The 57,671-nt window shown below is 36.5% G+C and carries 51 protein-coding genes and 2 riboswitches (2 of these 53 running past the window's edge); of the genes, 15 read left to right on the forward strand and 36 right to left on the reverse strand.

From position 1 onward, the window contains the following. From ACEN25_RS10505 to ruvC, 4 genes are all read right to left on the reverse strand, one after another. Positions 1-361 carry the 5' portion of a DUF4230 domain-containing protein gene (locus ACEN25_RS10505; RefSeq protein ID WP_441802880.1) on the reverse strand. 275 nt of this gene lie to the left of the window's left edge, so 361 of the gene's 636 nt are visible here — the first part of the coding sequence; its start codon is at positions 359-361; its stop codon lies beyond the left edge, outside the window. 54 nt (positions 362-415) lie between these two features. Next, positions 416-1,162 (reverse strand): cyclase family protein, encoded by a 747-nt coding sequence (locus ACEN25_RS10510; protein WP_441802881.1) that lies wholly within the window; start codon positions 1,160-1,162, stop codon positions 416-418. A gap of 68 nt (positions 1,163-1,230) precedes the next feature. Further along, positions 1,231-2,412 carry a radical SAM family heme chaperone HemW gene (gene hemW, locus ACEN25_RS10515; protein WP_441802882.1) on the reverse strand — a complete coding sequence of 394 codons (1,182 nt, stop codon included), beginning with the start codon at positions 2,410-2,412 and terminating at the stop codon, positions 1,231-1,233. Positions 2,413-2,428: 16 nt separating this feature from the next. Then, the gene (ruvC, locus tag ACEN25_RS10520; protein WP_441802883.1) at positions 2,429-2,998 is read right to left on the reverse strand and encodes a crossover junction endodeoxyribonuclease RuvC; all 570 of its coding nucleotides are present in this window, start codon (positions 2,996-2,998) and stop codon (positions 2,429-2,431) included. Between the two features lie 50 nt (positions 2,999-3,048). On the opposite strand from ruvC, the gene ACEN25_RS10525 reads away from it, so the two are divergent. Continuing rightward, a complete protein-coding gene (locus tag ACEN25_RS10525; RefSeq protein ID WP_441802884.1) occupies positions 3,049-4,152 on the forward strand; it encodes a glycosyltransferase family 2 protein in 1,104 nt (367 codons plus the stop codon). Here ACEN25_RS10525 and ACEN25_RS10530 read toward each other — a convergent pair whose 3' ends face one another. The 3 genes from ACEN25_RS10530 to ACEN25_RS10540 are packed head-to-tail and all read right to left on the reverse strand — an operon-like array spanning position 4,153 to position 6,570. Further along, positions 4,153-4,632 (reverse strand): hypothetical protein, encoded by a 480-nt coding sequence (locus tag ACEN25_RS10530; RefSeq protein ID WP_441802885.1) that lies wholly within the window; start codon positions 4,630-4,632, stop codon positions 4,153-4,155. 60 nt (positions 4,633-4,692) lie between these two features. Then, positions 4,693-5,802 carry an acyloxyacyl hydrolase gene (locus ACEN25_RS10535; protein WP_441802886.1) on the reverse strand — a complete coding sequence of 370 codons (1,110 nt, stop codon included), beginning with the start codon at positions 5,800-5,802 and terminating at the stop codon, positions 4,693-4,695. A gap of 9 nt (positions 5,803-5,811) precedes the next feature. Then, positions 5,812-6,570, reverse strand: coding sequence for a head GIN domain-containing protein (locus ACEN25_RS10540; protein ID WP_441802887.1), 759 nt, complete (start codon positions 6,568-6,570; stop codon positions 5,812-5,814). 190 nt (positions 6,571-6,760) lie between these two features. Between ACEN25_RS10540 and ACEN25_RS10545 the strand changes: the two genes are divergently transcribed. After that, positions 6,761-8,383 (forward strand): ArnT family glycosyltransferase, encoded by a 1,623-nt coding sequence (locus ACEN25_RS10545; protein ID WP_441802888.1) that lies wholly within the window; start codon positions 6,761-6,763, stop codon positions 8,381-8,383. On the opposite strand, the gene ACEN25_RS10550 is transcribed toward ACEN25_RS10545, so the two are convergent. From ACEN25_RS10550 to ACEN25_RS10565, 4 genes are all read right to left on the reverse strand, one after another. Continuing rightward, positions 8,380-9,474, reverse strand: a complete 1,095-nt coding sequence (locus ACEN25_RS10550; RefSeq protein WP_441802889.1) for an acyloxyacyl hydrolase — start codon at positions 9,472-9,474, stop codon at positions 8,380-8,382. The two genes, ACEN25_RS10545 and ACEN25_RS10550, sit on opposite strands and share 4 nt — an antisense overlap. Before the next feature lie 52 nt (positions 9,475-9,526). Next, the gene (gene metF / locus ACEN25_RS10555) at positions 9,527-10,480 is read right to left on the reverse strand and encodes a methylenetetrahydrofolate reductase [NAD(P)H] (protein ID WP_028376625.1); all 954 of its coding nucleotides are present in this window, start codon (positions 10,478-10,480) and stop codon (positions 9,527-9,529) included. A 159-nt stretch (positions 10,481-10,639) separates the two neighbouring features. Then, the gene (metH, locus tag ACEN25_RS10560) at positions 10,640-13,363 is read right to left on the reverse strand and encodes a methionine synthase (RefSeq protein WP_441802890.1); all 2,724 of its coding nucleotides are present in this window, start codon (positions 13,361-13,363) and stop codon (positions 10,640-10,642) included. 10 nt (positions 13,364-13,373) lie between these two features. Then, the gene (locus tag ACEN25_RS10565) at positions 13,374-14,399 is read right to left on the reverse strand and encodes a homocysteine S-methyltransferase family protein (RefSeq protein WP_441802891.1); all 1,026 of its coding nucleotides are present in this window, start codon (positions 14,397-14,399) and stop codon (positions 13,374-13,376) included. Between the two features lie 111 nt (positions 14,400-14,510). Beyond that, a riboswitch (SAM riboswitch) is annotated at positions 14,511-14,615 on the reverse strand. A 263-nt stretch (positions 14,616-14,878) separates the two neighbouring features. Here ACEN25_RS10565 and ACEN25_RS10570 point away from each other — a divergent pair. From ACEN25_RS10570 to ACEN25_RS10580, 3 genes are read left to right on the forward strand one after another with little or no spacing between them, the layout of a single operon-like run. Further along, positions 14,879-15,466: a carboxymuconolactone decarboxylase family protein gene (locus ACEN25_RS10570; protein ID WP_028376628.1), complete on the forward strand. Its 588-nt coding sequence runs from the start codon at positions 14,879-14,881 to the stop codon at positions 15,464-15,466. 11 nt (positions 15,467-15,477) lie between these two features. Continuing rightward, the gene (locus tag ACEN25_RS10575) at positions 15,478-16,338 is read left to right on the forward strand and encodes a hypothetical protein (protein ID WP_441802892.1); all 861 of its coding nucleotides are present in this window, start codon (positions 15,478-15,480) and stop codon (positions 16,336-16,338) included. Further along, entirely contained in the window at positions 16,335-16,715 is a 381-nt protein-coding gene (locus ACEN25_RS10580; protein WP_441802893.1) for a response regulator, read from the forward strand. Before ACEN25_RS10575 ends, ACEN25_RS10580 begins: the two co-directional genes overlap by 4 nt. Here the strand turns inward: ACEN25_RS10580 and ACEN25_RS10585 are convergent. The 13 genes from ACEN25_RS10585 to ACEN25_RS10645 form a co-directional block, all read right to left on the reverse strand. Then, the gene (locus ACEN25_RS10585; RefSeq protein WP_441802894.1) at positions 16,712-17,764 is read right to left on the reverse strand and encodes an NAD(P)/FAD-dependent oxidoreductase; all 1,053 of its coding nucleotides are present in this window, start codon (positions 17,762-17,764) and stop codon (positions 16,712-16,714) included. The two genes, ACEN25_RS10580 and ACEN25_RS10585, sit on opposite strands and share 4 nt — an antisense overlap. Before the next feature lie 46 nt (positions 17,765-17,810). Next, a complete protein-coding gene (locus ACEN25_RS10590; protein ID WP_035899809.1) occupies positions 17,811-18,404 on the reverse strand; it encodes a precorrin-2 dehydrogenase/sirohydrochlorin ferrochelatase family protein in 594 nt (197 codons plus the stop codon). Further along, entirely contained in the window at positions 18,394-19,158 is a 765-nt protein-coding gene (gene cobA, locus ACEN25_RS10595) for a uroporphyrinogen-III C-methyltransferase (protein ID WP_441802895.1), read from the reverse strand. The genes ACEN25_RS10590 and cobA overlap by 11 nt, the downstream gene beginning before the upstream one ends. Continuing rightward, complete coding sequence (locus tag ACEN25_RS10600) at positions 19,148-21,244, reverse strand: nitrite reductase (RefSeq protein ID WP_441802896.1); 2,097 nt, start codon at positions 21,242-21,244, stop codon at positions 19,148-19,150. The genes cobA and ACEN25_RS10600 overlap by 11 nt, the downstream gene beginning before the upstream one ends. A gap of 102 nt (positions 21,245-21,346) precedes the next feature. Beyond that, the gene (locus tag ACEN25_RS10605) at positions 21,347-22,591 is read right to left on the reverse strand and encodes a sulfate adenylyltransferase subunit 1 (RefSeq protein ID WP_441802897.1); all 1,245 of its coding nucleotides are present in this window, start codon (positions 22,589-22,591) and stop codon (positions 21,347-21,349) included. 102 nt (positions 22,592-22,693) lie between these two features. Next, on the reverse strand, positions 22,694-23,593 hold the full coding sequence (gene cysD / locus ACEN25_RS10610; protein ID WP_028376636.1) for a sulfate adenylyltransferase subunit CysD: 900 nt from the start codon (positions 23,591-23,593) through the stop codon (positions 22,694-22,696). Positions 23,594-23,605: 12 nt separating this feature from the next. Next, positions 23,606-24,229: a phosphoadenosine phosphosulfate reductase domain-containing protein gene (locus tag ACEN25_RS10615; protein WP_441802898.1), complete on the reverse strand. Its 624-nt coding sequence runs from the start codon at positions 24,227-24,229 to the stop codon at positions 23,606-23,608. Further along, positions 24,229-24,501 carry a DUF2061 domain-containing protein gene (locus ACEN25_RS10620; protein ID WP_441802899.1) on the reverse strand — a complete coding sequence of 91 codons (273 nt, stop codon included), beginning with the start codon at positions 24,499-24,501 and terminating at the stop codon, positions 24,229-24,231. The genes ACEN25_RS10615 and ACEN25_RS10620 overlap by 1 nt, the downstream gene beginning before the upstream one ends. Before the next feature lie 162 nt (positions 24,502-24,663). Then, on the reverse strand, positions 24,664-25,077 hold the full coding sequence (locus tag ACEN25_RS10625; protein WP_028376639.1) for an RrF2 family transcriptional regulator: 414 nt from the start codon (positions 25,075-25,077) through the stop codon (positions 24,664-24,666). Between the two features lie 29 nt (positions 25,078-25,106). After that, complete coding sequence (locus ACEN25_RS10630) at positions 25,107-26,273, reverse strand: trans-sulfuration enzyme family protein (RefSeq protein ID WP_441802900.1); 1,167 nt, start codon at positions 26,271-26,273, stop codon at positions 25,107-25,109. Between the two features lie 219 nt (positions 26,274-26,492). Beyond that, on the reverse strand, positions 26,493-26,915 hold the full coding sequence (locus tag ACEN25_RS10635) for an OsmC family protein (RefSeq protein WP_441802901.1): 423 nt from the start codon (positions 26,913-26,915) through the stop codon (positions 26,493-26,495). A 10-nt stretch (positions 26,916-26,925) separates the two neighbouring features. Next, positions 26,926-30,309: a bifunctional aspartate kinase/homoserine dehydrogenase I gene (gene thrA, locus ACEN25_RS10640; protein WP_441802902.1), complete on the reverse strand. Its 3,384-nt coding sequence runs from the start codon at positions 30,307-30,309 to the stop codon at positions 26,926-26,928. Between the two features lie 68 nt (positions 30,310-30,377). Beyond that, positions 30,378-31,655 (reverse strand): O-acetylhomoserine aminocarboxypropyltransferase/cysteine synthase family protein, encoded by a 1,278-nt coding sequence (locus ACEN25_RS10645; protein ID WP_441802903.1) that lies wholly within the window; start codon positions 31,653-31,655, stop codon positions 30,378-30,380. A 120-nt stretch (positions 31,656-31,775) separates the two neighbouring features. After that, positions 31,776-31,885, reverse strand: a riboswitch (SAM riboswitch). A 375-nt stretch (positions 31,886-32,260) separates the two neighbouring features. Here ACEN25_RS10645 and metK point away from each other — a divergent pair. Then, a complete protein-coding gene (gene metK, locus ACEN25_RS10650) occupies positions 32,261-33,514 on the forward strand; it encodes a methionine adenosyltransferase (RefSeq protein WP_441802904.1) in 1,254 nt (417 codons plus the stop codon). 75 nt (positions 33,515-33,589) lie between these two features. Continuing rightward, entirely contained in the window at positions 33,590-34,516 is a 927-nt protein-coding gene (locus ACEN25_RS10655; protein ID WP_441802905.1) for a 2-hydroxyacid dehydrogenase, read from the forward strand. A 3-nt stretch (positions 34,517-34,519) separates the two neighbouring features. On the opposite strand, the gene ACEN25_RS10660 is transcribed toward ACEN25_RS10655, so the two are convergent. Continuing rightward, positions 34,520-35,365: a thioredoxin family protein gene (locus ACEN25_RS10660; protein ID WP_441802906.1), complete on the reverse strand. Its 846-nt coding sequence runs from the start codon at positions 35,363-35,365 to the stop codon at positions 34,520-34,522. A 196-nt stretch (positions 35,366-35,561) separates the two neighbouring features. Between ACEN25_RS10660 and ACEN25_RS10665 the strand changes: the two genes are divergently transcribed. Beyond that, positions 35,562-35,804 carry a hypothetical protein gene (locus tag ACEN25_RS10665; protein WP_441802907.1) on the forward strand — a complete coding sequence of 81 codons (243 nt, stop codon included), beginning with the start codon at positions 35,562-35,564 and terminating at the stop codon, positions 35,802-35,804. A gap of 60 nt (positions 35,805-35,864) precedes the next feature. Here the strand turns inward: ACEN25_RS10665 and ACEN25_RS10670 are convergent, their stop codons facing one another. The 5 genes from ACEN25_RS10670 to ACEN25_RS10690 all read right to left on the reverse strand — a co-directional run bounded on the left by ACEN25_RS10670 (position 35,865) and on the right by ACEN25_RS10690 (position 42,539). After that, positions 35,865-36,356 (reverse strand): hypothetical protein, encoded by a 492-nt coding sequence (locus ACEN25_RS10670; protein ID WP_441802908.1) that lies wholly within the window; start codon positions 36,354-36,356, stop codon positions 35,865-35,867. Between the two features lie 2 nt (positions 36,357-36,358). Then, positions 36,359-37,051, reverse strand: coding sequence for a hypothetical protein (locus ACEN25_RS10675; RefSeq protein ID WP_441802909.1), 693 nt, complete (start codon positions 37,049-37,051; stop codon positions 36,359-36,361). Further along, complete coding sequence (locus ACEN25_RS10680) at positions 37,014-38,045, reverse strand: hypothetical protein (RefSeq protein ID WP_441802910.1); 1,032 nt, start codon at positions 38,043-38,045, stop codon at positions 37,014-37,016. The genes ACEN25_RS10675 and ACEN25_RS10680 overlap by 38 nt, the downstream gene beginning before the upstream one ends. Positions 38,046-38,954: 909 nt before the next feature. After that, positions 38,955-41,657 (reverse strand): carboxypeptidase regulatory-like domain-containing protein, encoded by a 2,703-nt coding sequence (locus tag ACEN25_RS10685; protein ID WP_441802911.1) that lies wholly within the window; start codon positions 41,655-41,657, stop codon positions 38,955-38,957. A gap of 45 nt (positions 41,658-41,702) precedes the next feature. After that, the gene (locus ACEN25_RS10690) at positions 41,703-42,539 is read right to left on the reverse strand and encodes a GLPGLI family protein (RefSeq protein WP_441802912.1); all 837 of its coding nucleotides are present in this window, start codon (positions 42,537-42,539) and stop codon (positions 41,703-41,705) included. A gap of 138 nt (positions 42,540-42,677) precedes the next feature. On the opposite strand from ACEN25_RS10690, the gene ACEN25_RS10695 reads away from it, so the two are divergent. From ACEN25_RS10695 to ACEN25_RS10705, 3 genes are read left to right on the forward strand one after another with little or no spacing between them, the layout of a single operon-like run. Next, positions 42,678-43,466 (forward strand): hypothetical protein, encoded by a 789-nt coding sequence (locus tag ACEN25_RS10695; RefSeq protein WP_441802913.1) that lies wholly within the window; start codon positions 42,678-42,680, stop codon positions 43,464-43,466. Between the two features lie 4 nt (positions 43,467-43,470). Beyond that, the gene (locus ACEN25_RS10700) at positions 43,471-44,085 is read left to right on the forward strand and encodes a deoxynucleoside kinase (protein ID WP_028376649.1); all 615 of its coding nucleotides are present in this window, start codon (positions 43,471-43,473) and stop codon (positions 44,083-44,085) included. Between the two features lie 18 nt (positions 44,086-44,103). Further along, on the forward strand, positions 44,104-45,246 hold the full coding sequence (locus tag ACEN25_RS10705; RefSeq protein ID WP_441802914.1) for a glycoside hydrolase family 53 protein: 1,143 nt from the start codon (positions 44,104-44,106) through the stop codon (positions 45,244-45,246). Here ACEN25_RS10705 and ACEN25_RS10710 read toward each other — a convergent pair. From ACEN25_RS10710 to ACEN25_RS10730, 5 genes are all read right to left on the reverse strand, one after another. Continuing rightward, positions 45,235-46,263, reverse strand: a complete 1,029-nt coding sequence (locus ACEN25_RS10710) for an App1 family protein (protein WP_441802915.1) — start codon at positions 46,261-46,263, stop codon at positions 45,235-45,237. The two genes, ACEN25_RS10705 and ACEN25_RS10710, sit on opposite strands and share 12 nt — an antisense overlap. Before the next feature lie 95 nt (positions 46,264-46,358). Further along, positions 46,359-48,725 carry a sodium-translocating pyrophosphatase gene (locus tag ACEN25_RS10715; RefSeq protein ID WP_441802916.1) on the reverse strand — a complete coding sequence of 789 codons (2,367 nt, stop codon included), beginning with the start codon at positions 48,723-48,725 and terminating at the stop codon, positions 46,359-46,361. 147 nt (positions 48,726-48,872) lie between these two features. Further along, positions 48,873-49,400, reverse strand: a complete 528-nt coding sequence (locus ACEN25_RS10720) for an inorganic diphosphatase (RefSeq protein ID WP_441802917.1) — start codon at positions 49,398-49,400, stop codon at positions 48,873-48,875. A gap of 167 nt (positions 49,401-49,567) precedes the next feature. Beyond that, the gene (locus ACEN25_RS10725) at positions 49,568-52,060 is read right to left on the reverse strand and encodes a DUF5686 family protein (protein WP_441802918.1); all 2,493 of its coding nucleotides are present in this window, start codon (positions 52,058-52,060) and stop codon (positions 49,568-49,570) included. Between the two features lie 179 nt (positions 52,061-52,239). Then, positions 52,240-53,217, reverse strand: coding sequence for a pyruvate dehydrogenase complex E1 component subunit beta (locus ACEN25_RS10730; protein WP_028376655.1), 978 nt, complete (start codon positions 53,215-53,217; stop codon positions 52,240-52,242). 197 nt (positions 53,218-53,414) lie between these two features. Here ACEN25_RS10730 and ACEN25_RS10735 point away from each other — a divergent pair, with 197 nt between their 5' ends. The 4 genes from ACEN25_RS10735 (at position 53,415) to ACEN25_RS10750 (ending at position 57,306) form a co-directional block, all read left to right on the forward strand. Next, complete coding sequence (locus ACEN25_RS10735; RefSeq protein ID WP_028376656.1) at positions 53,415-54,161, forward strand: electron transfer flavoprotein subunit beta/FixA family protein; 747 nt, start codon at positions 53,415-53,417, stop codon at positions 54,159-54,161. A 61-nt stretch (positions 54,162-54,222) separates the two neighbouring features. Beyond that, complete coding sequence (locus ACEN25_RS10740) at positions 54,223-55,191, forward strand: electron transfer flavoprotein subunit alpha/FixB family protein (RefSeq protein ID WP_028376657.1); 969 nt, start codon at positions 54,223-54,225, stop codon at positions 55,189-55,191. Positions 55,192-55,275: 84 nt separating this feature from the next. Beyond that, a complete protein-coding gene (locus ACEN25_RS10745) occupies positions 55,276-55,884 on the forward strand; it encodes a bifunctional nuclease domain-containing protein (protein WP_441802919.1) in 609 nt (202 codons plus the stop codon). Positions 55,885-55,890: 6 nt separating this feature from the next. Further along, the gene (locus ACEN25_RS10750) at positions 55,891-57,306 is read left to right on the forward strand and encodes a NupC/NupG family nucleoside CNT transporter (RefSeq protein WP_441802920.1); all 1,416 of its coding nucleotides are present in this window, start codon (positions 55,891-55,893) and stop codon (positions 57,304-57,306) included. Here the strand turns inward: ACEN25_RS10750 and ACEN25_RS10755 are convergent, their stop codons facing one another. After that, positions 57,307-57,671, reverse strand: partial view of a hypothetical protein gene (locus tag ACEN25_RS10755; protein ID WP_441802921.1) — the 3' portion only. 4 nt of this gene lie beyond the right edge of the window; the window shows 365 of its 369 coding nt (coding positions 5-369); the start codon falls outside the window, past its right edge; the stop codon is at positions 57,307-57,309.

Below are 57,671 nucleotides of genomic sequence, written 5' to 3' on the forward strand. Positions count from 1 at the left end.
TTTCAATACTCAGCAATTCTGGCTGCGGAAAGTCCGTTAGAATAATCGTTCTATTCTTAACATCTGGATGCATTTTAATTTTTGTCAAATCAAAACCTATATACGCCTTAGCATCTATAAGAACCAATGCTTTTTTGCTTCCGAGGAAGAGATTCATCCATTTATCTTTTACATTCTGATAATGATAAATCTCAGAGAAATCGCCTTCTACCGTTATAAACTTACAAACGTTGCGTATTTTTTCCATCAATACAACAGATTGCTGTTGTGCGTTATGCTGACGCCTGGTTTTATTAAATCGCGTAAAAACGAAATAAGCAATGACACTACCTAAGGCTAGACCTATGAATAAATATTCCATAAAAACAAAGATAACTTTACTTACCTATTTTTCCCAAATGCCTGTTTTTAAAAACTAACCGAGCGCATAAAGAACAGGTTTGCTAGGTGTTGCATCATTTTCAAATGAAGCTATTTGAAGATTAAGTAAATACCTGCCATCTGTTACGGTATGGGGTACATAAATCATTTCAGTAATTGTAGCATCCATACGTATTTTGCCGTCTAGATCCCAAAAAGCTTTGTGGGATGCCAGAACACCCTCATCTTTCTCACGATCTACACTAGGTAAATCAAGAAGTAAATGTTTTATTCCACATTCTCTAAAAAACACAACGGCCTCCTCTAAGAGATATGGCCAGTTTGTATTTGACCATTTTCTATTTTTTTTACCAGACGTATTGGGCAGGGTGCGTATCACTAGAGCCTCTGGTCTATTGGCTCCCAAAGCTTTTTGCACCTGTTTTTTTGTAAACACATAATCTTCCTTAAATGCTTCAGGAACCAGCGTAACAACCTCTGCAATAAACATAAACGTTTTAAGGCTTTGATTTATGCTATGTACTTTTTCGGTAATATGTCCCACACATTCTGTATGTGTGCCGTGTGCGTGCGGATTAAAAAAAATATTATTGAAATTCACGACCGCTCCCTGTGCCACCGCAGCAATCCATTTGCCTTCTTTTACGGGCTCTATTTTTGGCGCGTTTAAATACCACGCTACAGGATTTGATTCGCCATCAACTAACGGAATACTAAGATCTATAGGTTTTGAAAAATCTACAGTGTATTCTTTCTTATCTATTATTATTTTAGCTAACATACTTTTGAGTTGACAGATTTCTAACGTTATAGGTCCTAATTTTAGCGAAACGTTACATTATAATTCTGCTAAAGATTAATTAAAAACAAATCACTTGCCAGACCATCACTTAAAAACTTTCCTTTTTTAGTAACTACAATGCGCTCTTCATCTCTAAACAAAAGATGCGCTTCAATATGCTTTTGTGCTTGCTGTAGCGCATATTCTTTGAATTTTAAACCAAAAGACTCTTCGATTTTTTGAAGTGAAATTCCCCAGATTGTACGCAAACCGGTCATCACATATTCGTTATATTTATCGGTTACTGAAAGTGTTTCCCGTTCTATGGGCAAATTACCGGCCTTAATTTCCTTAATGTATTTGGGGTTGTTATTAATATTCCAACTGCGTACCTCACCATTGTAACTGTGTGCCGAAGGGCCAACTCCCAAATAGGATTTCCCGGTCCAATATGCCGTGTTGTTTTGAGAAAAATATCCCGGTTTTCCAAAGTTTGAAAACTCATAATTCTCAAAACCTGCTTGTTGCATACAATCAACTAAAATCTCAAAATGCGCCTGAGCAACCGCATCATCTACCGGTTTAACAATACCCTTTTCTATAAATTTCTGAAGTGCTGTATGTGGCTCTACCGTAAGTGCATAGCTAGAAATATGAGGAATATCTAATGCGATTGCTTTATTTAAATTCTCTTGCCAGCGAGCATTACTCATATCTGGCATCCCGTAAATAAGATCTATAGAAATATTATTAAAATATTGTTTTGCCAGTTTAAGTGATTGTACAGCTTCGACCGCATTGTGTGCACGATTCATTAATTTTAAATCTTCTTCAAAAAAAGACTGAACCCCGATGCTCAGTCGGTTTATTTGTGATTGCGAAAGTACTTTTAGCTTGTCTTCGGTCAAATCATCTGGATTAGCTTCTAAGGTAACCTCAGCGTGTTCTGCTACATTAAAATGCAATTGAATTGTATTAAAAATCTGATCAAGCTCATTTGCATCTAATAAACTAGGCGTTCCTCCACCAAAATAAATAGTTCTTAAAATACCCGGAATCTCCTCTTTTCTCAAAATAATCTCATCGCATAGTGCATCAATAAGTTCTTGCTTTTTACTTAGCGAAGTAGAAAAATGAAAATCACAATAATGGCAGGCTTGTTTACAAAATGGGATATGAATGTATAATCCCAATTCCTCTACCGCTATAAGATTCGTTTTATTTATATCTGAAGAATTTTCAGTTTTCATGGAGATTATTTTAAACTCACTTTAGAGGTTTGCGAGCTACAACTCGTTTCTCATTCTGCTTTACAAAAGCATCCCAACCGGTATAATTCTTCCCGGTTTCAACACGACCCGAATTAAAATGATGACAAACCGCAGCAGCAAGACCATCTGTACTGTCTAAATTTTTAGGAAGGGTTTTAAGCCCCAGCAGGCTTTGAAGCATTTTAGCAACCTGTTCTTTACTGGCATTACCATTACCGGTAATTGCCATTTTTATTTTTTTAGGAAGATATTCTGTTACCGGAATTTGACGTGATAAGCCCGCTGCCATTGCCACTCCCTGAGCACGCCCCAGCTTAAGCATAGATTGCACGTTTTTACCAAAAAACGGAGCTTCAAGTGCCATCTCATCGGGGTGGTAGGTATCTATTAACTCAATGGTGCGTTCAAAAATAAGTTTCAGTTTTACGTAAGGATCATCATACTTTTTAAGCATGAGCTCATTGAGCTGCATAAACTCCATTTTTTTATTTACGACTCGTATGAGACCAAATCCCATAATGGTAGTTCCCGGGTCAATTCCTAAAATGATTTTTTCTGATTTCAAACTTAATTTTTTACATCTTTGAAGCTTTCACAAAGCTAAACATAATAAGCGTGATCCTTCTAGAAGCTATCTTAATCCTCTACGTATTTCTTATTGCGCTTTTAGTTGTAGGTTTTATTAAACTTCCTGCACATACTATACCTCAAGATAAAATTCCAACTACCGGCTTTTCAATACTAATTCCGTTTAGAAATGAGGCCGAAAATCTAGAACGTTTACTCCTGTCGTTAGCTGCTTTAAAATATCCTGAAGCTCGTTTTGAAATTTTGTTAATAAATGACGCCTCAACTGATGCTTCTGTTGAAATCATTGAAACTTTTCTTTTGACTCACAAATTGCCTTTAAAAATATTAGATAACGAGCGGTTTTCGGGATCACCAAAAAAGGATGCACTAACTAAAGGCATTGCACACGCAACTTTTGATTGGATTGTAACTACCGATGCAGATTGCCAGGTGCCTGTTTTATGGCTCGATCAATTTAATGCATTAGCTGTAAAAAATAGCATTCAATTTATAGCAGGACCGGTTTCTTTTTTTTCTGAAAACGGAATTTTAAATGCATTTCAGCATTTAGATTTTTTGAGTTTACAGGGCGCTACGATTGGGAGTTTTGGTTTAAACCAAGCTTTTATGTGTAACGGTGCAAATCTGGCTTTTTCTAAAATTGAATTTTTAAGATTAAACGGCTACGAGAAGACAAATCATATTGCCAGTGGCGATGATTTATTTTTGATGCAGAAGTTTAGTAAAGCAAATCCTAAGGGTGTTGTGTACTTAAAAACTAAAGAAGCTCTGGTTCTAACAACAACTCAAAAAACATTTAATGATCTTTTGCAGCAGCGCAAACGCTGGGCTGCAAAAGCCTCTGCTTATACCAGTGGTTTTGCAATTGCCACCTCGTTTCTCGTATTTTTTGGAAATTTTTCGGTTTTAGTGGGATGCTTCTTTCTAGAGCAAATGGTATTTTTAATACTTCTAAAATTTACACTAGATTTTACGCTCATCTATCTAATTGCAACACTTTTCGACCAAAAAAAAGTACTCAAACATTTTAGCTGGGTTATGCTCGTTTACCCGCTTTTTACCGTCAATGTAGCAGTTGCCAGTCAGTTCGGGAAGTTTGAATGGAAAGGAAGAGCGTTTAAGAAATAACTAATCTACTTTAACTAACACTGGCATTTTAAAAGCGGTTTTTACAGGAATGCTTCTCTTATTAGCAGGTGTAATCTTAGGGAGTGAATCAAGACTATCTTTTAACCAAAGCTCTAACTCAGGCAATTGTAGTGCTATAGTGTCTGGTATCTCAACACGCTCAATTTTTAAATCTCCTAACTCACTAATACTTAAATACAGCCAGATGGTATCATTTAACTCGGTCTCAACCATAATTGTTTTATTAGACAATTGGCGTTGAAAATTGAGTGCTAATTCCGTTTTAAAACATTGATATCTTGAATCCTGATCCTGAAGTGAATCGCAAATAGCAAATGAGGGATATTCTTCAACCTCATTCATTTTTATGGTTTTAAGTTCTTCCTGCACTAAAACATCTGAAGATACTTTTTGAGTCTCCAGATCTTTACAGCTTGTAATACACAAAGCAAACGCTAAAAGAAGTCTTAATTTTATCATTTTCTATTGAATGTGAAAATACAATTTTAGACCGAAATAGCTCAAGGACACTAATTTAGTTTAAAAACGATATCCAACACTAAACTCTACACCCTCGGCTTTTGCTCCGTGTGCCTTTACAGTTACCGAAGCAAAGGTATCTTCTGTGAAATAACGCTTTAATCCCAAACGGTTATACAACCTGTTCTCAAACTCGTATGGGTAATAAATATAATAGCCTAAATGCGATACAAATGCAATTTTATTAAAGCGTAACTCGTGACCTACAAAAAGACCTACACGTTTCCAATCTTCATCTCCCGTAACGCCTAGCTCAGGAAAAGAAGCCGCCTGAAGTTTAATAAGCTCTTTAAAAAAGTAGGCAAAAAACACATCTGTTCCTGCTACTAAGGTACTCTTGTGATTTATACGCTTGTCTGCAAATGCAGAAACTACAAAAAATGGAAATCTACCCTGACCTACTATATCACTTTCATTCACACCACCTCTCAAAACCAAGTTGTAATGTACAGGCTCAGTATATTTTGTACGCTCGCCTTCCGGAATATATTCCGGGAAATTCTCATAATCTAGATTATAGTTTGTACCAACATTAAAGGCAAAGGTATTTGTACTGTTATTAGGGGCGCGTAAGTTTGCATTGCTGTAATGAATTACTGTAAAACCTGCATTTACCCCAAAGCCTTTATAGATATTCTGTTTATTGTATTGAAGCGCTATATACGTTGAACTCAACAATTTTGTACCGTATGCGTTATTTTGATAATTTGATTCTGCATCGTAAGGTTTACCGGCCAAAGCAACACCCTGCCCTATTCTAAAATAGGCATTTCGATTTAAAAAATAGAAGTTAAAATGCCCGTATAAACTTATATTCTCACCTAGATACTCATTATCTAAATCCTGATAAATCATCGAGAAACCATAGTCTGGGTAATTGTATCGGCGCTCCCATTCTTTAAAACCATAGGTTTTATGATTGTAACTTAAGATAAGTCCTGTAGGATGCCCGGTAATAAGGTGGTTTATATCTGGGTTATGCTCTAAAATTGTTCCGTAAAAATAAGAAGCATCAAGCGTAATGGGCTTTTTTTTGCCGGTAAAATCTAAATCCTGAGCGTGAAAACTAAGACTAAAAAAACAAAAGCATCCCAGTAAAAAATAGTTCATAAAGTGGGGTTATTCTTCAAAAATAAGACGGCCTGTATATAACTGTTCTACCTCAACAACAGGCGGTCTGTTTGCTGAAATCACATCTCCTGTGCCAAAAATAGTTCCTTTAATACTCGCCTGCGGGTTAACAATCATTTTGTTTGCCGAGGTTTGAGAAATTACGATGTTTTGAGCTATTAGTTCCCGAGACTCAAGTCTGGGTCCTTCATTAGGAAAATTAGCTCTAAAGCTTTCTGCACTTCCACTTAAGTAAAAAACACTTTTACCATTTGCCTGCACTGTTAGATTTTCTGTTTCTAATTCTAGATAGAAATTACCACTCTTGCGTGCAGGACCACCCTCTGCATCAAAAGAAGTATCACTCACAAGTCGAAGATTAGAAAATTCAAGCACTCCTTCTCCTATAATATCTTGCCCTGATGCATTGCGTATTTCAGTAAGATTAGGTGCAGTAACATATACTACAAAATTCTCATAATCCCGCACAAGATTGCAGCGCTTGTTATTTTTTAAACGCAGAATCCCCCCATCAAGCACCTCTATCTGTGCGTCACTCAGCATATTTTCTCCAGTTTTAAGTACTACTTTTTGTACCGGGCCTTGTTTTAGATAAACAATAACGTCTGACTCACTGCGTAACTTTGTAAAGGGTGGAAGCTCGTAGGAAACTTCTACAGGGTCGCCTTGAGACTCAAAACAATCTCCTATATTATCTGAACCACAGGAGCAAAAAATTAAAATCAAAAGACTTAGTATAAATCTCATATAAAATTCATTAGGGTGTACGCGTATACTCGCTTTTCTAATGTGGCAAATTACGCTAAAAGCTCTAGGTAGCCTAAATTTTATCAAAATCTCAAACGAGCAAATCGTGACTCCAAAAATGAAATAAAAGTTGATGTCTAATACCAAATCAATAAAATTTCACAAATTTGAATACCATTAAAAGATTATTTTGAAAAAATCATTTTATCTCGTCCTTCTCTTTCTTTTTGTCGTATTAAATATTGGTCAGGGCAGCTGGGGACTTACAGAGAGTAGTGAAGCGCGTTATGCAGAAATAGGCCGTGAAATGGCTCTTAGTAATGATTTTTTATATCCGTCTTTGCTGGGTATAGGTCATTATCACAAGCCACCGGTAACGTATGCAATAACTGCTCTGGGTTATAAAATATTTGGCTATACAGAATATGGAGCACGTTTCTTTCTAAGCTTAGCTCTAATTTTTCAGTTATTTCTGATCTATAAAATAGCGCTGATCTGGTTTAAAGATGAGAAAACTGCAATAGCATCATCGCTAATTTATTTCAGCTTTCCTATTGTACTCATTGCAACCCGCAATTTAACCACAGACGCTTATTTAACTACTTTCATCATTTTTAGCGTTTACTTATGGCTTCAATTTAAAATAACGAATAGGCCAAAATATCTTTATCTGTTCTACACCATTTTAGGACTCGCTTTTTTAACAAAAGGACCTGTATCCTTTTTACCAGTAGCACTTTTTATCCTTTGTTATAAAATCGTAAACGGGGAAAAACCGAAGTTTTCAATTCATACCCTACCGGGTCTTATTTTACTGCTCCTGGTTTCTGGATCCTGGTTTTTTTCTATAATTATAAACAAACCGGAATTATGGGATTATTTTATTCAAGAGCAAATTATAGCTCGTAGCGTAAATGCAGAAACATTCCATAGAGATAAACCGTTCTGGTACTATATCTTAATTGCTCCTGCCCTATGCTTGCCCTGGTTAGTTCCGGTTGTTATAAACCTTTTTAAAAAATCGAAGGTAATTAAGATTGATGCGCAGACAAAAATATGCGGTTATGCAGCAATTGCGATTTTAGCTACTTTCTCATTATTCTCATCAAAATTGCTTCTTTATATACTGCCACTGTATCCATTTTTGGCTTTATATTTTGGTAGTATTTTCAGCAAATACTCAACCTTAAATAAAATTGTATATATTCAGACGTATAAAGCTGCATTTATTATTTTAGTACTTTTAGTTATAGCGCTTCCATTAATACCCACCCTTAACTTTAACTGGCTTCTAGCCTCTGCCTTTGCTTTAAGTATTATAGTTTTTGGATATATTTTTCTGTTTAAATCAAAAGGACAGCCTGATCAACTCGTATTGCTATTAAGCACGGGAGCAACTTGTTTTCTCATACTTATTTATACCTCTATTAGCAGTCAAAACAGCTTTATTATTAATGCTCTAAAACCTGAATATACCTTTATAAAACAACAGCGCACCACTTCATATTATAAGGTACTGGTTTATGATAATCTCCTATCTTCTGCGCCGTTTTATTTAGGAGATCACGTGATTACAATTTATGACACTAATTTTGAGTCTAAACGGGATACACGATTTGAAGATACAGATAGTTGGAAAGAAAGCTATTTACCTATTCATGATTCTGGGCAAGTGCAACGGTTTAAAAATCTGATGCAAAATTCTAATACGGTCTTGCTTATTAAGAATAAAAAGAAACTTCCAGACAGTTTATCGTACCTTTTACAAGGTTTTAAGTCTGAAAAATTTAAGAAGTATACAGTCTATTATTAAGGCCGTATCCCTATACCAAATTCTACCGCTTCAGCTTTGGCAAAATGAGATTTCAAGGTTATTGAACCAAATATTTTTGGGGTAAAGTATCTTTTGAGTCCGTTTCTTAAATAAACTCTTCCTTCAAAATCATAATCATAATAGGCATAATACCCTAGCTGACTTACAAAAGCGTTCTTATTAAAATGAAGTTCGTGCCCGGCAAAAACACCTATACGTTTCCAATCTTCATCGCCACTTACATTAAAGCGCTTAAAAGCTATGCTTTCAAACTCAATCTGATCTTTTAAAAACGGACTCAAAAATAAATCTGCTCCTAACTGAAAACTGCTCTTATGCGTTACACGCTTATCTAAAAATGTAGAAACTATTAAAAACGGCTGCTGTCCCAGACCTATATAATCACTTTCATTAATACCTGATCTAAGTACTAAATTCCATTTTACAGGTTCAGAATATCGACTTTTTACCTTAGGAATATACTCTGGAAAAGCATCTTCGTCAGACAATTGGTAATTAAGACCAAGATTAAATGTAAAAGAATTTGTACTGGCATTAGGAGCTTTCACATTTGCATTAGAATAGTGAATCAATGAAACTCCCGTTTGCAAACCTATTTTATCTATAATGTTAGGTTGCTTGTAATTAAGCATGATATAGGTTGAACTCAATAATGTTGAGCCATATGCATTGTTTCTGAAATTTTTATCGAGATCAAATGCCTTTGTAGTAACAGCAACACCCTGCCCTACACGCATCATTAATTTTCGGTTTAAGGCATAAAAATTAAAATGACCGTAAAGACCATAATTCTCACCTAGAAATTCGTTTTTTTGATCTTGAGCTATAAAAGAAAAACCATAATCAGGATAATTGTAACGTGCTTCCCACTCATTAAAACCATAAGTTCTGCGGTTATAACTTAATATAACACCGGTAGGATGACCGGTGATTAAATGAGCGATATCCTTGTTATGCTGCAAGATGGTACCATAAAAAAAGTTAGCATCAAGGCTATAAGGTTTCTGTTCTGTTTCTTGACCAAATGCAAAAACAGACCACAATAAAACAAACAGTAATTTATACTTCATTTAAAAAAGGGGTGTCGGTAAAAATATGCATTTAATTGAGATCTCACAGCACTTAAAAAAGTGCGGAAGCAATCGCGTGCACATTATCACTTTTGCCCATAGAATAGTAATGCAAAACAGGCGCACCACCTGCCATAAGTTCTTTAGATTGTTGTATTGCCCAGTCTATTCCTACCTGTCGTACATCTGCATTAGACTTACAATCATCTACCGCATCTATAAGATCTTGAGGCAAATCTATTTTAAACACTTGTGGTAATAACTGTAAATGACGTTTTACGGCAATAGGCTTAATACCTGGAATAATAGGAATATCTATTCCTTCGGCACGCACTAAATCAACAAACTCAAAGTATTTTTTATTATCAAAAAACATCTGAGTCACCACATAATCTGCACCGGCTTCTACCTTTTGAATAAGTCTTTTTAAGTCTGTTTTTAAAGAAGGTGCCTCTAAATGCTTTTCAGGATAGCCCGCCACACCTATACAAAAGTCAGAACAGTCAGATGTTTCCACGACATTATTGAGGTACCTGCCTTTATTCATTTCTGAAATTTGCTCTACAAGACCTAACGCATACTCGTGGCCACCATTTGTAGGCTCAAAATACTGCTGCTCTTTCATGGCATCACCTCGTAGTGCCATTACATTGTGTATATCAAGAAAGTGACAATCTACCAGCAAATATTCGGTTTCCTCTTTAGTAAAACCACCACATAACACGTGCGGAACCGTATCTACGTTGTACTTATGCTTTATAGATGCACAAATTCCCAGAGTACCCGGTCGCATACGTGTTACCTTTTTATCTAAAAGCCCGTCTTTTTCTATATAAATAAACTCCTCGCGTGATGTAGTCACATCAATAAAAGGCGGTTTAAACTCCATCAACGGGTCTATATTATCATATAATTCCTGAATACTTTTACCCTTTCTGGGTGGTATCAATTCAAAAGAAAATAAAGTCTTCCCGTTAGCTGCTTTTATGTGATCTGTAATTTTCATAATGTCCCTTGTTTTCTCGTGAAAACTTTATTCGGGTATTTTTAATTGAACAATTCTATTTATTTTTTTGGGCGCTACCCTTCGGGTCGGGCTTTCGCTCGTCGCTGTTTTCGCTATCGCTTCAACGAGCTTCGGCAAGAGCTCAATCCCTAGCGCATACTAATCGTCAGATATATTAGGATTTAACCATTTTTCTGCCAATCTAACTTCAATATTTTTGCGCGCTGCAAAATCTTTAACCTGATCCATTTTAATTTTCCCTAAACCAAAATAACGCGCTTCAGGATTGCCAAAGTAATACCCACTTACCGAAGCTGCAGGCCACATGGCTAGGCTTTCAGTAAGTTCAACTCCAATATTTTCTTTTACATTAAGCACTTCCCAAATCGTAAGCTTCTCTAAATGGTCTGGGCACGCAGGATATCCCGGCGCAGGGCGTATTCCTTTATATTCCTCTTTAATCAATTCTATATTACTCAAGGCTTCATCACTTGCATATCCCCAGTGTTTTGTACGTACTTCTTTGTGTAAATATTCCGCAAAAGCTTCAGCAAAACGATCTGCCAGCGCTTTTACCATAATACTGTTGTAATCATCGTGTTCTGCCTCATACTTTTGAGCCAATTCCTGAGTACCAAAACCTGCTGTCACGCAAAAACAGCCCATATAATCCTGTTTTCCGGTTTCTTTAGGCGCTATAAAATCTGAAAGTGCAATGTTAGGCTTACCCGATGCTTTTTTACTTTGTTGACGTAAGGTTCTAAAAACAAACTCTTTTCCCTCTTCCGTAATAATCTGAATATCATCATCATTAACAGTATTGGCTTCAAAAAGACCAAAAACCGCTTTTGCCGTGAGTAATTTTTCGTCTAAAATGCGTTTTAAAATTACTTTTGCATCGGCAAATAATTCGCGTGCCTGCTCGCCCACCACCTCATCATCTAAAATATCAGGATATTTTCCGTGCAAATCCCAACTTCTAAAAAACGGTGACCAATCAATAAAATCAACAAGCTTGTTTAGGTCAAATTCTTCAATAACCTGAATTCCCATTTCCGCAGGTTTAAAGGCCTGAAAACTCTCCCAGTCTAGTTTCCAATTGTTAGCTCTAGCCTGTTCTAGACTTAAGAAATCGCGCTTCTTGCCTCGGGTTAAAAAACGATCTCTAAATAAGGCATACTCTTCTTTAATACCTGCTTTATACTTCAATCTAGATTCAGGATTTAACAAATCTCCGACTACGGTTACCGCTCGCGAAGCATCATTAACGTGCACAACCGCTTCAGGATATTCGGGGTCAATTTTAACCGCAGTATGCGCTTTGCTTGTTGTAGCACCTCCAATTAATAAAGGCACTGTAAAGTTCTGACGTTTCATCTCTTTTGCGAGAAATACCATCTCATCTAGCGATGGTGTAATTAAACCGCTAAGGCCTATAATATCTACGTTGCGCTCTTTTGCTGTAGCAATAATTTTTTCTGGCGGTACCATTACCCCCATATCTATAATCTCGTAATTGTTACACGCTAAAACAACGCTCACAATATTTTTACCAATATCGTGTACATCACCCTTCACCGTTGCCATGAGAACAAGATTTGATTTTGCTTTCTCATCTACCGGCGGCGGATTCTTGAGCTTTTCTTCTTCGATAAAAGGCAATAAGTAAGCCACTGCTTTTTTCATCACCCGGGCTGATTTTACAACCTGAGGCAGAAACATTTTTCCACTTCCAAAAAGATCACCTACAACGTTCATACCCGTCATTAAGTGACCTTCAATAACATGTAATGGTTTTTCTGAAGCCAGCCGTGCTTCTTCTATATCTTCAAGAATATAGGCGTCAATACCTTTAACAAGAGCTCTTGTAATTCGGTTTTGAAGCGGTTCTTCCCTCCAGGAGAGATCAATAACTTTTTCTTTAGAAGTTCCTTTTACGCTTTCTGCAAGGTCTAAAAGTCGCTCTGTAGCGTCATCTCTTCGGTTTAAAATAACATCCTCTACATGCTCTAAAAGTTCTTTTGGGATATCATCATACACCTCGAGCATGCTAGGATTTACGATACCTATATTCATACCCGCTTTTATCGCGTGATATAAAAATACCGAGTGCATCGCTTCACGCACTGTATCATTTCCTCTAAAACTAAATGACACATTACTCACTCCACCACTCACACTTGCAAAAGGTAGATTTGCCTTAACCCATCGCGTTGCTTCTATAAAATCTATGGCATTGAGTTTATGCTCATCCATACCAGTTGCAACGGGAAAAATATTTAGATCAAAAATAATATCCTCAGGCGGAAAATTTACCTGATCTACCAGAATGTCATAACTGCGCTTGGTAATTTCTAGCCTACGTTCATAATTATCTGCCTGGCCTACCTCGTCAAAAGCCATCACAATTACTGCTGCACCATAACGCTTTATTTTTTTTGCGTGTGCTATAAACTCTGCTTCTCCTTCTTTTAAACTTATTGAGTTTACCACGCATTTTCCCTGTACAACTTGTAGACCCGCTTCTATAATTTCCCATTTAGAGCTGTCTATCATTATGGGTACGCGTGAAATATCTGGTTCTGCTGCTATGAGATTTAAGAAGGTAACCATTGCTTTTTTTCCATCAATTAGACCATCGTCCATATTGATATCTATAATCTGCGCACCGTTTTCTACCTGATCTCTTGCGATTGCAAGCGCCTCATCAAATTTCTCTTCATTTATAAGCCTTAAAAACCTGCGAGACCCCGCTACATTTGTACGTTCTCCTACGTTTACAAAATTACTTTCGGGCGTAATAATTAAAGGTTCGAGTCCGCTTAATTTTAAGGGCCTAAATGCTACTTTAGTCGTATCAGCTGCTTCTAATCTGTTATTCATAAATACTATATTATAAAGCTGATTGTCCATTTTTAAAAGCCGGTAAGGGTCTTGGCTTATATTCTTTTACAAGTTCCGCAATTGCGCGTATGTGCTCTGGTGTTGTACCACAACAACCCCCTACTATATTAATAAGTTGTTTATCTAAATAGGATTTAATTTGAGAAGCCATTTCCTGCGCTGTCTCATCATATTCACCAAACGCGTTAGGCAATCCTGCATTAGGATATGCAGACACGGCAAAATCAGATTTGCTAGAGATAACCTCTAAATAGGGTGTTAATTGCTCTGCTCCTAAAGCACAATTAAACCCCACCGAAAGTAAGGGCATATGCCCTATTGAAATCAAAAAAGCCTCTGCGGTCTGACCAGAAAGTGTGCGTCCTGATGCATCTGTAATTGTACCACTTACCATAACCGGGACATCTACACCGCGCTCTTCTTTTAATTCTTCTATTGCAAACAAAGCAGCTTTTGCATTTAACGTATCAAAAATTGTTTCTACCAGAAGTATATCTACCCCTCCGTCTATAAGGGCTTCAGCTTGCTGTTTATACGCTATACGCAACTCATCAAATGAAATTGCTCTAAACCCAGGATCATTTACATCTGGCGACATACTCGCCGTTTTATTTGTAGGACCCATTGCTCCTGCTACAAAACGGGGTTTGTGTGGTTCTCTGGCAGTAAATTCTTCTGCTACTTTTTTAGCTATTTTAGCAGACTCGTAGTTTAAATCATACACCAACGCCTCCATACCGTAATCTGCCATGGCAATCGTAGTGCCGCTAAAAGTATTTGTTTCTACAATATCTGCTCCTGCTTCAAAATATTGAGCATGTACATCTGCAATTGCCTGAGGCTGAGTAAGACTCAATAAATCATTGTTTCCCTGTACAGGACTAGGCCAATCTTTAAAACGCTCTCCGCGGAAATCTTCTTCAGTGAATTTATAGCGCTGTAGCATTGTTCCCATAGCGCCATCAAGAACTAAGATGCGTTCTTGTAAAACATTATATAAATTATTCTGACTCATAAATCTCTTTCAAACTTCAATTACAAACATTAAAAAATGCTTTCTAAATTAGAAAGGTTCAGTAATTATGGTATCAAGAAAATAAAAAGGAAAGCCAGAATGACTTGTTTTTTGTTATCTATCCCTTACTAAATAAGAGTAGAACGTAGCACCTTCTCCAGAGGAGGGTTGCTAAGGCTTCAATGGGTCTAATCCCTCTGCCTTTCTTGATAACTTAATAAATAATGAACTTGTTTACAAAGATTGTAAAACAACTTGAGAATACACAAATTTTAAAGAATTAAAATTAAAAAGTTATCAAAATAAAACAGTTTTTAAATACGCTTAAATGAATCATTTATCCGCTTAAAAGTCTTAAAAAGCCATGTAATTGTACCCTTAAAATATTAATCGCCTGATTTACAATCTTGTATAAATTATTTTTTAAATTAAGTTTGTATACCCAAACGTATTACCTTAACAAAACCAAATTTAAACCTATGATTAGCAACACTACACAATCACATCCACGTTTTAAAGTTGTATCCTATGAAGAAGCTTCTGCTGAAGTTAAAGCCATCTATGATGATACTAAGAAAACACTTCAAATCCCTTTTGTTTTAAACTGGTTTAAATGTCAGGGGTCAAATCCTATTCTGTTAAAAGGTAATTGGGCCAAATTAAAATCTACACTCATGCAAGGTGATATTCCTAACGTTCTAAAACAGCTTATAATCTACAACGTCTCCAAAGAACGTAACTGTGAATACTGCGCACAAGCCCACGGAATTTTTGCAGACAGTATGAGTGCAATGATAAGTGAGAATGAAAATTTTAGAGTTACAAATGATCTTGAAAGTCCGTTGATTCCTGAAAGCTATCGCACTGCTATTAAAGTAGTAACTAAAGCAGCACTCAACCATGATATGATCGTAGATTCTGATTTTGAAAAACTTCGCGAGGCCGGCTTTGATGATGCAGAGATACAAGAACTTATGGCACAGGCAGATTTAGTAAATATGCTAAACACTCTGGCCGATGTTGCCGGAATCAAAATTGATAACGAGCTAATGGAAGCTCAAGCATAAAATTACAAAAATTGAATCTAGCCGCCGCAAAGTACCGTATTACCTATGAGGCGTTTTCTAAATTTTCTGGCGGTTTAAGTAAGGTCGAAAACCTGGAGAACCTAAGCCATGTGGTTAGCAAACATCTAAAGTATCTTTTCAATTTTAAGATTTTTAGAATTCTTTTAATTGATAAAAGTAATGTTACCGGCTATACTTTTGCCAAGGGTCAAACCTGGATCTCAAAAAACAGGGAAGACGTCTTAGCTTTTGAAAATAAATTACTCAAAGATCAAATCCCATTCTCAAATGCTATAAATGACTCAGATTTACCAAAATATTTAAATCATATTACACTTGACAATGGGCAACTGTGGGGGTGGTATATACCCTACTCAGATTATGAAGTATGTGTATCTCTAGTTTCTGATGATAGCGCTCAATTTAGCTTCAGTGATGTTGAAATTCTACATTTGCTGGTAGACACGCTCACCTCAAAGTATAGACAGATTTGTTTAAATCAAGAGATAAATCTTAAAAACCAGCGATTAGAAGATGCCGTCGCACAAATTGCACTTAAAAATAAAGAGATTGAAAAAATTAATAGTAATCAACAAAGCATTATAGATTCTCGTACCCGAGAGCTTCGTATTAAAAACAAGAAAATTTTGGAGCTTTTAAGATTGAATGCACACGAACTCAGAGAACCTTTATGTCGTATTTTAGGTTTATTAGAAATTTCAGACTACTACACAGATACCGAGTTACGCAATGAAATTTTACCAAAACTAGCAGAGTCTTCTTTTGAACTAGATTCAATTTTTAAAAGTGTTGTGATTAAGAGTGAGGAAGAAATCAAAAAATACTCCTATAATTATAATGATCAACTATGAGTAACCGCTTAAAAATAATGCTCGTAGATGATCAAAAAATGGCTAATTTCATTAATAAAAAACTGATTGCCGTCACAGAACTGGCAGCAGAAGTTATTGATTATACATTACCTGAAATCGCTTTAGCCGAAGTAGAATTTCAAAAGCCTGATGTCATTTTTCTTGATCTTAATATGCCCGTGGTAAATGGCTGGAAATTTCTTGATAGTTTAACCGAAGCTAAAAATTTTACTAAAGTTGTAATACTCACCTCAAGTACAAGTGAAATAGACAGAGAAAAGGCTCAGAACTATACTCAGGTAATTGACTTTCTAATTAAGCCATTAACCAAAGATATAATGCTGAGCCTTAAATCTAAATTGAATTTAACTTTTTAATTTATCGCCTGTACAACTGCTTTTTCTGCTTCTTTACGTGTACCATCAAAGCCGTCTATACCACTTACGGTTGTATATTTCATAACATAGCGCTTACCAGGATTTATAATTTGATATGCAGCCTGACACATCATTGTAGCCTCGTGAAAACCACAAAGTATCAACTTTAATTTACCTGGGTAGGTGTTAACATCACCTATGGCAAAAACACCAGGTATATTAGTCTGGTAGTCTAATGCATTATTTACTTTAATCGCATTTTTCTCTATCTCTAATCCCCAATCGCCTATAGGCCCTAATTTAGGAGAAAGACCAAATAATGGTATAAAAGCATCTGCTTCAAGAGTTACTTCACCTTCAGTAGTTTCTACAACAACCTGATCAAGTTTATCAACACCTGCAAGACCTACAACTTCACCCGGAGTAATTAGATTAATCTTACCTATTAACTTTAATTCTCTAACTTTTTCTACGGAATCTAGGGCTCCTCTAAACTCATTACGACGATGTATAAGAGTTACTTCTTTAGCGATATCTGCCAAATAAATACTCCAGTCTAATGCAGAATCCCCACCACCGGCGATAACAACTTTTTTGTCGCGATATACTTCAGGGTCTTTAATCATGTAAGCAACTCCCTTATCTTCAAACTCGTGAATATTAGGTATAAGCGGCTTACGCGGTTCAAAACTACCCAGACCACCAGCAATTGCAACCACCTTAGTGTGGTGTTGTGTTCCTTTATTTGTAGTTACTATAAAGCTACCGTCATCTTGCTTATCTATAGTTTCTGCACGCTCACCTAAAGTGAAGCCCGGTTGAAACTGTTTTCCCTGCTCAATTAAGTTGTCAATTAATTTTCCTGCCATTACTTCAGGAAAACCGGGAATATCGTAAATAGGTTTTTTAGGATAAATCTCTGATAACTGTCCGCCAGGTTGTGCAAGTGCATCAATTATATGGCACTTAAGCTTTAATAAACCGGCTTCAAAAACGGTAAATAATCCTGTAGGTCCTGCTCCAATTATAAGTATATCTGTCTTTATCATCTTCTTAATTCTTTGAGCCCTTACAGCTCCTCATTCAACTTTATCTTTAATTTTTGGAAATCAATCCTTTTGTAAATTCGTTAAGGGTTTCCACTTTTTCTTCAAAATCCCCTTTTATGGTTTTTCTATATTCGTTAATATTTTTAACCATATCATCAATATTTTCGGGTATCACATCCTCAAAAAACTGTCTTAATCGTTTTGCTGTGGTTGGTGACTTTCCATTAGTCGAGATTGCAATTTTAACATTACCTTTTGTTACAATACCCCCCATATAAAAATCACAAAGCTCTGGTACGTCTGCTATATTACAGAGTAAAAAACGCTTTCTCGCCGCTCTGTAAATGCGTTTATTTACTGCAGGGCTATCTGTTGTAGCAATTACTATGTGACGCTTTTTAAGCATCGAACGTGTAAATCGCTTTTTGGTGATTTTTACATTAAATGTACTTGCTAGAGCTAAGGTTTCAGGTCTAAAAAAAGGTGCGACCATCTCAACAACAGCGTCAGGACTTGATTTTGTGAGAAACGTCAATTTTTCTAATGCTACATTACCTCCACCTACGATGAGGATTTGTAGGTTACGTACTTTTAAAAAAACCGGGTAAAGGGTATTATTCTCTTGAGGATCAATTATCATACGCTGTATATTCTAACTGCAAATTTAGCAATTGTGCACGATGTCTTACCACTTCACCTATCACAATAATTGATGGGTTAGTAAGTTTTAACTCTTGCACTACAGATTCTATGGTGTTAATAGTGCCCACACCTATGCGCTCTTCTACAGTTGTACCATTCTGAATAATTGCAACAGGAGTTTCATTTTTTCCGCTTTTGCGAAATAAATTTGTAATCTCTCCCAACTTACTCATTCCCATAAGGATTACAACTGTTGCTGATGATTGCGCTGCAAGCTGTACATCTTTAGAGAGTTTATGATCTTTAGTTGTACCTGTAATAACCCAAAAGCTTTCAGAACTTCCTCGTTTAGTCAACGGTATATTTTGATATGCCGGTACCGCAAGAGAAGAAGATATACCCGGTACCATTGCTACCTCAATTCCGGCAGCTGCAGCGATTTCCATCTCTTCTGCACCTCGTCCAAAAATAAAGGGATCGCCACCCTTTAAGCGTACCACGTGGCCGTGACTTCTTGCCCGTGAAATAATTAAATCATTAATCTGATCCTGCTGGTATGCGTAACATCCTTTGCGTTTCCCTACAAAAATAAGTTCGGCATTTTGAGCATATTCAAGAAGTGATGGGTTTACAAGCGCATCGTATAGAACAACATCTGCGCTTTGCAAGGCTTTCACCCCTTTCAACGTAAATAATTCAACATCTCCAGGCCCGGCTCCTACTACGGTAAGTTTTGGATTGTTAATTGGCATGAGCTAGTTGATTTTTTCGGTAAACATCTGCTCTGCTAAAGAATGCATTTGCATCAGAAAGATACGATTCAGCAAAGTCTTTAGTTGGCTCGTTATTCTGTATTTGATAAACTAATTCTGCAAAGGTTTTATCTATGGAAAGTGTAGCGTCTTCCTTAAATGTCTCATCAAATTCAGCAATTATATTTGCCTGTGTATTTGTCTTTACATTTTCTGAAAGTAAAATCGCTTTAGCTCCATTAACCAGACTTGCATACGTATGATATACACTATCTGCCCAGCGGTTTTCTTCAAAAGATTCTATTGCACTTCCTAATTTATCTTTAGCTTCTAAAAGTAGTGTTTGTACCAGATCAATTACTACACCGGCACACTCACCTACTCCTACTTCCTGAATATATTTCTCATCATTACCCCAGTCTATAAAGTCTGATGCAACCAGGTTGTCTGTATCTGATAACGGTTTTAAGAAATCATAAAAATAACGCTGCCCTTTCTCATCATAATAACTTAGAAAATCTAAATCACCAGCATTCTCCTTATAATCATCAAGAATTGCACGTAGCGCCTGAGGTCCTCGTTTACTTGGAATTTTTATGACTTTATCTGCAAAACGACCCTGACCATCACCAAGTACACCGCCACCTAATAAAACCTGAAGTGCGGGAGCTACTAATTTATCTGGAGTACGTACAGACATCCCTTGAAAACCAATGTGTGCCATATTATGTTGCCCACAGGCATTCATACAACCACTTATTTTAATCGTGATCTCTTTATTGTTTAAATATTCAGGATATTCTGCAATAAGAACATCTTCTAATTTATCTGCAATACCGGTACTACTTGCAATCCCTAAATTACAAGTGTCTGTACCGGGACATGCAGTAATGTCTGCCGTAGTTTCATATCCCGGACGAGCAAAACCAAGATTGGCTAGTTGTGAGTAGAAAAAAGGAATTGCCCCTTCCGGTATATGTCTTAATAAGATATTTTGACGCAGCGTGAATCGCAACTCATCGCCTGCATATTTTTTAATTAATCCTGCTAAAGCACGTGCCTTTTCAGTAGAAAAATCACCTAATTTAACTTTGATTCCTATAGCTACTAATCCGTTTTGCTTTTGCTTAAACACATTGGTAGCTTTCCAGGCTTCATAAGCTTTAAGGTCTTCAATTGTTACCTGTGGTGCTTCCGTTAAAGGAGCTGTAATTTCTTTTTCAAATTCTGCAGTATCAATCTCGTAAGTTTTATAAGCAAGTGCTTTCTGCTCTTCTTCCACTAAGGCCATAAAACCATCTACTCCCAGATCTTTTATAAGGAATTTCATACGTGCCTTAAGACGACGTGCACGCTCACCGTGACGGTCAAAAACACGTAACACACCTTCTATTAAAGGGATTAGTTGGTTCACCGGTAAAAACTCATGTAAGGTATCTGCGTGACGCGGTTGTGATCCTAAACCACCACCCAACATCACTTTAAAACCACGTGCACCATCTTTAATCTTGGGGATAAAACCTAAATCATGAATAAATGCCAATGCAGAATCATCGTCTGTAGATGAAAACGACATTTTAAATTTTCTACCCATTTCCTGAGAAATAGGGTTCCGTAGAAAATACTGAAAAGTCGCGTGAGCATATGGTGTCGTATCAAACGCTTCATCAGGATTTATACCTGCATCTGGACTTGCAGTAACGTTACGTACGGTATTACCACAAGCTTCACGAAGGGTGACATCACTTTTCTCAAGTTCTGCCCACAATTCTGGAGTACGATCTAAACTTACATAATGAATCTGAATATCCTGACGTGTGGTTATATGTAGTTTTCCTCTAGAATACTCATCAGAAACATCAGAAATACGCAAAAGCTGATCACTGGTAACCTTACCATAGGGTAATTTTATACGTATCATCTGCACTCCTTCCTGACGCTGACCGTAAACACCTCTTGCAAGTCTTAGACTTCTAAAACGCTCTTCATCTATCTTTCCATCTTTAAAAAGCTTGATTTTACGCTCAAGTTCTATGATGTCTTTTTCTACAACCGGGTTTTCTATTTCTGTTCTGAAGCTTTGCATAGCTTTTGTATTATATTTTTATAATTCATTTTAATCCTATGGGTGAAATAGGATTTTAGCAAAAAAGGATGCTAAAAATTATCATCCTTTCATCTGCGATTGTTAACCTATAAAACCAACTCCAGCAGTTGTGTTGCTCTGTGTATCAATTAAGATAAAAGAACCCCCTGCTTTATTATCGGCGTAATTGTCAAAAAATAAATTCTTACTCAATTTTAAGTTAACCTTACCTATCTCATTTAGAGTAAGTTGATTTTTAGAAGTATCTTCTCCAGAATAATCAGTAGCAATAATGCTTTCTATACTATCTATCTTGGCTAAAATTCGGTTTGAGTTATGCTGTATCTCATATTTTGCACCGGGAACTAATGCTTTCCCATCCATCCAACAAACTGCTGCTTTTATTGTCTTAGAAGATTGTGGCACCTCATCAGACTTCACTAAAACATCACCTCTGGTCACATTTATATCGTCTTCTAACGTAATAGAAACTGAACTTCCTGCTATAGCCTCATCATACTGCTCATTAAAAAATTCTATAGTTTTAATTTTAGAAGTGGTTAATGAAGGGAGAACCGTTACAGCATCTCCTACCTTAAGACTGCTTCCATAAATTTTACCTGCATAACCGCGATAATCGTGAAATTCATCTTTTTTAGGTCGTATAACTGTTTGTACAGGAAAACGAGCTGCTGTTAATTCATCTTGCTCGGGCTGTAGTTCTTCAAGATAATCCAGAACACTCACCCCATCATACCAGGACATAACATTTGTTTTATGTACAACGTTATCCCCTTTTAACGCACTTATAGGAATAAAAGTTATCTGCTGATCGTCATAACTGCTTTGAGCATTAAGCTTCTCAAAATCTGCTTTAATATTCTCAAAAACCTGTTGATCGTAATCAACCAGATCCATTTTATTTACCGCAACAATCACATGTTTTACGCGCAGCAAATTATTGATAAAAAAATGGCGGTACGTTTGTTCGATCACGCCTTTACGAGCATCTATTAATATGATTGAAGCCTGCGCCTGTGAAGCACCGGTAACCATATTACGCGTATATTCTACGTGACCCGGTGTGTCTGCAATGATGTAACTTTTCTTTTTTGTAGAAAAATAAATGTGAGCCACGTCAATGGTAATCCCTTGCTCACGTTCTGCTACTAAACCATCTGTAGCTAACGAAAAATCAAGATAATCATATCCTTTTTTCTTACTGTTGCGCTCAATGGCCTCAAGTTTATCGTCTGTTAGCGACTTTGTATCGTAAAGCAAGCGCCCTATCAAGGTACTTTTACCATCATCTACACTACCTGCTGTTGCTATTTTTAGAACTTCCATTTTTATAGTTCCCGTCCCTCTTTATGAGAAAGAGTTTTGTGGGTATTTTTAATTCGTATTCGTTTTCTTTAAGCCTATTGAATATTCTCGTGTCTCATAAGACTAAAAATACCCTTGTTGCTTGCGCTTTTCCATTGCTGCTTCAGAGCGCTTATCATCTATACGTGCTCCTCGTTCTGAAATAGTAGAAACTTTAATTTCACTAACAATGCGTTCTATTGTGTCTGCTTCAGATTCTACAGCTGCCGTACACGTCATATCGCCTACCGTTCTAAAACGTACAATACGCTCTAAAACTTCTTCATCTTCTTCTCTATATACATACTTTGACGCACTCCAGATTAACCCGTCACGCACAAATGTTTTACGCTTATGCGAAAAATATATAGATGGAATTTCAATTTGCTCCTGCTCTATATAACTCCATACATCAAGTTCAGTCCAGTTTGAAATAGGGAAAACACGTACGTTCTGACCGATTTCAATCTTTCCGTTTAAAAGATCGAATAACTCTGGACGCTGATTTTTCTCATCCCATTGTCCAAAATCATCTCGTACCGAAAAAATACGTTCTTTAGCTCGTGCTTTTTCTTCGTCACGACGTGCGCCACCTATACAAGCATCAAACTTAAATTCTTCAATTGCATCTAAAAGTGTCGTGGTCTGAAGCATATTTCGGCTTGAATATTTACCGGTTTCTTCAGTTACTTTACCTGCATCAATCGCATCCTGTACGTTGCGCACAATTAAATTCAACCCTAATTCTTCTACGAGACGATCTCTAAATTCTATAGTTTCAGGGAAGTTATGACCAGTATCAACGTGCAAAAGTGGAAACGGAATTTTACCCGGATAAAATGCTTTTTGCGCTAAACGCACTAAGGTAATACTGTCCTTTCCTCCTGAAAATAACAATACCGGATTTTCAAACTGAGCCACTACTTCTCTAAAGATGTAAATAGCTTCGCTTTCTAATGCATTTGTTTTTAAAATCTTACTCATTGTATGCTTGTTTTAGGCGTGTAAGCCACACTCCCGATTCTCCAAAACTTTTGTTGGATCAAAATATTTATGTTCGTTTGGCAGATTGTGTTCTGCCAAAAAAGTATCTAATTCTTCGTCACTGTAATAGTAAAACGGACTCACTTTTAATACCCCGTCTGCTCCCAGGCTCAATATATCAAGGTTATCACGATGTGCCGTTTGCCCCTTTCTAAGATTTGTGAACCACACATCTGGTTTATGATTTGCCATAGCTCTTTTAAATGGCTCAAGCTTTACCTGCTCTGTAAACACCTTATGTAATGGATCGTCAATTTGCGGAATACCCATTACAACATCTCGATGTGAAGTTGTTTGTTTTGGGACATATAAGTCAACATTCAACTCGAGAAGCTTAATGACCTCTTCAGCGTGTCTATAGGTATTAGGTGTATTATAACCCGTATCACACCACACTACCGGAATATCTTTTTGAGCCTTGCTGGCCGCAAATAATATTGCAGCTTCATAAGGTCTAAAATTAGTCGTAACCACAGGATTGTTTGCATGCTCAACAGCCCATTCTGCAATTTCTAAAGGTGATTTAGCTCTCAAATCAGCATTTAACTGCTGTAGTTCTTCAGTTGAATAACTCATTATTTACCCCAGTTTATAGTGTTCCAAAGACGCTCGTGAAAAAAGTATAATACCATTTTAGTAACTAATTCAATAGCTCCTATAGAAAATGCCAAAGCCAGTGTGCCGGTAACAAACCAGGAAATTAGTATGGTATCAATAGTACCTACTAACCTCCAGCTAATAGATTTTACTACACTTCGTAAAGGTTTCTCTGAAGTGGTATCTTTTTTATAGGTCGCCTTCTCTGGCTTGTCTGTGCGGCTTTCGCTATATATGTGATCTAAAATCATATCTCAACTACTAAATTCTGTATTTTACTTTAATCCTATCGATTTAGTAGGATTATAAAGCAAAAGTATACTTCGTGCCTTTTGTGACCAAATATTTTAGATATTTTTTTGAAACTTTTAAGTGATTTTCAGCATTTAAGCGATAAATCAAGAATTCTGCAACTATTCCTTTATTAGATCTGCTAATGTGTTATTATTGAGCACAGCCAGATTACTGTCTCGTAACTGCACCATTAAACTGTGTACCGAACATGCGGTCTCATCAGGACAATCATCACATTTTTCGTAGAAATTTAAACTAACACAAGGCACCATAGAAACCGGACCTTCAAGAATACGCATCACCTCAACCATTTTAATGTCTGCCGGTTGTCTGCGTAGATAGTAGCCACCACCTTTTCCTTTCTTGCTTCCCAGAAAACCAGCTTTACGCAAGGTAAGCATAATGCTTTCTAGGAATTTTTGAGAGATATTTTCACTCTTAGCTATGGCTCCTATTTGCACAGGATCTTCACCCTTATGCTTTGCCACATAGGCTAGCGCCTTTAAACCGTACTTTGTCTTTTTAGATAACACAGCCTAAAAGTATGCAAAAAGTTATTATTCTAAGCTTTTAAGGCTTGATCCAGATCTGCAATGATATCATCTATGTGCTCAAGACCTACCGAACAACGTACTAAACCATCTGTAATACCTACTTCGAGGCGGTCTTCTTCAGCCAATTTACTGTGCGTAGTAGAAGCGGGATGCGTAACAATCGTGCGGGTATCTCCTAGATTTGCTGAAAGCGAGCACATTTTAATCGCATTTAAGAAATTACGACCGGCATCAATGCCTCCTTTTACTTCAAAGGCAACAATGTTACCTCCTAAACGCATTTGTTTTTTAGCCACTTCGTACTGAGGATGTGATTTTAAGAAGGGATATTTTACCATATTCACTTTATCGTGGCTTTCTAAGAACTCCGCAATTTTAAGTGCGTTTTCGCAATGACGATCTGCTCGCACGTGAAGTGTTTCTAAACTTTTTGAAAGCACCCAGGCATTAAACGGTGATAATGCCGGCCCGGTATTACGGGCAAATAAATAAATCTCACGTACTAAATCTGAACGCCCTACAGTCACGCCACCTAAAACGCGACCCTGACCGTCAATCATTTTTGTTGCAGAATGAATTACCAAATCTGCACCAAATTTAATTGGCTGTTGTAAATACGGAGTCGCAAAACAGTTATCAACTACAAAAATAAGATTGTGCTTTTTTGCTAAGTCCCCTAAATACTGAAGATCCAAGACATCACAACCGGGATTTGTAGGCGATTCTACATAAAGAATTTTAGTTTCGGGCTTGATAAGTCGTTCTGCTTTATCTACCTCATCTACTTTAAAATAAGAGGTTTCAATATTCCATTTTGGAAGGTATTTTGTAAAGAGCGTATGGGTAGATCCAAAAACTGAACGTGCTGAAACAATATGATCGCCACTATCTAAAAGCGCAGCAAAAGTTGAAAACACCGCTGCCATACCTGTTGCAAATGCATAACCAGATTCGGCTCCCTCTAGCTTGCAGATTTTATCTACAAACTCACTGGTGTTTGGGTTTGTAAATCGACTGTAAATATTACGGTCCTTCTCTTCGGTAAACGATGCGCGCATATCTTCTGCATCCTCGAAAACAAAACTGGAAGTAAGGTATAAAGGCACAGAATGCTCTAAAAATTCACTTCGGTTTAATTGGGTGCGTATCGCTTCAGTTTCAAAATGCTTGCTCATTACTTTCTTAGATGTTAGATATTAGACATTAGATTTGAGATACTCGTTTTGATGATCTAATCAGATGTCTAAAATCCTGTTTCATTTTTTTGTGGTCTTTAAAAGGTTAGAACGTTTAATCGTAATATCGTTAATTGCCAATTGTACTTCACTTCAAGACCCTTTCTTTTCTATTTTCTGTATTCTTTTATCTAAAATCTTAAGTCTTAGATAACAAATCTACTCGACTTCTTCGCCGTTTAAAAACACCTTATAAGTGATATCTACACCTGCCTGTAAGGTAATTGAAACCGAACAATATTTCTCAAAACTTAATTTTGCGGCGCGCAAGGCCTTTTCCGGCGGAATGTCTCCTTCTAAATACACGTGTACACGCATCGCTTCAAAAGGCTTGGCACCTCCTACTTCTTTGCGATCACCTTCTACTTCCACGTGATATGAATCTACCTCTAGCTTTTGCTTTTTTAAGATTGAAATGATATCAATAGCACTACAGCCACCTACACCCATAAGGAGTAATTCCATAGGGCTACTACCCTGAACCACATCTCCGGTTTTATTATCTATCATCACCGAATTGCCTGAAGCTCCTTTTGCTTCAAACAGGTAATCGGTGTTTTTACGTTCAAGTGTAACTTTCATTTTGTATTATTTAATTATTTCGTTCTGCGAGTTTTAAAATATCTCCAAAAACCCCTCTGGCAGTAACCGCAGCTCCTGCCCCGGCTCCCTGTATCACTAACGGATTTTCGCCATAAGACTCGGTATAAATCTCAAAAATACTGTCACTGCCTTTAACCTGCCCTAAAGCCGAATTTTTAGACACGGTCACCAGCTTTACTTCGAGTGTCCCGCCATCTTCCTGAGATAAATCTCCGTAAAGGTCGCCAACATATCGCAAAACTTCGCCCTCTTTTAACGCTTTTTTACGCGCTTCGAATACGGCATCGAGTTCTTCTAAACGACTTAAGAAATCTGAAGCCGCTCCATCACGCAAATTATCAGGAATAAGATTTTCGATCTGCACATCACTAAACTCCTTATGTAAGTCGAGTTCGCGCGCTAAAATTAACAGTTTACGCCCTACATCATTTCCGCCCAGATCTTCTCGTGGGTCTGGCTCTGTAAAACCCTTGTCAATGGCGTCCCCGAGCACATCAGAAAAGCTTCGGTCTTCTACAGAAAATGTGTTGAATAAATAACTAAGCGAGCCACTAAATACTCCCTTTATACGTGTGATATTATCACCTGAAAGATGTAATAATCGTATGGTATCTATAAGCGGTAAACCTGCACCTACGTTAGTCTCATACAAATAGCGCTTTTGGTTTTCGTCTAAAACCCTGCGTAATTTTTGATAGAAATCAAACCCCACCGTATTTGCAATTTTATTTGAAGAAACCAAATCAAAACCATTTTTAGCCAGATCGATATAGTTTTCAATAAAAGCGGTACTAGCCGTATTATCAATAGCAATCAAATTTGCAAGATGATTTGCTTTCGCGAAAGCGATAACCTCTTTTACACCACCTTCTATTGCTTGTGTGTCAAAATGGGATTTCCAATCTTCTGTTGTCCCATTTTTATCTAACAATACCTTCTTAGAGTTAGCTACCGCAAAAATATTTAGTGAAATACCCTTACGATCTTGTATTGTTGCCGCAGAAGCAAGGATTTGATTAATCAATGTGCCACCTACTAATCCCTGACCAAATAGGGCGACATTTATTTTTTTAGCAATGCCAAAAATCTCCCCGTGAACCACATTAATTGCTTTATTCAATTGAGGTTTGCGCACGACAACACTTACATTTTTACCGGTTACCGTATTATTAAAAAGTAATGGAACAATACCATTTTTAATAAGAGCGCTATAAGGTTTATGAAAGGTGCTTAAATCCTGCCCTATTATCGAGATCACAGCAACCTCATCAATAACTTCAATGCGGTTTACATCCTGATTTTGAAAATCTGCTTCAAACTCAAAACGCAGTGCAGAAATTGCCTGTTGTGCCTGCTTTGTTTCTACAACTAATCCTATACCGCGTTCTGAAGAGCCCTGCGCAATAATACTTACGCTCACACCGCTGTTTCCTAAAGCTCTAAAAATACGGGCATCAACACCCACTTTACCTAAAAGTCCGCGACCTTCCAAATTAATCAATGCCATTTCGCTCAAAACGGATAGTGACTTAATCCCCTCTTTTTCAGCCCTCGCGGTAATCAACGTACCGGTATCGTCTGCATTAAACGTGTTTAAAATACGTAACGGAATATTCTTCTCAATCAACGGGATGATCGTCTTGGCGTGCAACACCGAAGTTCCAAAATTTGCGAGTTCGTTTGCTTCGCTATACGTTAAACGCTCAATTTTTTGTGCATCAGGCACCATATCGGGATTTGCGGTAAAAATACCATCTACGTGGGTGTAGTTTTGCAACTCGCCTGCATCAAGGTAGTTTGCTAGTAAAGAAGCCGTGTAATTACTCCCGTTTCTACCTAAGGTGGTCGTTTGATTATCTTCATTACTGGCGATAAAACCGGTAACTACATTTACCGTATCGCCATTATACCTGGCAAAATGCTTTACCACCTGTTCTTTTGAACGGGTATCATTAGGCTGTGCATTGCCAAAAGTCCCATTGGTTTTTATTAGTTTACGGGTATCTGCAAAGTGCGCTTTAACACCATGCTTTTGCAAAAGATGCGTTACTGTTTTTACTGAAATTAATTCACCAAAAGACAAGACCTCATCTTTCACTTTTCGGCTGTAATCTCCCAGTAAAGCTACTCCTTCAAAAAGACGTTTTAATTCTGAAAATTCTTCAGTCAAATCAACATCAAAATTATGTTGTTGATAGGTTTTAAAAGCATCAAATCTATGCTGAATATCGAGACCTGAAGCAGCGGCTTCAAGTAGCGCTTCTAACTCATCTGTAGCACCACCTCGCGCAGAAAGCACTACTGCAATACGCTCGTGATTATTTACTTTAGATTGAATAATATCTAGTACAGTATCTAATCCTTTCCCATTTGCTAATGATTTTCCGCCAAATTTTAAAATTTTCAGCTTTGCGGTATCTGCTCTAAATACAGGATATAATAACTGCTCAAGCTGTTCAAATTCGATTAAAAAAGCATCGTGACCGTGTACCGAATTAATCTCGCCGTAGGTTACATTGTTCTTATGTTGCGCCAGCTGCTTATACGTTTCTCTGTTTTCTGCAGGTGTAAAAAATAGATCAGAATCTACTCCAATGATGTGAATATTTGCCTCTACCTTACTTAAAATCTCATTAAAACCTTCGCGACCACGAGTTACATCTATGGTTTTTAGAAGCTGATTCATTAACCGGTATGCTGCTACCTGAAACCGGTCTTTTAACTTATGCCCATGATGATCTAACCAGCTTTCTACATTAAAGATTTTAAGATCTTCATTTGTGCTGCGCTGAAATTTATTTTTAAATGACTCTGGTGTTCTATAGCACAACATCGCGTGCATACGCGCATCGTGAACCGGCTGTGAAGAATTTTTTAATATTTGTTCCTGAATCTGGCAGTTAGCAATAAGCCAATCTGTAGACTTCCAGTCTGATGCAACGGGGATTAGATGCTTAGTGATATCTGGCTGAAGCGCAATCATCTCCCAGGCAATACCGCCTCCCAGTGAGCCTCCTACAATAGCAAAAAGTTCCTTAATCTTCAGTAATTTGAGACCTTCTAAAAAAGAACGCGCCACATCCTGGGCCACAAAATCTTTGTAATTTTCAATCAAGAATCCGTCATAACCATTCCCCGGAATATTAAAAGAAAGAATGCTATACGTATTTGTATCTATACACTTATTCTCTCCTATAATTTCATTCCACCAGCCGTCTTCACCACTCACGTGCGAGTTACCGGTAAGTGCATGGTTAACTAAAATTAACGGCGCTGTTCCCAGTTTTTGACCAAATGTCTCATAACTCAATGGCAGATCTAATTGATAACCTGACTGCGTTATGAAATTTAGTATTTCAAGTTTGTGTACCATTTAGGGTAAATTGTAGTATTAATCGCCTATCTCCAGACAGGCGATTTGTAATTTTATGTAGTAACTGCTTATTTAATTTGTGCGAATGCCGCTTTTAGATCAGCTTTTAAATCTTCAACATCTTCAAGACCTACAGAAAGACGTATTAAATCTTTAGTAACTCCCGTTGCTTCCTGAGCCGCATCTGGCAGTTGCTGATGCGTGGTGCTTGCCGGGTGTATAATTAATGATTTAGTATCTCCTATATTTGCAAGTAGTGAAAAAATTTCTGTTTTATCTGCAACTGTTTTCGCTCCTTCAAAACCACTTTTTAAACCAAAAGTCACGATCCCACTTTGACCGTGAGGCAGGTATTTTTTTGCTAAAGTATTGTATTTACTACTCGCTAAACCAGGATAGTTAACCCAGGTAACTTCAGGCTGTGCTTCTAACCAGGTTGCTAATTCCAATGCATTTTCACTATGTTGTTTGATGCGGACTTTTAAAGTCTCTAATCCCTGAATAATTTGAAATGCGTTAAACGGACTCAAAGCAGCGCCGTGATCTCGTAATCCTTCAATACGTGTTTTTGCTATGAAGGCCGCAGGACCCAATACATCGTGATATACTAACCCGTGATAACCCGCAGAAGGTTCTGTAAACTCGGGGAATTTTCCGCTAGACCAGTCAAAAGTACCTGCATCTATAATAACCCCACCTAAAGAAGTTCCGTTACCATTAATGTATTTTGTCAAAGAATGAATTACAATATTTGCCCCGTGTGCAATAGGATTTAAAAGTGCAGGTGAAGCGACGGTATTATCTACTATTAAAGGTATTTTATGCGCCTTAGCTGTAGCAGCAATTCCTTCTAAATCCAGCACATCAAGCTTAGGATTCCCTAAAGACTCGACAAAAATAGCACGCGTATTATCCTGCACAGCAGCGTCAAAATTTGCCATCTCATCAGGATCTACAAAAGTGGTTGTAATCCCAAATCGTGGAAGTGTAACGCTTAATAGGTTATAAGTCCCACCATACAAACTGCTGGAAGCCACAATATGATCGCCCTGTTTTAAAAGAGTTAATAATGCGGTATTGATTGCTGCTGTACCAGAGGCTGTAACAACTGCTGCAATACCACCTTCAAGAGCAGCAAGGCGTTGCTCTAGAATATCATTTGTAGGATTATTTAAGCGTGTGTAAATAAACCCCGGTTGTGATAAATTGAATAATCCTGCGGCGTGGTCAGAGTCGTTAAAAACATAGCTACTCGTCTGGTAAATAGGCACAGCGCGTGTGCCCCCGTTAGCTTTAGTGTCATGACCCGCGTGTAATGCCTGTGTTGAAAATTTTTGAGTACTCATTTTTCTCTTTTTTTTAGTTAAAATAAAATAAAACCAAAAGTCAAATAGTGCCGCCCTGGCATCAATTACAAGAAAAATGTTATGAAGAAAAATAAACTATTTAAGAACAAATAGTTTGTTAGGTTATCTATCATCAGTAATTAAACTGTTGTAGAATTTAGCACCTTCATCCCGTAGGAAGGGTTGCTAAGGCTTCATTGGGTCTATCCCTCCGCCTTTCTTGATAACATTTCAGTAAGTGTTTGAACTTTGTGAGTGTAAAGATTGCAAAACCTTTTACAGATATGCAAGTAAAGAACGTTTAATTTTACAAAATGAAAAGTTTTCATAAGATTTTGATTCCCGTTTTTTAATACCTTCTAAATTTATACATTTGCCACCCAAAAGAGGAAAGATTTGACTGATTGCAACCTCTTATACTGAATAATTTTTCGGTGTAAAAAATGCTAAAGGCAGTAACCACTACCCTTAACAGGCATTTGTCAAATCTTTTTTTCGGCTTTAAGACAATCCTCTGCGGAAACACCAGAGGTACGAATCGATAATTAATTTTGAATTTTAGATAATTCTGAAGTTTAAAACCCGGTAGGGAAAAAATTGCTTGAATGGCTTACTTATTTACCTCAGAAAGCGTGTCTGAAGGACACCCGGATAAAATCGCTGATCAAATTAGCGATACATTATTAGACAATTTTCTAGCCTTTGACCCCGAGTCAAAAGTAGCTTGTGAAACACTTGTGACTACCGGCCAGGTTGTACTTGCCGGAGAAGTAAAAAGCGATACGTATATAGATGTTCAAAATATTGCAAGAGGTGTTATCAACGATATTGGTTACACAAAAGGAGCTTACCAGTTTAGTGGTGATAGCTGTGGTGTAATCTCTCTTATACACGAGCAGTCAAAAGATATTAATCAAGGTGTAGACCGCGCTTCAAAAGAAGAGCAGGGAGCCGGTGACCAGGGGATGATGTTTGGTTACGCGACTAAAGAAACGGCTAATTATATGCCTCTCGCTTTAGACATCTCGCATCGCATTATGATCGAACTGGCAAAACTACGCCGCGAAGAAAAAGACATTACCTATTTACGCCCAGATGCTAAAGCACAGGTAACCATTGAATATTCTGATGATAACATACCTCAAAAAATCGTTGCTATTGTAGTTTCTACACAGCATGACGAATTTGATGAAGACGAAAAAATGCTTGCTAAGATTAAAAAAGATATGATTTCTATTTTAATCCCTCGTGTAAAAGCAGGTCTTACCGAAGATATTGCCAAATTATTTAATGACGAGATCACCTACCATATTAACCCAACAGGGAAGTTTGTTATAGGTGGTCCTCACGGAGATTCTGGTCTTACAGGGCGTAAAATCATCGTAGATACCTATGGCGGTAAAGGTGCTCACGGTGGTGGTGCATTTTCTGGTAAAGATCCGAGTAAAGTAGACCGTTCTGCGGCTTATGCTGCACGACACATTGCTAAAAATTTAGTGGCTGCAGGTGTAGCTGATGAGGTTTTAGTACAGGTATCTTATGCTATTGGTGTTGTAGAGCCCACTTCTATATTTGTAGACACCTACGGAACTAAGAAAGTAGCTATGAACAATGGTGAGATAGCAACAAAAGTACGTGAGCTATTTGATATGCGCCCTGCGGCAATTGAAGATCGTTTAAAATTACGCAATCCTATTTATAGAGAAACTGCGGCTTATGGCCATATGGGAAAAGATCCTCAGATAATCACTAAGATTTTTGAAAGCCCATACAGCGGTAGAGTTACTAAAGAAGTTGAACTGTTTACCTGGGAAAAGCTTGATTATGTAGATCAAGTAAAAGAAGCATTTGGGTTGTAAAACCTAAATACTTCATAAACTATACCTAATGCCATTCAGTCTGAATGGCATTTTTTAATTTTAAGCTTAAAAACAATGGCACTTTTACTAATACGCAACGATAAAAATTATACGCCGTGGATTGACGCTTTAAAGAAAGCCGATTCTTCAATCACCGTAGTAACTCCCGAGACGGTGGAAAATCCTGAGGAGGTTACAATGGCTGTTACCTGGAAAGCTCCACAGGGAAGTTTTGCTAAATACACTAACCTTAAAGCTATAGGCTCTATGGGTGCTGGTGTAGATCATTTATTTGATGACCCATCACTGCCAAAAAACGTATCACTCACTCGCGTAGTAGATGATAAACTAGCCAGCGATATGCAGGAATTTGTTTCTGCATTATGTCTCAACCATATTAGAAATTTAAAAGAGTATGCTGCTTTGCAAGCACAAGCAAAATGGAAACCTACATCGTATAAACGCGCTAAAGATGTAACCGTAGGTATTCTGGGTTTTGGCACGCTGGGACAGGCTGTTGGGAATATGCTTAGTGCTATTGGATTTAAAGTTACCGGCTGGTCACACTCAAAAAAAGATGTTGAACAGATTACCAGTTATTCTCAAAATGAACTCGATAGATTTTTAGCTGAAGCTGAGATTCTAGTGTGTTTGCTACCCCTAACAGATAAAACTGAAGGAATTTTAAATACTGAATTATTTTCTAAACTTCCTAAAGGCGCTTATTTAATTAATGTAGCGCGTGGCGGTCATCTTGTCGAAACTGATTTGATCGAAGCTTTAGATAATGGCCAATTAAGCGGCGCTGCGCTTGATGTATTTCACACAGAACCTTTGCCACAAGATCATTTGTTTTGGAACCGAAACGATATTACAATCACCCCACATATTGCCAGTATGAGTAATGCAGCTTCAGTTTCTGCACAAATTGCCGAAAATTATAAAAGATTACAAAACGGTGATGAATTGATGAATACAGTCTCTATCGATAAAGGATATTGATTATCAATCAATTGCTGAAAACCATTGAAGGCGGGTTTGAAAGTCACCTGTAACATCTTCTGATTTTAGTTTTTCAGATACTTGTGCTAATTCAGAATCATTGGGTTCACACAAACAGGATTTTAAGAAATAGAATACTGCTTTATTTCGCGAATCTATGGTACTCTCAGAATATTCTTTTTCTAAAACACGAGTCACTTTTGATGTTTTACCTCGGTATACATCAATCATTAAATTGTAAAGAGCTATACGTTCTTCAAATAGGTTGTAAGTGCTCATTGTTTTAACAAGTAGATCTTCAGATTTATTTAAATAATTTTCAGCAACCTGAAGAAAATTAAAACGAACTTCCTTGTCTGAAATATTTAATGCAAAATCCATATAACGCTCTGCAAGTTTTAATGCAGTATTATATTGCTTTTTTTGATAATATTGAATTGCAGGTGTAGTGGTATAGGCTATATTGAGTTGATACTTTTTCAATTCCTGAATTAAACCAAAGGCATTTAAGTATCCTTTATGATGGTAAATGACCGCTCCGTTGCCATCCATAATAAAAAAATCGGGTATGGCATTCACTTGATAAGATCGAGCCAAATTCTTTTGGCGATCAAAATCAATCTTAACCGGGATAAAAGCCTCCATCAAACTTTGCACCTCAGGATCACTCCATGAATCTTTATCCATTTTTAAACAAGGTCCACACCACGAAGCCCAGAAGTCTACTAGTATTAATTTATTTTGACCTAAGGCTAGTTTCTGAGCGTCTTCTAATGAATGAAGCCAATTTGTTGCGAATGAATTTGAAGTTGTAAGTAAAATAATTACCACAAGTAATTTTTTAATCATACTAGGATTTATTTTAAGAATTACTATTAGCAATTATAATAGTTTATTTAGAAATACTAGAATTTTCAACTAACTATCTTAACCTCATTCGTTTTGATACCTATTCGTTAAAACACCCCTAATTACTTGTAAAGTGAGGTTAAAAAAGGCATTTTCGGGCTTCGATCCCTATATCTTTATTCAAAATTAAAAGATTATGGATCAAGCAAAGTATGACGAAATGGAAAAAATGCTTCACAAACTGGAAGATATTAAAAACAGCCAGGAAAGCATTATCGATAAAATAAATCACGTAATTACAGACCTTTTTCAGCATCCCGATAAGGAACTTGAAAAAGCAATGGAAGCTGCTCATCAAAAGGCTTCAGATAATGTCGACAAAATTTCAGAGGCCATTGAAGCCTATGAAATGAAATTTAATAAAGCTCAGCAATCGTAAAAAGTCAATTTATTAATAAAAGCAACCCCCGATGGTAAAACATTCGGGGGTTTTTATATATCATTTAAACTTTTTATTTAAAATAACATGCTTAGGAATAGAGAAATCAGCCGAAGATCCTTCTCCTAAGTAAATGGTTTCTATTTCCTCAAGGTCCCAAGAAGCCTTACATATATCCTCGTTTTGAAGTTTCATAGTTACTCTACCATTTTTACCTGAAACTTTATCTGTTATAAAGATTTTTAAAATACCATCTTTGTTAAAGCCACCAACCCCTTCAAATTCATTAATGATTTCACCTCTAACTGAGTATTTAAAATGCGCATTAACAAAATCATATGTAACATCCCCCATTTTCTTAGTAAAGCCTGATAACTTAACTTCAAAAAGCTCTGTATCATTAGACCACTCCCATTCACCTATTAAATTCTCGCCATTTATCTTTTTCACATAGAATTCCTTATTATTAGCTCCTATTGCACTCTCTTGATCTTGCGAGATTACTGGGCTAAAAAATGGAATAATTAGTATTATCCAACTGGAAAAATTCATAATCATTTTATTTTATACCACGTAAAATCTTCATTTTCATCTCTTAGAAATATTTTGTCATTAGTAATTTCTCTGATATGTAGCGTATCAATTTGATCATAAATCAATTCGCCTTTTAAAGGACTTAAATTGATATTGAAATCCATGTTAGATTCTTGAATCAAACCAACCTTTATTGTTTCAAAACCAACATAATGAACATCTAAGAATAAGGAATCACCTCTCTTAGAAAGATCATCTAATATTTTAAATGTTGTTTGACCGTTAATATCTATTTTTTTTTTTTGCGTTTTAAGGCCTACTAAATTAACATAGGCTCCTACAATAGGGTTTTGCTTCAAGTCAAAAAGTCTAACTTTAATAACCAAAGAATCATTAGAGTTATTCCATTTAGTTACTTTTAACCTATAAAGGTTTTCTACTGGAGGAGTATCAAAATTCAGTAATAAATAATCACCTGTAATAAAATATGTACCATAACCATACTCATCATCTCCTAAAGATGCACCATAGTGATATTCAAATTTATTATCTTTCAAAAAAGTATATACTTTATAGTTTTCCTGACCCTTAGCTAAAGCAGAGTAGGAACCTTCAAGACTTTGTCCTTGAGAAAGTGCAATTTTACCTAATAGGAGTATTAGACAAATAATCAAATTAGGGACATTTTGAACCTTGCGACTGAGTGTTTGCATTGTTTTCATTAAGAATTTTATTAGCTATATTTTGACGTTCCGTTAAATTTGGCACCAAATCAATAAACGCATCCGTACTTGTGGCTATTTGACCATTTTGATATACTTGAAAAAGTCCTCCAAAAGACATTGAATAATAATATTCCCAATCTAGATTTCCACCGCTACCATAACTCCTATCCCACATATAAAGCGAATATGCTATTCCGTTAATATATTGTCCCATAAACTCATAATGTTTATCTAGTCCTGTGTTACCGCACTCATTAGCATATACTAAAAGAGCTGTATAGACATCACCAGTATAATTTGAACCTCCCTCGTAAACTAAATATGCGTGAACACTTTCGTGTATCATAGTCCTTGCGATGGACAACTGTGTCGCTGAATTCAAATAGTTATCATTAAATGTAGTTTTTATCTCAAAATTACCGGTATTAGAATTATATCTTGGGCTTGGAGATGTACTTGCATTCGCTAAAGGATTGGAAGGCGTGCCATTGTTAACTATATAATCGTAATCCTTAGATTTGTTGAAAAGCTCCAAAATAGATTCTGAAAAATTTAGAGTTAAGGCCTCGCTCGGTATCTGAACTTCAGGTTTAATTTGATTATCTATATACAAACCACTTAAAAGCTCACTGAATATACTATTAGCACAAGGATTTTGTAAGTTATTAAAAACATTAAATGGGGAGGGCGGTATAATTGGAACTGTAGGTCCAGCATCACCTTCAGTCGGAATACTTTCAGGATTACCACCACCAGGACCCGATGATCCTCCGTTTCCTTCTCCTCCCGGGTTACCACCCCCTTGATTTGGATCTGAACCGCCACCAGTTGCACAATTCCACTTGTATTTATAGGTAGTTAAGCAAGTTGTATTACCGGTAGGATTACCATGATCGTCTAAAAGTTGTGAACAAATTATAGTTTCACTTTCTAAATAAAGAGCACATACTGCTTTTTGTGTTGAATTTGTTGACCTTGGCATATTACCATTTTTAACTTCCATTTTATTAATTTGAATACCCTCAAGGCTATATAAGATTATTGACCCCGTATAATTTTCAAAATTACGATCACCAGAATACCACATATGATTTGGAATATATCTTACTATAAAAGAAGTCTCCTTTCCATTTTTAATATTAAATATTAGATTATCGAAATAAACTTCATTTATATTGTTAGAGAATTTAGAACCCTTTTCAACTTTAAGTAAGCTCAAAGTGTAACTCTCATCATCCTCCAACGTTATTTTCTTTGCAGGAACATTAGAGTTAATCTTTCCAAACTTAATTTGACTAGATTTAGATGTAAAAATTTTTTTATCAAAAATAGTGCTTATTGAAGTAGGAAGTTCATCGTAGTCAATGTCCTGAATTTTTAAGTTATTATCTTCAAAATAGCTTTCGTTACTATTTGAAAAATCATCTTTAGAGCAGGAGGCAAAAACTAATAATAAAAAATTAAACCTATTTTTTTATTCATAATATTGAAAATTAGCAAATTACTTTAAGCAATAATCATAAATATTACTAACTAACACAAACATTTTCATAATACTTATAAAAACACTTAATAATTTAAAAAATTCAGGAAGGCATTACCTATCAAATCTCGTATAACAAGAATTTAGTCGCCTCTAGTGAGAATGATTTTGAAAGTCACGCTATCACAAATGGAATTATGCTAATTTCTATTGTGGGGATGTCTATTCTTTGCTGAATGCGTTAAAAATGTCTTTGTGAGAACTTACAGGAAAGAATATCCAGATAACAAGCCCTATTTGACAGAACCAGAAACTACTTCGGTTAACTTTTAAGCCATAAAAAAACCGGAAAACTAAATTATAAGTTTTCCGGTTTTGAATACGTTCAACGCTAATTAAAGGTATTCACTATAAATTATACTTTACAGAAAGTAAAACAATTCTAGGCTGTACAAAGTATTCGGTTGTGGTACTAAATGTCTCATTAAAACTATCATTGTTTAAAGAGTCTACATTTAACAGGTTTGTACCATCTAGACGAAACTCCCATTTACTTTCTGGTTTTTGATAACGTAAGCCAGCTTCAAAAAAAGCATACTCGTTACTTACCGTATCATCTTTATCATAATAATTATAATAACTCCAGTCTGCTGTAAACGTAAATCCTTTTAAGAACTTTACATCTACATTAGCAAATGGCCTATCTGTATAAAATATACGGTCTGTATTTCCTGTCTGGTAATTGTTAATGCTTCGATTATAACCTATTTCAAAATTTGGGGCATTCTTAAAATTAGTTTCTAAACTCCCTTGATAATCTTGTGTGAAATTTTGAGATTGGGTAGGTAGCGTATTTACAATATTATTCAATTCGCTATACGAAATGCTTCCGCTTAAATTTGCTTTAAATTTTCTGAAAGTTTTTTGAAACCGCCCGTTTGCACTAAACACTTCGTCTACAAAATTACTATTTATAGGGGATGAAGCCTGATTGATCTGATTTATCGCAGTTTGACTTTTTATGGCATCAATACGTTTTGTATAGCTCAACCCACCATTTATATTGGTAAAATTAAACATATTGAAATTAAAATAATTCAGTCTGGCGGTGTGAAAAATTGCATTCTCAATGTCGCGGTTTCCTCTAAACATTCGGTTATAATTATTAAAAACATAACCTTCAGCAAAATTATTTACATCTGTATAATCTGCCGTCATCTGGTAATTAAGACGTAAACTTTCACTCTGTTTAAACTGCGCTATGGCATACAAATCTGGAAGTAATTTAAACTCACTCTCACTGGTTTCAGTCCCTAATTGTTCTGACGATACCGTATAATTATGCAAGGTTAATCCCGGTGTAACTGTGAAAATTCCGGTTTTAAACTTATAATGCGCTCCTACAAACACATCACTAAATTTATAAATCACATCATTATTAAGACTATCTCCCACAAAATTATTAACAGTGCCATTATTTAAAATCTGAAAAATATTAGAGTTAAATTCCTGACGGCTCAAGGTCGTACCCACAGTAAGATTTAGGTTACTTTTATCATTAATTACATAGTAATAATCAATCTTACTGTCAATCTTATTCGTCTTTATCATCTTATCCTGATTGATATCAAAATTAGATTGATTAATAGTATCTAACGGAAGGATTTGTGTAAACGGTTGCTGTTGTAACGTCGCATTGTAAAAAGGATCTTCATTCTGATATAAATGCTGAATAAAACCGGCAAAGATATTCTTATCATCTAACGTGTAATATGCGTTTAAATTCTGGTTAATGCTAAACGGGTTATTATCTTTTTGCTCATCTATATCATTTGAGGTTGTAGTGCCTGAATCTGTAAAAACAGATAACGCATCTGTTATTTCACTTTGATTTGATTTTTTAGCTAACACATCATAATCTAATTGTAGTTTATCATTAGGCTTATAGATCGAACTAAATTTTACCATCCCCAATTGATTACGTTGATCGCTAGATTCTGTATTGACCTCAGTAGCCTGCGTAGCAATATAATTGCGTAGCGATCGCTGAATAAAATCTGTAGCGTTATCACTAAACAAAGCAAAACCACTTAAATCCCAGGCCTCAGAAGCCTCATAGCTAAAGTTTGCGGCCGCAAAGTTTGTTGAAAGTTCGCTTGCTCGGTTATTTTGCGTTGTCAAAAAGCTCAACCCGCTGTCTGCTATATTAAAAGATGTACCGCCTCGTTGATTAAAATTTCTAAAACCTCCTGTAAAGTTGAAATAATCGCGAAATGTAAATGGCACATCGCCCGTATTATTTGTGTTCCCTATAAGGTTTATACTTCCTTTAGGACTGTAATAGAAGAGTTTGGTGCTTCCTAAATAACGCGTTTTACCTCCATCGCCTATACCGCCCTGTATCTCTCCAAACCAGAAGTTCTTTTTACCTTCTTTTAATTTTAAATTAATAGCTACGTTGTCCTGATCATTTCCCAGACCTCGCATTTGATCTACCTCATTAAAATTTTTGAGTACTTCGACCTTTTTCAATGCATCTGCAGGAATATTCTTTACGGCTAGCTTTGAGTTTCCATCAAAAAAGTCTTTTCCTTCAATCATTACTTTAGAAACTGTTTGACCTTCTATTTGGATTTCGCCATCGTCACTTACGGTAACCCCAGGTAGTTTTTTTAAAACGTCACCTAGTTTTTGTTCGGTTCCATTTGTAAAACTGTCTGTATTGTAAACAATGGTATCGCCGCGCACCACTACGGGCATTTCATAAACAATCTCCACATCATCAAGTTGATTTGCTGCAGGTAGTAAAACAAAATCAAGTGTCATATCTGGCGCATCTTTTTCTAGCGTGATATCTTTTGTGGTAGGTGCCAGCCCTAAAAAACTAGATACTAAAGTGTAACTAGCTCCAGAAGGTAAATTAAATTGATACTTCCCGTCTGTATTAGAAATTGCATACGACTCCATATCACCCGTATCGCTGCGGGTTGCGATTACATTTGCTAATTCTAGAGGAATACCTATACTGTCTTTTACGGTTCCTGTAATACGTACACTTTGTGCAGTTGCAGAGAGGCTTAAGAATAAAATTAAACCGAAAATATATTTCATTGCTTATACTTGTTAGTTGATTGTTTGGTTGTTTAAAGCAAATTTCTATCCTCTACCTCCGGGACCATTACGTCTCCCATTTCCAAAGCGCTCTGCCATTTCTTTGGTTTTTTCAGCTACAATTTTTTCATACTCACTACGAGTAACTTTATCTCCTTTTTTAGGAACTTCAATCTCTAAACCTTCTTTAGGGTTAATGACAATTTTATTACATAGAATTACAGTACGACCTGCTGTAACTTCAAGAATTAAGCCGGGTAATCCCCAGTATTCATCGGGACCCTGACTTACAGGTATTTGAGGTGTGTACCAGGCTGTAATTACTTCTTCGGTAGGTTTTGAAGTTTCTTCTTTATGCTCATCACCTCCACGTCTAGAACGCATCGCTTCCCAGGGGTTTTCCTCAATTTTTCGTATTGCAGTAGCTTTAAAAGCTGCATACTGCCCTATCATTTTACTTTCCTTTTCTAGTTTCCAGTCTAATTTTGACAAAGTATCTTTTACAAGAAAGTTTTTTCCCATCAAGTCATTTTCACGAGCATACACATTCTCTGCTACGTTCTTATAAATTCCACCTTGAGAAAAACCACCGGCAAAACGTATGTTACCGCCACCAGTTCCAGGAGTCTCTAGTTTTGCTACTTCTTCATAGATAGATTCATCTTTTGTAAACGTAAGGGTAAACACTTTTTCAAGCCTATTTTTTATACGCTCTGCAAATTGTTTCTTTTGTTGATCGCTCATCTCACGACCTCCAAAATTTTCCATATCAAAAGATGTTTTTGACTGGTAGGTTGCAATACCTCCATCAAATTTTTGTGCACTTAATCTCACAGAGGCAAGACAAATAGCGAGAACCAGCAATAGCGAATTAATTTTCATACGTCAAAGAGTTTATCGCACTTTGACATATAATAATCTGAAAGGTTTAACGAGTTGTTTTAAATAAGATAATTTTTTACGCAAGTATTCTAATTGCGCAAACCACTGTTGCTTTTTTCGTATTTTTCCTAAATGCGAATGCTTCTCTACTTTTTAATTTTATTACCGGGTTTCATATCTGCTCAGGAGTCTTATACTGTTCTAGTAACTCCATTAAACAAACAAATTCAACTAACAGCAGATCAATTTATAGGCGTTGATGCATATCAAAATTTGTATTACACTAAAGACAAAACCTTATTTAAACAAAGTAGTGATAAAACAATTCAATTTAGTGATTTGTTAATGGGCGATATAAGCGAAGTTGATCTAACTAATCCGCTGCGTATTACACTTTTTTATGCCGATTCAAATACAGCTGTAATTCTTGACAACACGCTTAATGAGATTACCCGAATAAACTTTAACGAACTTGAGAATTTTAGAAATGTAAGTCACGCACGTACTGCTAGTGATCGTAGATTATGGATTTTTAATACAGATTTACAGCGCCTTGAATTGTATGATTATCAAAAAAATACATTTAATAGCGATTTTACGCCACAACCCTATAATGCTTTAATGCTTGCCAGTGATTTTAATACATGTTGGGTTTTAACAGACGATTTTATTTATGAGTACAATCAATATGGAAGTTTACTTAATAAACACATTGCGAACGGAGTAGGTGAAATCATGTATTCAAACGATCTGTTAATAGGTTTATACAAAGGAAAACTTTCAGTTAAAGCAAAATCAAATAACATGTGGTTTCCTATTAAAAACCTTCCTGAAGATAGCATTGCATTTTATTTGAATGCAGGAATCCTGTATCTTTACCGTTCTGATCTAATCTCAACCTACAAACTGAATCTACCTAAATATTAATCACATGCACGTAGCCATCGCAGGCAATATAGGCGCCGGAAAAACAACTCTTACACGACTTCTCGCAAAGCATTTTAACTGGCAAGCACAGTTTGAAGATGTAGTTGACAACCCGTATCTCGATGATTTTTACAATTCTATGGAGCGCTGGTCTTTTAATTTACAGATCTACTTTTTAAACAGCCGCTTTAGACAACTCTTAGAAATACGAGACAGCAAAACAGACATTATACAGGATCGTACGATATATGAAGATGCTTTCATTTTTGCACCTAACCTGCATGCAATGGGTTTATTAACAAATAGGGATTTTAATAACTATCGATCCTTGTTTGACCTGATGGAAAGTGTTGTTGATCCGCCAGATTTATTAATATACCTACGCAGCAGCATACCTAATCTTGTAGCTCAAATACACAAGCGTGGTCGTGATTACGAGAATTCTATATCAATTGACTATTTAAGCAGATTAAATGAGCGCTACGAGGCATGGATACACGATTATAAAAAAGGAAATCTTTTAATCATAGATGTTGACGACATCAACTTTGTTGATAATCCCGAAGATTTAGGAGACATTATAAACCGTATTGATGCCGAATTAAACGGTCTATTTTAGCCTAAAATATCAAATTCTTTGAATTACCTTAATGGCTTATTGCTTTTAGTACTGCTTGTTTCAAGTTGTGACAAACCTAATCCCGATAGATTTATAGCACAACCTGAAGCTCCTGTTCTAGGTGCAGATTTGTCGTATGTAAATGAGATTGAAGATTCTGATGCCTATTTTACTTGGGCAGGAGATACCATAGACCCATATGCTTATTTTGCAGAAAAAGGCGCTAATATTATACGTTTACGGTTATGGCATAATCCAGAACATTCACCCTATTCTAATTTTGAAGATGTAAAAAGGTCTATTAGACGAGCACACGGAGCGGGCGTCGCTGTATTGCTCGATTTTCATTATTCAGACTTTTGGGTTGATCCTCAAAAGCAAGAACGCCCTAAAGCTTGGGATGCTATACAAGACGACAATTTAATGGCTGATAGCGTATACAACTACACCTTTAAAACGCTAAGTAAATTAGCTGAAGAAAACCTGCAACCGCAATGGGTTCAAATAGGTAATGAAACCAATATTGAAATTCTTCAACCCAGAGATACGGTGGGTAATGACACCATTAACTGGGAACGAAACGCTTTATTATTAAACAGTGGAATTAAAGCTGCTAGGGATTTTTCTGATGTATTTACACAACCGGTTAAAATCGTATTGCATATTGCACAGCCCGAAAATGCTTTAAACTGGTTTCGCAACGCGGAAGAATACAAGGTGTCAGATTTTGATATCATAGGCCTTTCCTATTATTCTAAGTGGTCAACTTACCCGCTTAATGAATTAGCGGTTGCCATAGATTCTTTAAAAAATACGTTTAACAAAGAAGTAATAATTGTAGAAACTGCATATCCTCATACTTTAGAAAATGCAGATCACGCAGAAAACATTCTGGGTGAAGATGCTTTGATAGCTAATTATCCCGCAACACCAGAAGGTCAAAAAAATTATATGATTAAGCTTACTAGGGAAGTTTTAAAAGCTGGTGGACTTGGCGTCATTTATTGGGAACCTGCCTGGGTTACCTCAACTTCAAAAACGCTTTGGGGTACAGGATCACACTGGGACAATGCAACATTTTTTGACGCATCAAATTCAAATGAGGCATTGCCTGCATTTGATTTTTATGATACTAAAAATTATAAAGATTTATATAATTAAACCCAAATCACGCGCATGTTCTTCGGCCGTGCTACTATCTTTTACTAAAAGTGCAGGTGTTATTTCAAATTTCTCTAAAAGACCACGAACTCTAAAAGCACGTTTTTCGTGATTCACACTTCGTAAATAAATTGCTTTTATACGGTCTGGATATTCTTCTGCGATCTCAATATAAATGTCTGCATCGTGTTCACCACTATCACCTATTAGAACAAATTGAAGATCTGGGTAAGTTTTTAAAATATTTCTAATCTCGTGTTGTTTATGTGGCTTTTCAGGCTTAGGAGTTCTGTCAAAAGGAGTTCGTAAATCCCGAAGTAATATAGCCCCTTTAGGAAAATTGTTATGCTTAATAAAAGCCTCAAGATAATGATATAAATTCCACGGACTGTTACTCACATAAAACATAGGATTAGATGCCTCGCCAGATTTGCCTAAATGTAATTTTTTATAAAAGTCTGCCGCACCGTTGAAAGGCGACCGCTTGCCCACTCCTCTAAAAATAGTATTCAAAATAACCCTCCATTTTAATAACGAAGTGACACCTGTCTTAAGCATGGTATCGTCTATATCACTAATAACACCATACTCTACCTTATCTGATGGTATAAGCATCTGGGCCGCAAATCTGTTGTCATTGTTAACCAGGCGCTTTTGATTTTCATCATCGTAACTTAACTCTAGTTGTAACCAGCCTTCATCATTTGTTAAACTTTTTAAATTAGCTATTTTTTCATCTATTTTAAAATAGCCTTCATTGTCTGTTACAGCATAAAGAATACGATCATCTGGCAGTCTAATTTTTAATCTTGCTTTAGGCAATTCGTCACTTTTAAATTGCTTATACGCATTTTTAAAAGCATTAACAAAACCAGTTTTATCGAGGTTAACGCCTTCATCCTCTAGCGCTCTGCCTAATAAATAGATGTGCTCATTAGTGCCATAGCTTTGATACCCATGAATCTGGAGCGGATCTTTTTTGTGTAAATTCAATTTTTGTAAAACATCTTTCAGCATACTTTGAAATTATAAAATCCCGACTGTCTAGCCGGGATTTTAATGGTAAAATTGTCTTAAGGATTCGTTATAATTAAGTATAAATTTTGTGCAGCCTAATGCATTTTTGAAACTTTAGATCCAGATTTCTTTTTGTAGATAGCTAGTTGTCCTTGTACCTCTGCCTCACTACCTTGAATACGCTTTTCGGTTAATTTCACTTCTCCATTTTCTGTTGAGGTTTCTGTGATAACAGCGCTTACTAATTGGTTACCTACATTTTCAACTTTAATTTCTACCTGTATGTTATTTGCATTTGCTACTGCATCTTCAGAATGATTGCCTAAAATAGGAGCAATTACCAGACCCACCAAACAGGTTAATTTAATTAAGATATTCATTGAAGGGCCAGATGTATCCTTAAAAGGATCTCCTACAGTATCACCGGTAACTGCTGCTTTATGAGCATCACTACCTTTATAAGACATTTTACCGTCTATCTCTACCCCTGCTTCAAACGACTTCTTGGCGTTATCCCAGGCACCACCCGCATTGTTTTGAAAAATAGCCCACATTACACCAGATACACATACACCTGCCATATAACCTCCTAGGGGTTCAGCTCCAAAAATTAATCCCATTAAAACAGGAGTAATTATAGTAATTAAACCGGGAAGAATCATTTCGCGTAGCGCCGCTTTGGTAGAAATCTCGACGCATTTGCCATATTCTGGTTTTCCTGTACCCTCTAGAATACCTGGTATTTCTCTAAACTGACGTCGTACTTCCTGTACCATTTCCATCGCTGCCTTACCTACAGATTGCATCGCTAAGGCTGAAAACACTACCGGAATCATTCCACCTACAAACAGTGCTGCAAGAACATCTGCTTTAAATATATTTATTCCATCAATACCTGTAAAAGTTACATATGCTGCAAACAATGCAAGAGCTGTAAGTGCTGCAGAAGCAATGGCAAAACCTTTACCTACTGCCGCAGTAGTGTTACCTACAGAGTCTAAAATATCGGTGCGCTCGCGCACGTGATCTTCAAGATCACTCATCTCTGCTACACCACCTGCATTGTCTGCTATAGGACCAAATGCATCTATCGCCAGTTGCATTGCAGTAGTCGCCATCATTGCAGAAGCTGCCAGAGCAACCCCATAAAAACCGGCCAATTCATAAGAGCCATAGATAGCAGCAGCAAAAAGTAATACTGAAAGAAATGTAGATTTCATACCTACCGCCAGACCAGCAATGATATTAGTTGCTGCACCGGTTGATGAATTTTTAACAATATTCATAACAGGTCCTTTGCCTAAACTGGTATAATGTGCTGTTACTACAGATATTAATGCTCCAACAGCCAGACCTATACAAGCAGACCAAAAGACATTTAATGACGGAATATCTTTATAGCCTTCGCCAAAAAAGTGCATAGACATAGTTTGGGGTAGCATCCAATCTATGAGAAAATAACTCGCTACAAGAGTTAAAAGAATTGCAACCCAGTTACCCGTATCTAATGCGCGTTGAACCTGCGATTCTTTAGCTTCATTATTTTTAATACTTACCAGGAATGTACCTAATATTGACGCTAAAATACCAACTCCCGCAATTACGATAGGAAGCAAAATAGGCCCCATATTATTAAAAGCATCAACAAATTGGGTTCCCTGAGACATATCCTGCACGAGATAATTTCCTAATACCATAGCCGCCAACACAGTTGCCACATAGCTACCAAAAAGATCTGCTCCCATACCGGCAACATCTCCTACATTATCACCTACATTATCTGCAATTGTCGCCGGGTTACGAGGATCATCTTCCGGAATACCGGCTTCAACCTTACCCACAAGATCTGCTCCTACATCTGCAGCCTTAGTATAAATACCACCACCTACACGCGCAAATAATGCAATAGATTCTGCTCCTAATGAAAATCCGGCTAAGGTTTCAAGAACCACTGTCATCTCCTTATAAAAATTACCCCCTTCAGTGAGAAAACTTCCCATTAAGAATAAGAAAATTAAACTCAAACCTAAAACAGCTAATCCTGCAACACCAAGCCCCATAACCGTACCGCCGCCAAAACTTACTTTCAACGCCTGTGGTAAACTTGTTTTTGCAGCTTCTGCAGTACGCGCATTAGCATCAGTAGCGATACGCATTCCTATGTTTCCGGCAAGTGCCGAAAAAAATGCTCCCATTATAAATGCAGGTACAATCATCCAACTAGTGGTATCTACGATGTACGAAATACCGAATAATAATGCTGAGGCAATAACGACAAATAGGAGCAAAAGTCTATATTCTGCTGCTAGAAAGGCAAGAGCTCCCTCTTTAATACTTTTAGAGATATTTTGCATTTTCTCACTACCTGCAGGTTGTTTTTTAACCCAGGCCATTTTAATAAACATAAAAAGCAGTCCTAAAATTGCCAATACAATTGGCACGTAGATAATGTTTGATTCCATAAATAAGCTTTTGATTTATAAATAATGTAATGCTAATGTAGCAAAATTGAGATTAATATAAATAATTTCAATATTTACCGAGAATATACAATAAAAAAAGACCGCTTATTAGCGGTCTTTCAATTTACTTAGGATATCGTTGCGATATTAATCTATGCTTACTTCTTCTTTAGGAACATCACTGTCTGCGAAGCGTTGAATACATTGTACAATTATTTCTTTAGCTTCATTTACATCTCCAAAACCGCCAACATCAACTTTTTTCTTTTCTAAGTCTTTGTAAACCTGAAAGAAATGTTCGATTTCTTTTATAAGGTGCGGGTTTAATTCACTTAAATCTTTAGTGCTGCTTGCAATAGGATCACTTACAGGAACACAAATAATTTTTTCATCAGGTCCTTTTTCATCAGTCATATGGAAAACACCAATTGGTTTAACCTCCATAACACAACCCGGAAAAGTAGGCTCTGTAACTAACACTAAAACATCTAAAGGATCTCCATCTAAAGCTAAAGTTTCAGGAATGAAACCATAATCTGCAGGGTACATCATAGATGAAAAAATCATACGGTCGTAACGTATTTTTTTCAGCTTAAAATCATATTCATACTTATTACGACTACCCTTTGGAATTTCGATAAGAACGTCAAATGTTGAAATTTGCTCTGTTGTCATGCTATTATATATTTTTTCTATTGTTTTATTACCTGAAATAGGCTGCAAAAATAGACCAAATAAGAAGTTAGGACAAACAATTCTTTTAAAAGTAACACCTTAATGCGTAACAAACAGTTTTTTTACCTAAAACTAAAATGCTCTAAATCATATTGTTTATGCTAACCTTAGAATGAGAACTCTAATGCCCCGGTAACACCAAATTTTCGGGCATCAGGAACATCAAGATAATTTCCTCTAAAGTTAAAATCTATTCGCAGAATTTTTAAAATATTACCTACTCCAACGCTGTATTCGTAATACGGCTTGCTGTCTGGCGCTATATATTGAATATTGGAAGCATTTATACGTTGATTTTCATCTGAAATTTGCCCCCAGGCACCTCTAAAACCTATAATCTCCCGAAGATTTAATTTTTTAAGGAAGGGTATTTTACCAAAAATACGTCCTCCAAAATTATGCTCAAGGTGCAATGTTGCATACGTATCTGTAACAAACTCATAATAATTTAACTGCGGAAAAGTACCGTATATCGAAAACAAATTCTGGTTACCGGGAATAATACTAAGTAAACTTAATGGCACTTCGCCAAAAGTAGTCCCTGCTTCAATGGTAGAGCTAAAAGTTCCTAAACCACCCATACGCCAGGGTTGTCTGTAAGAAAACTGAAGCTTTTCATAATCAAAATCACTATCAAAAAGACCTTCTACGCCTTTAGTGTATCCTAAAAATAAGGAAGGAAACCATTCATTACTTGTTGTGCGCTCTACGCCATACCCCGAAGTGCGTTTTCCGGGTTCAAATATAGCACTCAGTACAAATTCAGTCTGTTTAACTTCAGACGCTACAGCTGTTTGCGAAAAATCTGTATAATAATCCAGATTAAAAGTGGGCGATGCAGATTTTAAAGTTCTATAAGAGATATCAGACCTAATAATTAAATTTTTTAAAAACTCTGCTTCAATTGCAAAATTGGCCAGTTTAATACTGGTTAATTGATCATTATTACCTACAGTTACTAATGAAGAGGAGGCCAGGTTTCTACCTAAAACGTCTGTAGATGTTGTAAGACTTGCTGCAATTTGCTCTATATCCTGTCTATACCCTCCAGAAACAATTAATCGTGCTTTACTGTCTAATAAAACCTTACCCGATATCCCGAATTTAAACTTATCATCTTTAAAGCCATAGGCTCCAAAACCTTCTAAACGCCAGGGATCATTCTGGTCAAAATAAGTACGTGCTCCTAAACGTAGTCGTAATCCCTCTACATCATTAAAACCAAATGCCGAAAACACTGGACCAATATCTAGATTTGCTTGATCCCACTCATAATAACCACTTACTAAAACAGCACCGGCATCATACAATCTCTGAAATTTAGGCACTTTTTTTAGGGAGTCTAACATGACATACACTCCTTTCTCATCTTTACTTAAAGGCTCTAGACGCTTTTCTTCCCAGAATTCATCAGTTTTTGTGTATACATTTTCATCGTATTTAGTAACGCGCTCTTCATAAATTTTCTCATCTAATTGCTTATCAAAAACATAATCATCATAAAGTGTTGTGCGCTTTCCATAGATACCACGGCTCCCTTCTTTTTTCCGAAGTGAAAAATCTGAAAGAAAATAATCACGCGTAATTAAGAATACCGAGTCATTAAGTACATCATACTCCTGCTCTATATAAATCTCCTTAACCCAATTAATATTGGCACTCTTATTAACCTGAAGGTTGATTTCTTTAATAGCCCAGGTGGTATCATTGACCCAAAAATCACCCTTAAAAGTAAGTTCATTAGAACGTCTTGGATAATAAATAATGTTATAACACCATTTATCTTTAATAAATGTACTGTCTGCAAGTACATAATTATAGGTGTCAATACCGGTAGTTGATAAGGGGCTTACAAAACTCTTATCGAAGAATTTTAAATAATTATCATATATATTAAACTCATTATAAAGCTCCTGAATAAATGCAATTAAGGTTTGATTTGTACTAAAACCACTGTTACGATTACCTTCTAACTCCTCTTTTTCTTTACCCAGCTCGTTATCACCAAAAACTTTACTACTGCGCTCATTAATGAAAATAGGTAAATATGTTTTTCCGGTTATTCTTGAAGTATCCATCTGGTCAAAAATAAACTCCATCTTATTAAAGATTTTACTGTTTATTAAAGCACTATCAATGGTATTTAAGTCAAATTCTACCTTCTCATATTTATCAAACTGATATTGCTTAAATTGACTTAAACCATTAGAGCGTTTGTTTTCCCAGATTTTACGTAAAATATCTATAGCTGGATTGTTTTTTTTAGGTTGTTTGCCGGTATATATAACCACCTCGCTCAGACTCTCTGTCTCTTCTTCTAGTGTTATTTTGAGATCGTAGTTAACTTTTTGAGATAGTTCAACCGCTTTAGATTGAAAACCTACAAAAGAAACTTTTAAACCGGTGTATGTTGCGTCAGATTGTAAGTAAAATCTACCGTCTTCATTCGTAATGGTACCTTCTGTAGAACCTGCAAAAACCACATTTGCAAAAGGTATAGGGTTACCCGCATCGTCATAAACCATCCCTCCAGCTTTTGTTTGACTGTATGTCAATACAGGAATAAGGGCTAAGATTAATAAGACTATAATTCTCTTCATAAATACTATAAGTAGGTCTCTTTGGGGAGCGTCTAACGTTGTTGATACAGCGTTAATTAGTTATACATATACGGTAATTCTTCCGCATAAGTTCTGTTGGTCGTAAAACACAACTTTTATTAACAAAAAAAGCTTCATTAATCATAGATTAATGAAGCTTCAAAGATAGTCGTAACCAATTACCTGTACAGTACTTTTTTAACAGCTTTAACAACATCATTGCTGTTAGGAATCCATTCCTTTAAAAGTCCCGGAGAGTAAGGTGCAGGAGTATCTGCAGTATTTATTTTTACAATAGGAGCATCTAAATAATCAAATGCCTGCTCTTGTACTTGATAAGTAATTTCTGTAGAAACGTTTCCAAAAGGCCAGGCTTCTTCAAGAATCACTAATCTGTTTGTTTTTTTCACAGATTCAAGAACTGTATTTATGTCTAAAGGTCTTACCGTACGTAAATCTATAATCTCACAAGAAATACCTTCTTTTTCTAATTCGTCTGCAGCGGTATAAGCTTCTTTAATAATTTTACCAAAAGAAACAATGGTAACATCTGTACCTGCTCTCTTAATATCGGCTACCCCTATTGGGATTAAGTAATCTCCTTCTGGCACTTCACCCTTATCACCATACATCTGCTCACTTTCCATAAAAATAACCGGATCGTCATCACGTATAGCAGCTTTTAGAAGACCTTTTGCATCTGCAGGGTTAGAGGGTACAATTACTTTTAAACCAGGAGTATTTGCAAACCAACTCTCAAATGCTTGTGAATGTGTTGCTCCTAATTGACCCGCTGAAGCCGTAGGACCTCTAAAAACGATAGGGCAGTTAAATTGACCACCAGACATCTGGCGTATTTTTGCTGCATTATTAATAATCTGGTCAATACCTACTAATGAGAAGTTAAACGTCATATATTCTACAATAGGACGATTCCCGTTCATCGCACTACCTATGGCAATCCCGGCAAAACCAAGCTCAGAAATTGGAGTGTCAATAACACGCTCTGGACCAAACTCGTCTAGCATACCTTTTGAAGCTTTATAAGCCCCATTGTATTCTGCTACTTCTTCACCCATAAGGTAAATCGTGTCGTCCCGACGCATTTCTTCACTCATAGCCTCACAAATGGCTTCCCTAAATTGTATTGTTTTCATATATTAAAGTGGATGTAGTAATACAGTTAAATCAAGTAAAAATCCCCAAATTTGTAGGGGTAGCAAAAATAGCAATTAAATCAACCTAAAAGAATTGGATTTAACTAAAATTTGTTATGCGCGCATAGTAAATTTCAAATATTAATGCTTAATTTCGTAGCGCAAACGAAATAGTTACTCTTAAAAGAAAATTATATATGAAAATATTAGTGTGCATCAGCCACGTACCTGATACGACTTCAAAAATCAACTTTACTGAAAACGACACAAAATTTGACACTAATGGTGTTCAGTTTGTAATAAATCCTAACGATGAGTTTGGTTTAACACGAGCTATGTGGTTTAAAGAAAAACAAAATGCAACTGTAGATATTGTAAATGTAGGAGGAGCAGAAACTGAGCCTACATTACGTAAGGCGCTTGCAATAGGTGCAGATTCTGCTATACGTATCAACACCGAAGCTCTTGATGGTTTTCAGGTAGCAAAAGAATTGAGTGTAATTGCTAAAGAAGGTAATTACGATTTAATAATCGCCGGTCGTGAATCTATAGATTATAACGGTGGTATGGTACCGGGAATGCTTGCGAGCTTAATTGGGGCAAGTTTTATTAATACATGTATAAGTCTTGAGGTTGATGGAGATTCTGCGACAGCAATACGAGAAATAGATGGTGGTAAAGAAACAGTTACGGCAAAGTTACCATTAGTAATAGGTGGTCAAAAAGGACTTGTTGAAGAAAGTGATCTACGTATTCCTAATATGCGCGGTATAATGATGGCTCGTAAAAAACCATTAGATGTTAAAGAACCACAAGGCGCATCAACTGAAACTAAAGCGGTTTCGTTTGAGAAACCAGCTCCTAAAGGTGCTGTAAAATTAATTTCTCCAGACAATTTAGATGAGCTTATAGATTTACTTCACAATGAAGCTAAAGCCATTTAAAAGTATTTAAAGAATTAAAAACCATTTTTCCGCTTGCGGAAACTTAAAATTTTAAACAAATATGTCAGTTTTAGTATATACAGAATCAGAAGAAGGAAAATTTAAGAAAACCTCTTACGAGGTTGTAAGTTATGCAAGAGGTATAGCAGATATGATGAATACAACGGTGACTGCGCTGGCTATCAATGCAGAGAATACCTCTGAGCTAGGACTTTATGGTGCTGATAAAGTCTTGCATATAAAGAATGACAAACTAAATTCATTTACTGCCAATGCATATGCAAGTGCAATAACTCAGGCAGTATCTCAAGAAGGTGCAAAAGTTATTGTTGTTAGCAGCAGTGCAAATGCTAAATATCTTGCGCCAATTCTTGCGATAGATCTTAATGCCGGGTATGCCTCTAATGTGGTTGCATTACCAGAGAGCCAATCACCATTTACGGTAAAGCGTACCGCTTTTACAAATAAAGCTTTTAACCATACCGAAATCACTACCGAAATTAAAATCGTAGGTCTTTCAAAAAATAGCTACGGTTTAAAAGAGTCTCAAAAAGAAGCTGCAGAAGAATCTTTTGACCCACAACTTGACGATTCTCAATTTAATGTTGAAGTAAAGTCTGTAGATAAGGCAAAAGACAAAGTAACTATTGCAGACGCAGAAGTTGTTGTAAGTGGAGGTCGCGGATTAAAAGGACCAGAAAACTGGGGAATGATTGAAGAAATGGCAGACATTTTAGGTGCTGCAACTGCATGCTCTAAACCAGTATCTGATATGGGTTGGAGGCCACACGGTGAGCACGTAGGGCAAACCGGTAAACCTGTAGCCTCTAATTTATATATCGCAATTGGGATATCTGGAGCGATACAACACCTTGCAGGAATTAACTCTTCTAAGGTAAAAGTTGTTATCAATTCTGACCCGGAAGCTCCATTTTTTAAGGCTGCAGACTACGGAATTGTAGGCGATGCTTTTGATATTGTACCCCGTCTTAATGAAAAATTAAAAGAGTTTAAAGCTAATAACTCTTAATTTAGTATTTTCGGCTACTCAAAGGGCTGTTTAAATTTGGATACTTGTCCTCTTTTAAACAGCCTTTTTATATTTTTGCAACTTATGAGTTTAGTGCGTTTGAATATTAAGGGAATATCGTATAGCCAGACACAGAATGGCGCATACGCTTTAATTCTAAGTGAAGTTGACGGTGACCGTAAACTACCCATAGTTATAGGTGCTTTTGAAGCACAATCAATTGCAATCGCACTTGAGAAAGAAATTATGCCGCCAAGGCCACTTACCCACGATTTATTTAAAAACTTCGCAGATCGTTTTGAAATAAATATAAAGCAGGTAATTATACACAAATTAGTTGATGGTGTCTTTTATAGCAGTATTATCTGTGAGCGCGATACCATCGAAGAAATAATTGATGCCAGAACAAGCGATGCAATATCTTTAGCATTACGCTTTAGCGCACCCATATTTACCTATAAAAATATACTTGATAAAGCAGGCATATTCCTCAAAGGTTCAGAATCAGATCAGGAGGGATATGAAAATGATATTCTGGTAGATCAACTTGTTGTAGAAGATGAATCTATAGAAAGTAATGATTACAAAAAAATGTCACTTAGTGATCTTAATACAGCTCTTGATGAAGCCGTAGCTTCAGAAGATTATGAAGCTGCAGCTAAAATACGTGACGAGATTTCTAAACGCAATTAACTATAGATGCGAAAATTACTTTCATACCTTATCCTATCTTTTATAACTATTTCAGGCACAATTGCCCAAACCGTAGAAGAAATATTACCTGTAGCAGAAGCAAAAAAATTAATTCCTAATGCAGGATTTTCATTTGATAGTCTTTGGCGCGGAGTTTTGGGTATGTTTTGCCTATTACTTATTTCCTATCTTCTAAGTGCAAACCGAAAAGCTATAAACTGGAAAACTATAGGAGTGGGTTTAACAGCCCAACTTCTATTGGCCTACGGAGTACTTAAGGTTACTTTTGTTCAAAATTTATTTGAATTTGTAGGAAAAATTTTTGTGAAAATTCTGGAGTTTACCGCTGCTGGTAGTGAATTCCTGTTAGGAGGTATGATGGACACCGCAAGCTATGGCTTCATTTTCATTTTTCAGGTGCTACCCACAATCATTTTCTTCTCGGCGCTAACCTCTGTTTTATTTTATTTAGGGATCATTCAAATTGTTGTAAAAGGAATGGCATGGGTTCTTACCAAACTCATGAATATTTCGGGTGCCGAAAGTTTATCTGTTGCCGGAAACATATTTTTAGGACAAACTGAAGCTCCTTTAATGATCAAAGCGTACTTAGAGCGCATGACGCGTTCTGAAATTTTATTGGTTATGATAGGCGGTATGGCCACAGTAGCCGGAGGAGTATTAGCTGCTTACATAGGATTTTTAGGTGGAGATGACCCTGCTGCTCGTCTCGAGTTTGCCCGTCATTTACTAGCTGCCTCCGTTATGGCTGCGCCTGGCGCAATTGTAGTTTCAAAACTATTATATCCCCAACAGCAGGAGATTGACGCCAGAGTAGAGGTTTCTTCAGATAAAATAGGTTCTAATATCTTAGATGCTATCGCAACAGGAACAACTGAAGGCTTAAAGCTTGCAGCCAATGTAGGCGCTATGCTGCTCGTATTTGTTGCGTTTATAGCAATGATAAACTATGGCTTTAATAAAATAGGAGAATTTACCACACTTAACAGCTTTTTAGCCGCAAACACACCCTATGAGAGCTTTTCTATTGAAGCAATTCTAGGAACTGTTTTTGCTCCCTTAATGTGGCTTATAGGTGTGGCAAAAGAAGATGTGATGCTTATGGGACAGCTGCTGGGGATTAAGCTTGCTGCAAGTGAGTTTGTAGGCTACATACAACTAGCTGATTTAAAAAACCCAATAAACGATATTAGTTTTACCTATCAAAAATCTGTAATTATGGCAACGTATATGCTTTGCGGTTTTGCAAACTTTGCTTCTATAGGAATACAGATAGGAGGTATAGGATCACTGGCACCGGGACAACGTAAAACACTTTCAGAATTTGGACTTAAAGCTGTTATAGGCGGTACTATAGCATCACTATTATCTGCTACACTAGCAGGTATGCTTATAGGATAATTAGAAGGTAAGAGCCCACTCTCTTGCAGCTTCGTAGGTTTCAAAGTAGGCGAAAGAACCCTCAAATAAACTCTGTTCTTTGATCAGAATTTTTCTACGTTCTTCTGCATCTGGAGATACTATCGCAAGACCCTCAACCTTTGAAAGATTTAGTATTTTAAGAATTTCAGGATCAAGATTAGTTTCTAAACCGCGTTGAGAAATAATTACAATTTTTTGACTACCATAATATGCTGCAATATCTTTCAATAAAAGTTGTGCCTGTTCTAATAGCACTTCTTTTAAATCACTATCAAATTGAATACGAACATACGCATCATAGTATGTTGCTTTAGCAAAAGAGTACTGCCTTGTATTATCAATAG

Source organism: Leeuwenhoekiella sp. W20_SRS_FM14 (genome assembly GCF_052119605.1).
GTDB lineage: Bacteria > Bacteroidota > Bacteroidia > Flavobacteriales > Flavobacteriaceae > Leeuwenhoekiella.

What these genes read in the sequence shown, in the direction of transcription:
- ACEN25_RS10605 (WP_441802897.1), bottom strand. Translation starts at nt 22,591, where the DNA reads ATGGAAGTTCTAAAAATAGCAACAGCAGGTAGTGTAGATGATGGTAAA.
- ACEN25_RS10540 (WP_441802887.1), bottom strand. Translation starts at nt 6,570, where the DNA reads ATGAGATTTATACTAAGTCTTTTGATTTTAATTTTTTGCTCCTGTGGT.
- ACEN25_RS10660 (WP_441802906.1), bottom strand. Translation starts at nt 35,365, where the DNA reads ATGATTAAAAAATTACTTGTGGTAATTATTTTACTTACAACTTCAAAT.
- ACEN25_RS10620 (WP_441802899.1), bottom strand. Translation starts at nt 24,501, where the DNA reads ATGATTTTAGATCACATATATAGCGAAAGCCGCACAGACAAGCCAGAG.
- metK (WP_441802904.1), top strand. Translation starts at nt 32,261, where the DNA reads ATGGCTTACTTATTTACCTCAGAAAGCGTGTCTGAAGGACACCCGGAT.
- ACEN25_RS10680 (WP_441802910.1), bottom strand. Translation starts at nt 38,045, where the DNA reads ATGCCAAGGTCAACAAATTCAACACAAAAAGCAGTATGTGCTCTTTAT.
- ACEN25_RS10710 (WP_441802915.1), bottom strand. Translation starts at nt 46,263, where the DNA reads ATGCTGAAAGATGTTTTACAAAAATTGAATTTACACAAAAAAGATCCG.
- ACEN25_RS10530 (WP_441802885.1), bottom strand. Translation starts at nt 4,632, where the DNA reads ATGATAAAATTAAGACTTCTTTTAGCGTTTGCTTTGTGTATTACAAGC.
- ACEN25_RS10745 (WP_441802919.1), top strand. Translation starts at nt 55,276, where the DNA reads ATGAGTTTAGTGCGTTTGAATATTAAGGGAATATCGTATAGCCAGACA.
- ACEN25_RS10670 (WP_441802908.1), bottom strand. Translation starts at nt 36,356, where the DNA reads ATGAATTTTTCCAGTTGGATAATACTAATTATTCCATTTTTTAGCCCA.
- cysD (WP_028376636.1), bottom strand. Translation starts at nt 23,593, where the DNA reads ATGAGTAAGATTTTAAAAACAAATGCATTAGAAAGCGAAGCTATTTAC.
- metF (WP_028376625.1), bottom strand. Translation starts at nt 10,480, where the DNA reads ATGAAAATTACAGATCACATAAAAGCAGCTAACGGGAAGACTTTATTT.
- ACEN25_RS10570 (WP_028376628.1), top strand. Translation starts at nt 14,879, where the DNA reads ATGATTAGCAACACTACACAATCACATCCACGTTTTAAAGTTGTATCC.
- ACEN25_RS10630 (WP_441802900.1), bottom strand. Translation starts at nt 26,273, where the DNA reads ATGAGCAAGCATTTTGAAACTGAAGCGATACGCACCCAATTAAACCGA.
- ACEN25_RS10645 (WP_441802903.1), bottom strand. Translation starts at nt 31,655, where the DNA reads ATGAGTACTCAAAAATTTTCAACACAGGCATTACACGCGGGTCATGAC.
- hemW (WP_441802882.1), bottom strand. Translation starts at nt 2,412, where the DNA reads ATGAAAACTGAAAATTCTTCAGATATAAATAAAACGAATCTTATAGCG.
- ACEN25_RS10590 (WP_035899809.1), bottom strand. Translation starts at nt 18,404, where the DNA reads ATGATAATTGATCCTCAAGAGAATAATACCCTTTACCCGGTTTTTTTA.
- ACEN25_RS10550 (WP_441802889.1), bottom strand. Translation starts at nt 9,474, where the DNA reads ATGAAGTATAAATTACTGTTTGTTTTATTGTGGTCTGTTTTTGCATTT.
- thrA (WP_441802902.1), bottom strand. Translation starts at nt 30,309, where the DNA reads ATGGTACACAAACTTGAAATACTAAATTTCATAACGCAGTCAGGTTAT.
- ACEN25_RS10715 (WP_441802916.1), bottom strand. Translation starts at nt 48,725, where the DNA reads ATGGAATCAAACATTATCTACGTGCCAATTGTATTGGCAATTTTAGGA.
- ACEN25_RS10735 (WP_028376656.1), top strand. Translation starts at nt 53,415, where the DNA reads ATGAAAATATTAGTGTGCATCAGCCACGTACCTGATACGACTTCAAAA.
- ACEN25_RS10720 (WP_441802917.1), bottom strand. Translation starts at nt 49,400, where the DNA reads ATGACAACAGAGCAAATTTCAACATTTGACGTTCTTATCGAAATTCCA.
- ACEN25_RS10665 (WP_441802907.1), top strand. Translation starts at nt 35,562, where the DNA reads ATGGATCAAGCAAAGTATGACGAAATGGAAAAAATGCTTCACAAACTG.
- ACEN25_RS10730 (WP_028376655.1), bottom strand. Translation starts at nt 53,217, where the DNA reads ATGAAAACAATACAATTTAGGGAAGCCATTTGTGAGGCTATGAGTGAA.
- ACEN25_RS10750 (WP_441802920.1), top strand. Translation starts at nt 55,891, where the DNA reads ATGCGAAAATTACTTTCATACCTTATCCTATCTTTTATAACTATTTCA.
- ACEN25_RS10635 (WP_441802901.1), bottom strand. Translation starts at nt 26,915, where the DNA reads ATGAAAGTTACACTTGAACGTAAAAACACCGATTACCTGTTTGAAGCA.
- ACEN25_RS10535 (WP_441802886.1), bottom strand. Translation starts at nt 5,802, where the DNA reads ATGAACTATTTTTTACTGGGATGCTTTTGTTTTTTTAGTCTTAGTTTT.
- ACEN25_RS10675 (WP_441802909.1), bottom strand. Translation starts at nt 37,051, where the DNA reads ATGCAAACACTCAGTCGCAAGGTTCAAAATGTCCCTAATTTGATTATT.
- ACEN25_RS10615 (WP_441802898.1), bottom strand. Translation starts at nt 24,229, where the DNA reads ATGAGTTATTCAACTGAAGAACTACAGCAGTTAAATGCTGATTTGAGA.
- ACEN25_RS10585 (WP_441802894.1), bottom strand. Translation starts at nt 17,764, where the DNA reads ATGATAAAGACAGATATACTTATAATTGGAGCAGGACCTACAGGATTA.
- ACEN25_RS10700 (WP_028376649.1), top strand. Translation starts at nt 43,471, where the DNA reads ATGCACGTAGCCATCGCAGGCAATATAGGCGCCGGAAAAACAACTCTT.
- ACEN25_RS10695 (WP_441802913.1), top strand. Translation starts at nt 42,678, where the DNA reads ATGCTTCTCTACTTTTTAATTTTATTACCGGGTTTCATATCTGCTCAG.
- ACEN25_RS10690 (WP_441802912.1), bottom strand. Translation starts at nt 42,539, where the DNA reads ATGAAAATTAATTCGCTATTGCTGGTTCTCGCTATTTGTCTTGCCTCT.
- metH (WP_441802890.1), bottom strand. Translation starts at nt 13,363, where the DNA reads ATGAATAACAGATTAGAAGCAGCTGATACGACTAAAGTAGCATTTAGG.
- ACEN25_RS10600 (WP_441802896.1), bottom strand. Translation starts at nt 21,244, where the DNA reads ATGCAAAGCTTCAGAACAGAAATAGAAAACCCGGTTGTAGAAAAAGAC.
- ACEN25_RS10580 (WP_441802893.1), top strand. Translation starts at nt 16,335, where the DNA reads ATGAGTAACCGCTTAAAAATAATGCTCGTAGATGATCAAAAAATGGCT.
- ACEN25_RS10655 (WP_441802905.1), top strand. Translation starts at nt 33,590, where the DNA reads ATGGCACTTTTACTAATACGCAACGATAAAAATTATACGCCGTGGATT.
- ACEN25_RS10740 (WP_028376657.1), top strand. Translation starts at nt 54,223, where the DNA reads ATGTCAGTTTTAGTATATACAGAATCAGAAGAAGGAAAATTTAAGAAA.
- ACEN25_RS10510 (WP_441802881.1), bottom strand. Translation starts at nt 1,162, where the DNA reads ATGTTAGCTAAAATAATAATAGATAAGAAAGAATACACTGTAGATTTT.
- ACEN25_RS10565 (WP_441802891.1), bottom strand. Translation starts at nt 14,399, where the DNA reads ATGAGTCAGAATAATTTATATAATGTTTTACAAGAACGCATCTTAGTT.
- ACEN25_RS10725 (WP_441802918.1), bottom strand. Translation starts at nt 52,060, where the DNA reads ATGAAGAGAATTATAGTCTTATTAATCTTAGCCCTTATTCCTGTATTG.
- cobA (WP_441802895.1), bottom strand. Translation starts at nt 19,158, where the DNA reads ATGCCAATTAACAATCCAAAACTTACCGTAGTAGGAGCCGGGCCTGGA.
- ACEN25_RS10685 (WP_441802911.1), bottom strand. Translation starts at nt 41,657, where the DNA reads ATGAAATATATTTTCGGTTTAATTTTATTCTTAAGCCTCTCTGCAACT.